The organism is Pseudomonas shiyinii, assembly GCF_056725765.1.
In genome coordinates this window covers 2,904,827-2,959,233 of the sequence record NZ_CM161522.1, presented here as the reverse complement: position 1 = coordinate 2,959,233, position 54,407 = coordinate 2,904,827, and the positions used below count along the sequence as shown (strand labels likewise).

At 62.1% G+C, this 54,407-nt stretch carries 54 protein-coding genes, 2 tRNA genes and 3 rRNA genes (1 of these 59 cut by a window edge); 23 read left to right on the top strand and 36 right to left on the bottom strand.

Translation table 11 applies throughout. The features are described from left to right. Positions 1-384, bottom strand: the 5' end (the start) of a protein-coding gene (locus tag ACXHGZ_RS13320; protein WP_480460234.1) for a hypothetical protein. The gene continues 4,161 nt to the left of window position 1, outside the view; the window shows 384 of its 4,545 coding nt (coding positions 1-384); the start codon lies at positions 382-384; its stop codon lies off the left edge, out of view. A gap of 325 nt (positions 385-709) precedes the next feature. Here ACXHGZ_RS13320 and ACXHGZ_RS13315 point away from each other — a divergent pair, with 325 nt between their 5' ends. From ACXHGZ_RS13315 to ACXHGZ_RS13305, 3 genes are all read left to right on the top strand, one after another. After that, entirely contained in the window at positions 710-1,114 is a 405-nt protein-coding gene (locus ACXHGZ_RS13315) for a TraR/DksA family transcriptional regulator (RefSeq protein ID WP_084854722.1), read from the top strand. Positions 1,115-1,556: 442 nt separating this feature from the next. Further along, positions 1,557-2,027, top strand: coding sequence for a hypothetical protein (locus ACXHGZ_RS13310; RefSeq protein WP_084854723.1), 471 nt, complete (start codon positions 1,557-1,559; stop codon positions 2,025-2,027). Continuing rightward, the gene (locus tag ACXHGZ_RS13305) at positions 2,024-2,230 is read left to right on the top strand and encodes a hypothetical protein (RefSeq protein ID WP_084854724.1); all 207 of its coding nucleotides are present in this window, start codon (positions 2,024-2,026) and stop codon (positions 2,228-2,230) included. The genes ACXHGZ_RS13310 and ACXHGZ_RS13305 overlap by 4 nt, the downstream gene beginning before the upstream one ends. 31 nt (positions 2,231-2,261) lie before the next feature. On the opposite strand, the gene ACXHGZ_RS13300 is transcribed toward ACXHGZ_RS13305, so the two are convergent. The 7 genes from ACXHGZ_RS13300 to ACXHGZ_RS13270 all read right to left on the bottom strand — a co-directional run bounded on the left by ACXHGZ_RS13300 (position 2,262) and on the right by ACXHGZ_RS13270 (position 9,420). Further along, positions 2,262-2,627, bottom strand: coding sequence for a Na+/H+ antiporter subunit G (locus ACXHGZ_RS13300; RefSeq protein WP_224456278.1), 366 nt, complete (start codon positions 2,625-2,627; stop codon positions 2,262-2,264). Then, positions 2,624-2,902, bottom strand: coding sequence for a K+/H+ antiporter subunit F (locus ACXHGZ_RS13295; RefSeq protein WP_084854726.1), 279 nt, complete (start codon positions 2,900-2,902; stop codon positions 2,624-2,626). Before ACXHGZ_RS13295 ends, ACXHGZ_RS13300 begins: the two co-directional genes overlap by 4 nt. Then, entirely contained in the window at positions 2,899-3,387 is a 489-nt protein-coding gene (locus ACXHGZ_RS13290) for a Na+/H+ antiporter subunit E (protein ID WP_480460233.1), read from the bottom strand. Before ACXHGZ_RS13290 ends, ACXHGZ_RS13295 begins: the two co-directional genes overlap by 4 nt. Next, positions 3,384-5,063 carry a monovalent cation/H+ antiporter subunit D gene (locus tag ACXHGZ_RS13285; RefSeq protein WP_480460232.1) on the bottom strand — a complete coding sequence of 560 codons (1,680 nt, stop codon included), beginning with the start codon at positions 5,061-5,063 and terminating at the stop codon, positions 3,384-3,386. The genes ACXHGZ_RS13290 and ACXHGZ_RS13285 overlap by 4 nt, the downstream gene beginning before the upstream one ends. Next, on the bottom strand, positions 5,060-5,404 hold the full coding sequence (locus tag ACXHGZ_RS13280; protein ID WP_084854729.1) for a Na+/H+ antiporter subunit C: 345 nt from the start codon (positions 5,402-5,404) through the stop codon (positions 5,060-5,062). The genes ACXHGZ_RS13285 and ACXHGZ_RS13280 overlap by 4 nt, the downstream gene beginning before the upstream one ends. Beyond that, a complete protein-coding gene (locus ACXHGZ_RS13275; RefSeq protein ID WP_480460231.1) occupies positions 5,404-8,319 on the bottom strand; it encodes a monovalent cation/H+ antiporter subunit A in 2,916 nt (971 codons plus the stop codon). The genes ACXHGZ_RS13280 and ACXHGZ_RS13275 overlap by 1 nt, the downstream gene beginning before the upstream one ends. A 150-nt stretch (positions 8,320-8,469) precedes the next feature. Continuing rightward, positions 8,470-9,420: a DMT family transporter gene (locus tag ACXHGZ_RS13270; RefSeq protein ID WP_480460230.1), complete on the bottom strand. Its 951-nt coding sequence runs from the start codon at positions 9,418-9,420 to the stop codon at positions 8,470-8,472. Positions 9,421-9,503: 83 nt separating this feature from the next. Between ACXHGZ_RS13270 and ACXHGZ_RS13265 the strand changes: the two genes are divergently transcribed. Beyond that, positions 9,504-10,067 carry a helix-turn-helix domain-containing protein gene (locus tag ACXHGZ_RS13265; RefSeq protein ID WP_084854732.1) on the top strand — a complete coding sequence of 188 codons (564 nt, stop codon included), beginning with the start codon at positions 9,504-9,506 and terminating at the stop codon, positions 10,065-10,067. 5 nt (positions 10,068-10,072) lie between these two features. Here the strand turns inward: ACXHGZ_RS13265 and ACXHGZ_RS13260 are convergent, their stop codons facing one another. Then, positions 10,073-10,630, bottom strand: coding sequence for a cysteine hydrolase family protein (locus tag ACXHGZ_RS13260; protein ID WP_480460229.1), 558 nt, complete (start codon positions 10,628-10,630; stop codon positions 10,073-10,075). 82 nt (positions 10,631-10,712) lie between these two features. Here ACXHGZ_RS13260 and ACXHGZ_RS13255 point away from each other — a divergent pair, with 82 nt between their 5' ends. Next, positions 10,713-11,696, top strand: coding sequence for a GlxA family transcriptional regulator (locus ACXHGZ_RS13255; protein WP_480460228.1), 984 nt, complete (start codon positions 10,713-10,715; stop codon positions 11,694-11,696). A 6-nt stretch (positions 11,697-11,702) separates the two neighbouring features. On the opposite strand, the gene soxR is transcribed toward ACXHGZ_RS13255, so the two are convergent. Then, positions 11,703-12,161, bottom strand: a complete 459-nt coding sequence (gene soxR, locus ACXHGZ_RS13250; RefSeq protein ID WP_480460227.1) for a redox-sensitive transcriptional activator SoxR — start codon at positions 12,159-12,161, stop codon at positions 11,703-11,705. A gap of 87 nt (positions 12,162-12,248) precedes the next feature. On the opposite strand from soxR, the gene ACXHGZ_RS13245 reads away from it, so the two are divergent. Continuing rightward, positions 12,249-12,629, top strand: coding sequence for an antibiotic biosynthesis monooxygenase (locus tag ACXHGZ_RS13245; protein ID WP_480460226.1), 381 nt, complete (start codon positions 12,249-12,251; stop codon positions 12,627-12,629). On the opposite strand, the gene ACXHGZ_RS13240 is transcribed toward ACXHGZ_RS13245, so the two are convergent. Continuing rightward, entirely contained in the window at positions 12,608-13,378 is a 771-nt protein-coding gene (locus ACXHGZ_RS13240) for an alpha/beta hydrolase family protein (RefSeq protein ID WP_084854736.1), read from the bottom strand. The genes ACXHGZ_RS13245 and ACXHGZ_RS13240 overlap by 22 nt on opposite strands. Further along, complete coding sequence (locus tag ACXHGZ_RS13235) at positions 13,362-14,468, bottom strand: DUF3182 family protein (RefSeq protein WP_480460225.1); 1,107 nt, start codon at positions 14,466-14,468, stop codon at positions 13,362-13,364. Before ACXHGZ_RS13235 ends, ACXHGZ_RS13240 begins: the two co-directional genes overlap by 17 nt. Positions 14,469-14,665: 197 nt before the next feature. On the opposite strand from ACXHGZ_RS13235, the gene ACXHGZ_RS13230 reads away from it, so the two are divergent. Then, positions 14,666-16,474: an aminopeptidase P family protein gene (locus ACXHGZ_RS13230; protein WP_480460224.1), complete on the top strand. Its 1,809-nt coding sequence runs from the start codon at positions 14,666-14,668 to the stop codon at positions 16,472-16,474. A gap of 54 nt (positions 16,475-16,528) precedes the next feature. On the opposite strand, the gene ACXHGZ_RS13225 is transcribed toward ACXHGZ_RS13230, so the two are convergent. Beyond that, positions 16,529-16,810, bottom strand: a complete 282-nt coding sequence (locus ACXHGZ_RS13225) for a hypothetical protein (protein WP_084854739.1) — start codon at positions 16,808-16,810, stop codon at positions 16,529-16,531. Positions 16,811-17,000: 190 nt separating this feature from the next. Further along, complete coding sequence (rhtA, locus tag ACXHGZ_RS13220) at positions 17,001-17,888, bottom strand: threonine/homoserine exporter RhtA (protein WP_224456266.1); 888 nt, start codon at positions 17,886-17,888, stop codon at positions 17,001-17,003. Positions 17,889-18,465: 577 nt separating this feature from the next. Between rhtA and ACXHGZ_RS13215 the strand changes: the two genes are divergently transcribed. The 5 genes from ACXHGZ_RS13215 (at position 18,466) to rrf (ending at position 23,638) form a co-directional block, all read left to right on the top strand. Beyond that, positions 18,466-20,002 (top strand): 16S ribosomal RNA (locus tag ACXHGZ_RS13215). A gap of 85 nt (positions 20,003-20,087) precedes the next feature. After that, positions 20,088-20,164, top strand: a tRNA-Ile gene (locus ACXHGZ_RS13210). Positions 20,165-20,185: 21 nt separating this feature from the next. Beyond that, positions 20,186-20,261, top strand: a tRNA-Ala gene (locus tag ACXHGZ_RS13205). 242 nt (positions 20,262-20,503) lie between these two features. Then, positions 20,504-23,396, top strand: a 23S ribosomal RNA gene (locus ACXHGZ_RS13200). 126 nt (positions 23,397-23,522) lie between these two features. Then, positions 23,523-23,638 (top strand): 5S ribosomal RNA (gene rrf / locus ACXHGZ_RS13195). Together the 16S, 23S and 5S rRNA genes with 2 tRNA genes alongside form the textbook arrangement of a ribosomal RNA operon. Before the next feature lie 105 nt (positions 23,639-23,743). Here the strand turns inward: rrf and ACXHGZ_RS13190 are convergent. Beyond that, positions 23,744-24,607: a universal stress protein gene (locus ACXHGZ_RS13190; protein ID WP_084859211.1), complete on the bottom strand. Its 864-nt coding sequence runs from the start codon at positions 24,605-24,607 to the stop codon at positions 23,744-23,746. A gap of 155 nt (positions 24,608-24,762) precedes the next feature. Here ACXHGZ_RS13190 and ACXHGZ_RS13185 point away from each other — a divergent pair, with 155 nt between their 5' ends. Continuing rightward, entirely contained in the window at positions 24,763-25,380 is a 618-nt protein-coding gene (locus tag ACXHGZ_RS13185) for a MiaE family protein (RefSeq protein ID WP_480460223.1), read from the top strand. Positions 25,381-25,402: 22 nt separating this feature from the next. On the opposite strand, the gene ACXHGZ_RS13180 is transcribed toward ACXHGZ_RS13185, so the two are convergent. After that, entirely contained in the window at positions 25,403-25,723 is a 321-nt protein-coding gene (locus ACXHGZ_RS13180) for an ElaB/YgaM/YqjD family protein (protein WP_084859208.1), read from the bottom strand. Between the two features lie 127 nt (positions 25,724-25,850). Here ACXHGZ_RS13180 and ACXHGZ_RS13175 point away from each other — a divergent pair, with 127 nt between their 5' ends. Continuing rightward, the gene (locus tag ACXHGZ_RS13175; protein WP_480460222.1) at positions 25,851-26,114 is read left to right on the top strand and encodes a hypothetical protein; all 264 of its coding nucleotides are present in this window, start codon (positions 25,851-25,853) and stop codon (positions 26,112-26,114) included. A 4-nt stretch (positions 26,115-26,118) separates the two neighbouring features. Here the strand turns inward: ACXHGZ_RS13175 and ACXHGZ_RS13170 are convergent, their stop codons facing one another. Next, complete coding sequence (locus tag ACXHGZ_RS13170) at positions 26,119-26,595, bottom strand: LEA/WHy family protein (protein ID WP_480460221.1); 477 nt, start codon at positions 26,593-26,595, stop codon at positions 26,119-26,121. 214 nt (positions 26,596-26,809) lie between these two features. Between ACXHGZ_RS13170 and ACXHGZ_RS13165 the strand changes: the two genes are divergently transcribed. The 4 genes from ACXHGZ_RS13165 to ACXHGZ_RS13150 all read left to right on the top strand — a co-directional run bounded on the left by ACXHGZ_RS13165 (position 26,810) and on the right by ACXHGZ_RS13150 (position 30,094). Next, complete coding sequence (locus ACXHGZ_RS13165) at positions 26,810-27,130, top strand: hypothetical protein (RefSeq protein ID WP_480460220.1); 321 nt, start codon at positions 26,810-26,812, stop codon at positions 27,128-27,130. A gap of 24 nt (positions 27,131-27,154) precedes the next feature. Continuing rightward, entirely contained in the window at positions 27,155-28,303 is a 1,149-nt protein-coding gene (locus tag ACXHGZ_RS13160) for a PQQ-dependent sugar dehydrogenase (protein WP_480460218.1), read from the top strand. Between the two features lie 88 nt (positions 28,304-28,391). Next, entirely contained in the window at positions 28,392-29,498 is a 1,107-nt protein-coding gene (gene zapE, locus ACXHGZ_RS13155) for a cell division protein ZapE (RefSeq protein WP_480460217.1), read from the top strand. An 11-nt stretch (positions 29,499-29,509) separates the two neighbouring features. Then, positions 29,510-30,094 (top strand): DinB family protein, encoded by a 585-nt coding sequence (locus tag ACXHGZ_RS13150; RefSeq protein WP_084859198.1) that lies wholly within the window; start codon positions 29,510-29,512, stop codon positions 30,092-30,094. Between the two features lie 80 nt (positions 30,095-30,174). Here the strand turns inward: ACXHGZ_RS13150 and ACXHGZ_RS13145 are convergent, their stop codons facing one another. The 4 genes from ACXHGZ_RS13145 to trhP form a co-directional block, all read right to left on the bottom strand. Further along, on the bottom strand, positions 30,175-31,173 hold the full coding sequence (locus ACXHGZ_RS13145; RefSeq protein ID WP_480460216.1) for an alpha/beta fold hydrolase: 999 nt from the start codon (positions 31,171-31,173) through the stop codon (positions 30,175-30,177). A 75-nt stretch (positions 31,174-31,248) separates the two neighbouring features. Beyond that, a complete protein-coding gene (locus ACXHGZ_RS13140; RefSeq protein ID WP_480460215.1) occupies positions 31,249-31,686 on the bottom strand; it encodes a YqaA family protein in 438 nt (145 codons plus the stop codon). After that, a complete protein-coding gene (locus tag ACXHGZ_RS13135) occupies positions 31,686-32,114 on the bottom strand; it encodes a DUF411 domain-containing protein (RefSeq protein ID WP_480460214.1) in 429 nt (142 codons plus the stop codon). Before ACXHGZ_RS13135 ends, ACXHGZ_RS13140 begins: the two co-directional genes overlap by 1 nt. 165 nt (positions 32,115-32,279) lie before the next feature. Next, positions 32,280-33,614 (bottom strand): prephenate-dependent tRNA uridine(34) hydroxylase TrhP, encoded by a 1,335-nt coding sequence (trhP, locus tag ACXHGZ_RS13130; RefSeq protein WP_480460212.1) that lies wholly within the window; start codon positions 33,612-33,614, stop codon positions 32,280-32,282. A 123-nt stretch (positions 33,615-33,737) separates the two neighbouring features. Between trhP and ACXHGZ_RS13125 the strand changes: the two genes are divergently transcribed. After that, the gene (locus ACXHGZ_RS13125; RefSeq protein WP_480460211.1) at positions 33,738-34,802 is read left to right on the top strand and encodes an AI-2E family transporter; all 1,065 of its coding nucleotides are present in this window, start codon (positions 33,738-33,740) and stop codon (positions 34,800-34,802) included. A 3-nt stretch (positions 34,803-34,805) separates the two neighbouring features. Here the strand turns inward: ACXHGZ_RS13125 and ACXHGZ_RS13120 are convergent, their stop codons facing one another. Continuing rightward, positions 34,806-36,863 carry a TonB-dependent receptor family protein gene (locus tag ACXHGZ_RS13120; protein WP_480460209.1) on the bottom strand — a complete coding sequence of 686 codons (2,058 nt, stop codon included), beginning with the start codon at positions 36,861-36,863 and terminating at the stop codon, positions 34,806-34,808. Between the two features lie 229 nt (positions 36,864-37,092). Between ACXHGZ_RS13120 and ACXHGZ_RS13115 the strand changes: the two genes are divergently transcribed. Genes ACXHGZ_RS13115 through ACXHGZ_RS13105 form a run of 3 tightly spaced genes read left to right on the top strand, consistent with a single transcriptional unit; the run spans position 37,093 to position 38,124 of the window. After that, entirely contained in the window at positions 37,093-37,341 is a 249-nt protein-coding gene (locus tag ACXHGZ_RS13115) for a helix-turn-helix domain-containing protein (protein ID WP_224456252.1), read from the top strand. 14 nt (positions 37,342-37,355) lie between these two features. Continuing rightward, positions 37,356-37,745: a head completion/stabilization protein gene (locus ACXHGZ_RS13110; protein ID WP_480460208.1), complete on the top strand. Its 390-nt coding sequence runs from the start codon at positions 37,356-37,358 to the stop codon at positions 37,743-37,745. Beyond that, positions 37,738-38,124 (top strand): putative holin, encoded by a 387-nt coding sequence (locus tag ACXHGZ_RS13105; RefSeq protein ID WP_480460207.1) that lies wholly within the window; start codon positions 37,738-37,740, stop codon positions 38,122-38,124. Before ACXHGZ_RS13110 ends, ACXHGZ_RS13105 begins: the two co-directional genes overlap by 8 nt. A 1-nt stretch (position 38,125) precedes the next feature. Here ACXHGZ_RS13105 and ACXHGZ_RS13100 read toward each other — a convergent pair whose 3' ends face one another. Beyond that, on the bottom strand, positions 38,126-38,527 hold the full coding sequence (locus ACXHGZ_RS13100) for a helix-turn-helix domain-containing protein (protein ID WP_480460206.1): 402 nt from the start codon (positions 38,525-38,527) through the stop codon (positions 38,126-38,128). Between the two features lie 493 nt (positions 38,528-39,020). On the opposite strand from ACXHGZ_RS13100, the gene ACXHGZ_RS13095 reads away from it, so the two are divergent. Then, entirely contained in the window at positions 39,021-39,311 is a 291-nt protein-coding gene (locus ACXHGZ_RS13095; RefSeq protein ID WP_480460205.1) for an Ogr/Delta-like zinc finger protein, read from the top strand. Between the two features lie 75 nt (positions 39,312-39,386). Here ACXHGZ_RS13095 and nuoN read toward each other — a convergent pair whose 3' ends face one another. The 13 genes from nuoN to ACXHGZ_RS13030 all read right to left on the bottom strand — a co-directional run bounded on the left by nuoN (position 39,387) and on the right by ACXHGZ_RS13030 (position 54,359). Continuing rightward, on the bottom strand, positions 39,387-40,856 hold the full coding sequence (nuoN, locus tag ACXHGZ_RS13090) for an NADH-quinone oxidoreductase subunit NuoN (RefSeq protein WP_084859178.1): 1,470 nt from the start codon (positions 40,854-40,856) through the stop codon (positions 39,387-39,389). Positions 40,857-40,863: 7 nt separating this feature from the next. Next, the gene (nuoM, locus tag ACXHGZ_RS13085; RefSeq protein WP_480460204.1) at positions 40,864-42,396 is read right to left on the bottom strand and encodes an NADH-quinone oxidoreductase subunit M; all 1,533 of its coding nucleotides are present in this window, start codon (positions 42,394-42,396) and stop codon (positions 40,864-40,866) included. 49 nt (positions 42,397-42,445) lie between these two features. After that, positions 42,446-44,299 (bottom strand): NADH-quinone oxidoreductase subunit L, encoded by a 1,854-nt coding sequence (nuoL, locus tag ACXHGZ_RS13080; protein ID WP_480460203.1) that lies wholly within the window; start codon positions 44,297-44,299, stop codon positions 42,446-42,448. Beyond that, positions 44,296-44,604 (bottom strand): NADH-quinone oxidoreductase subunit NuoK, encoded by a 309-nt coding sequence (nuoK, locus tag ACXHGZ_RS13075; protein WP_008096201.1) that lies wholly within the window; start codon positions 44,602-44,604, stop codon positions 44,296-44,298. Before nuoK ends, nuoL begins: the two co-directional genes overlap by 4 nt. 3 nt (positions 44,605-44,607) lie before the next feature. Further along, a complete protein-coding gene (gene nuoJ, locus ACXHGZ_RS13070) occupies positions 44,608-45,108 on the bottom strand; it encodes an NADH-quinone oxidoreductase subunit J (RefSeq protein ID WP_224456246.1) in 501 nt (166 codons plus the stop codon). 10 nt (positions 45,109-45,118) lie between these two features. Beyond that, complete coding sequence (gene nuoI, locus ACXHGZ_RS13065; RefSeq protein ID WP_016488223.1) at positions 45,119-45,667, bottom strand: NADH-quinone oxidoreductase subunit NuoI; 549 nt, start codon at positions 45,665-45,667, stop codon at positions 45,119-45,121. An 11-nt stretch (positions 45,668-45,678) separates the two neighbouring features. After that, positions 45,679-46,686, bottom strand: a complete 1,008-nt coding sequence (gene nuoH / locus ACXHGZ_RS13060) for an NADH-quinone oxidoreductase subunit NuoH (protein WP_084859172.1) — start codon at positions 46,684-46,686, stop codon at positions 45,679-45,681. Beyond that, positions 46,683-49,397 carry an NADH-quinone oxidoreductase subunit NuoG gene (gene nuoG, locus ACXHGZ_RS13055; protein ID WP_480460202.1) on the bottom strand — a complete coding sequence of 905 codons (2,715 nt, stop codon included), beginning with the start codon at positions 49,395-49,397 and terminating at the stop codon, positions 46,683-46,685. Before nuoG ends, nuoH begins: the two co-directional genes overlap by 4 nt. Positions 49,398-49,521: 124 nt before the next feature. Continuing rightward, positions 49,522-50,901: an NADH-quinone oxidoreductase subunit NuoF gene (gene nuoF / locus ACXHGZ_RS13050; RefSeq protein ID WP_224456245.1), complete on the bottom strand. Its 1,380-nt coding sequence runs from the start codon at positions 50,899-50,901 to the stop codon at positions 49,522-49,524. Further along, positions 50,898-51,395, bottom strand: coding sequence for an NADH-quinone oxidoreductase subunit NuoE (gene nuoE, locus ACXHGZ_RS13045; protein WP_480460201.1), 498 nt, complete (start codon positions 51,393-51,395; stop codon positions 50,898-50,900). The genes nuoF and nuoE overlap by 4 nt, the downstream gene beginning before the upstream one ends. A gap of 2 nt (positions 51,396-51,397) precedes the next feature. Next, positions 51,398-53,179 carry an NADH-quinone oxidoreductase subunit C/D gene (nuoC, locus tag ACXHGZ_RS13040; RefSeq protein WP_043209154.1) on the bottom strand — a complete coding sequence of 594 codons (1,782 nt, stop codon included), beginning with the start codon at positions 53,177-53,179 and terminating at the stop codon, positions 51,398-51,400. A 79-nt stretch (positions 53,180-53,258) separates the two neighbouring features. Beyond that, on the bottom strand, positions 53,259-53,936 hold the full coding sequence (locus ACXHGZ_RS13035) for a NuoB/complex I 20 kDa subunit family protein (RefSeq protein WP_043209157.1): 678 nt from the start codon (positions 53,934-53,936) through the stop codon (positions 53,259-53,261). Positions 53,937-53,945: 9 nt separating this feature from the next. After that, on the bottom strand, positions 53,946-54,359 hold the full coding sequence (locus ACXHGZ_RS13030) for an NADH-quinone oxidoreductase subunit A (RefSeq protein WP_043209159.1): 414 nt from the start codon (positions 54,357-54,359) through the stop codon (positions 53,946-53,948). Positions 54,360-54,407 lie beyond the last annotated feature (48 nt).

Here is a 54,407-nt window from a genome sequence, read left to right as displayed (position 1 = left end):
TTGATACGCTTCCAGCATGAACGGGCCGCATTCATTGATCATGACTGTCAGAGGATCCAGATCCAGCGACAGCGCGTTCTTGGGGTCATGTTCCTGCACGAGGGAGACGTAGTCTTCGTGCGGCGTCAGGTTCAGCGTCCGGCGCAGGCAGTAGCGCTCGACGAGCACATGGCTCAATGGGCGGATAAAAGGGGGGGCCGACGCCGGCCCGAGGCTGACCAGAAACAGGTTGCGAGGGTCCGCGCTGGATGGCAGACGGCGTGTCAGCCATTGTTCGGCCAGCACCTGGGCGGCGATGTCGAGCAGGCTGGGACGGGCATTGAAGCGGATCGCTACCTGGCACTCCAGGCTTGGACTTGTGGGGCGTTGGGACGTGTTGCTCATGGACTGCTCCGGCTGTGGAATGGTCCATTAGCAAAGGCGTTTTCATGCCGCGGCGGTCGGTAGCCAGGTACTACTTTGCATACATCTCGCCTGGCTGTTGCACGTTACAGCGCAAAACCGACGAACTGTTGCCGTGGCGCTGGGCGCGATCGGAGGGATTTCGGTAAATTCACGGATCAATGGTGTTGCCCCTCGCGGCCTGCCGCCTTAGACTGCCGCCCCCTGTAAAAAGAGCCGGTTGGCGCTTTTAAGAATTTCGTTACCCACGCACGATCGTGGGTGACACCCGAAACGCCCAAAAGCCTATATTTTCATAGAGAAATCGATGACCAAGGAACAGTTGCTGGCCATGCCGGCCGATGACTACATGAACGCTGAACAGCTGGCATTCTTCACCGAGCTGCTGCAGGCAATGAAAGTCGAAACCCACGAGCGCATCGAGCTGAGCCGCAACACCATCGAAAGCCTGGATACGCCTTCGGACCCGGCCGATGTGGCCTCGGTGGAAGAAGAGCGCCACTGGCTGGTCAACGCCATCGAGCGTGACCAGCGTCTGCTCCCGCAGCTGGAAATGGCCCTGGGCCGTATCGCTGACGAAAGCTTCGGTTGGTGCGATGACAGCGGCGAACCGATCGGCCTGCAGCGCCTGCTGATCAGCCCGACCACCAAGTACTGCATCGAAGCCCAGGAGCGCCACGAACAGCTCGACCGCCACCAGCGCCAGGTCTGATCGTCACGGTTCCCAGAGGCCCCACGGAGCAATCCCTGGGGCTTTTTGCGTTTCTTCCTGGCGGCAACTCTCTGTTCCGGCCTCCTTCAACAGCAAGAAATGCGCTGGCCCTCTCGACGGATTTCAGTCTTTTCGTGCATATTCTTCCTCTGTAATGTGCTGATGGATATCGAGGCCCGTTCTGCCGAGGGCCTGCGCTATCTGTTGCATCTTTTCCTGCAATTTTGTTGTCAGACATTACGTTCCCTGTAGGGAATACTGCCGAAAAGCCGTCTTGAGGTCTTGGCTGGCAAGCTTGAGTAATAATTCCTGCCTGCCGCATCGCCTACCTGTACAGACGTTTCGCGCATCGCTTGATTAGTCTTTCAGACATCGACTTGAAATGATCGCGCCCCCACGTATTGGGTTGGGGGTGCCTGTAACCGGTTCGAGGAATTCTTCATTGGCAGTCAGTACTCTGGATACCCACGCGCTGTTCGCCCTGGGCGATTTGCGGGCCAAGTTGGCCAAACTGTTTCAAGGGCGTTTCATCTATGTCACCGAACAGAACCCCGATGGCCTGTACATGGCCGAGATCGACACCGATGACGCCTTGGTGGTCGATAACAAACAACACCTGGAATTGAAGGTCGGCGACCACTTTCGCGCTGCGGTATTGCCCAGTCGCGAGGGTGGCAAGCTGGAGCTGCGCTTTCGCGATATCAAGCTGAACGTCTATGGCGTCGGCGATTACGCCTTCGTCTCGGTGCCGGAAGGTGAAGGCATCGTGTTTCGCGAGGGCCATGGCGTGATGCTGGTGTTCGCCGCCCAGCAACAGGTGCAGGAAGGCCTGGGCAAGCTGCTCAAGGCGGTGACCGGCAAGGTCGCCAAATGGCGCAAGGGCGAGCTGACCACGTTCAAGGCCAGCGAATGAGCGACAAGGCGCCCACCGGTAGAGCGCATTTTCACCAGCAGCACCAGGCCCAGGCCGTGGCGCAGGCCGAGCGCCTGCTGGCCAGGCGTGAGGCGCTGGGGGCCGGCTGGTTGGCCTGGGTGGCAGGTGAGTTGTACCAGCTCAGCCCGCCCGAGTTCGCCGCCATGGTGCGGCGGGAGCTGCAACGCCTGACCCAGGGCTGAGGTATACCTGGCTTGCCCCAGGCAGTCAGCCTCAGTTGCCGTGGTCGCGCCCGCTGCTCACCTCTTCAGGCACCGGCTCGCCGGACATGCGCTTGCGAAACAGGGCCGCCCTGGCCAGCAGCAGCGTGGTCACTGGCACGGTAATGGACAGCAGGACCGGAATCAGCCAGGCATGCAGCACCGGGCCTTGCTTGACCCACGAGAAATACAGGATCGAAGCCAGGCAGACACACCAGGCGCCGAGGGTCGAAGCCAGGGCAGGTGGGTGCATGCGCTGGAAATAGTCCTTCAGGCGCAGCAGGCCGAGGGCGCCGATCAGGGCGAATAGGCTGCCGCCAAGCAACAGCAGTGCCGTGATCAGTTCCAGCCAGAATGGCAACTCCAGGGTTTCGTTCATTCGATCACCTCGCCGCGCAGCAGGAATTTGGCCAGGGCGAACGAGCCGACGAAGCCGAACAGGGCGATCAGCAGGGCGCCTTCGAAATAGGTATCGCTGGCGTAGCGGATACCCAGTACCAGCATCATCAGCATGCCGAGGATGTACAGGTAGTCCAGTGCCAGGACCCGGTCCTGGGCGCTGGGGCCGCGAAACAGCCTGACCAGCGCCAGAGCCATGGCAGTGGCGAAGATGAACAGGCTGGCGAGAATGGCGTTGGCGAGCAGGCCAGTCATTCGAAAATCTCCATCAGCGGGCGTTCGTAGGTGTGCTTGAAGTGCTCGATGAAAGCCGCTTCGTCCTCCAGGTCGAACACATGCAGCAGCAGGACGCTGCGGTCCAGCGCGAGCTCCGACCAGACCGTGCCAGGTACCACCGTGGTGATCATCGACAACGCTGCCAGGCCATGGGCGTCACGCAGGGCTAAAGGAATATGCACGAAGGCCGAGCGTGGCGGGCGTCTGCCGGCCATGAGCACACTGCGCGCCACCAACAGGTTGGAATGAATGACATCGAGGCCCACCCGGCCGATCAGCCGGGCGACCACCAATGGCCGGCGCACATGGGCGTGCTGAGGGCGCAGCGGGGCCATCAGCACCGGCGCCAGGATCGCAAGGACCGCCGCGAGCAGTAGGTTGCCTGGGCTGACCGACAGGTTCAGCAACAGCCACAAGACGAACAGCGACACGGAGAGCAGCGGGGCGGGGAACAGTCGCTTCATGGCTGCACCTGCGCATCGAGGGTGGTTGGGCCTGGCAGCGGGCGGGTCGCCATCACGGCTTCGATATAGGTATCGGGTGCCTGCAGGCTGGCCGCCGTGTCCTGGGTGTAGCGCAGCAAGGGTTCGGCCTGGATGCTGAGCAGGATGCACAAGCCCAGCAAGAGGACGATAGGCAGGCATTCATAGCGGCGCAGCAGTGGCGAGGGGCGCTCCTCGGGCTTCCAGAAACGCTGGATACCAACCCGCCCGAAGGCGATCAGCGAGGCCATGCCGGAGAGGATCAACAGGGCCACCAGGCCCCAGGCGGTAGCGGACAAGGGCTCATCGTTCGGCGTGCCCAGGCCCTGGGGGTTGAACAGCGCACTGATCAGGCTCAGCTTGCCGATGAAGCCCGACAACGGTGGCATGCCGATGATCAACAGGGCGCAGGCGATGAAGCTCAGGCCCAGGAAGGCCATGGTCCAGGGAATGACCTGGCCGATCACGGCCTTTTGTTCGTCGTCGAGGTTGATGCCCTTGGGCGGGTGCAGTGACTCCAAGGGAGGAGGGATGGCATCTTCCTCGTCGTCCAGGGGCGCTTCGTTGGCCGAGCGCGAGCGTTCTACCAGCTCGGCGAGCAGGAACAGTGTGCACAAGGCCAGGGTCGAGCTCACCAGGTAGAACAAGGCACTGCCGGTAAGGATCGGCTGGCCGAAGCCGACAGCCCCCAGCAGGGTGCCGGCCGATACCAGGATGCTCAGCGCGGCCAGGCGCTCCAGGCGCTGGGCGGCGAGGATCGACACAGCAGCGACCGCGAGGGTCGCCAGCCCACCATAGACCAGCCACTGGCCGCCGAAATGCGCCGATGCGCCGGCCTGGCCGGAAAACAGCAAAGTCCACAGGCGTAACACGGCGTACAGGCCGACCTTGGTCATGATGGCGAACAGCGCCGCCACCGGTGCGCTGGCCGAGGCATAGGCCGGTACCAGCCAGAAGTTCAGCGGCCAGATGCCGGCCTTGACCAGGAATGCCATGGCCAGGATCGCAGCCCCTGCATGCAGCAGGCCGCGATCGGCTTCCGGTACCAGCGGGATCTTCAACGCCAGGTCGGCCATGTTCAGGGTACCGGTGACTCCGTAGAGCATGGCAGCGCCGATCAGGAACAGCGACGAGGCGAACAGGTTGATGGCGATATAGTGCAGGCCTGCCTTGACCCGCGCCCGCCCCGAACCATGCAGCAGCAGGCCGTAGGAGGCGGCCAGCAGCACTTCGAAGAACACGAACAGGTTGAACAGGTCAGCGGTCAGGAAGGCGCCGTACAGGCCCATGAGCTGGATCTGGAACAGCGCGTGGAAGCTGGCTCCTGCGCCATCCCAGCGAGCCCTGGCGAACAGCAGTGCACTGACCCCGACGATGCCGGTAAGGGTCAGCATCAACGCGGACAGGTGGTCCACGACCAGGACGATGCCGAACGGCGCTGGCCAGTTGCCCGGCAGGTAAACACCGATGGATTCGGCCTGCCCCTGGCTGCGTACCCAGCCGAGCAGGGTGAGGGCGATGCCCAGGCCAGCCAGGGTCGACAACAGGTTCAGACGGCCCTTGAGCGGGCGCCGCTTCTCGCCGAGCAACAGCATCAACGCTGCCGTCACCAGTGGCAGCAGGATCGGGGCGATGATCAGTTGGTTCAACCCGCTCATTCCTCACGCTCCCGGCCGTCGACGTGGTCGGTGCCGGTCAGCCCGCGCGAGGCCAGCAGCACCACCAGGAACAGCGCGGTCATGGCGAAGCTGATGACGATGGCGGTGAGCACCAGAGCCTGGGGCAATGGGTCGGTGTAGTTGAGCAGGTCCTGGGGCACGCCGTCCTTGATGATGGGTTCCTTGCCGATGAACAGGCTGCCCATGCTGAAAATGAACAGGTTGACGCCATAGGACAACAGGCACAGGCCCATGATGACCTGGTAGGTCCGTGGACGCAGGATCAGCCAGACCCCGGAGGCGGCCAGAACACCGATGGCCACGGCAATGACTTCTTCCATCAGGCGGCTCCTGCTTGGCTGGACTTGGACGGGTTGCCCGGGCGATGGGCGCGCACCGACTGGTGCGCCAGGGCGGTGAGGATCAGCAGCGTGGAGCCGACCACGACGGTGTAGACGCCGATGTCGAAGAACAGCGCGCTGGCCACGTGCAGGTCACCGAGCACCGGTAGGTGCAGGTGGGCGGTGTGGGTGGTCAGGAACGGGTAGCCCAGGACCATTGCCCCGGCACCGGTCAAGGTGGCGCATAGGAGCCCTGTGCCCATCCAGCGCAGCGGGCGCAGGCTCATCTGTGCCTCGACCCACTGGGTGCCGGCGACCATGTACTGGAGGATGAACGCCACCGACATCACCAGCCCGGCGACGAAGCCGCCGCCAGGCTGGTTATGGCCGCGCATGAACAGGTACATCGACACCAGCAGGGCGATCGGCAGCAACAGGCGCACCAGGGCCGCAGGCACCATCATGAAGCCAAGGGCGGTGTCGGTGGCGTGGCGCGGGTTGATCAGGTCGGTGACCACGTCCGGTGCCAGCTGGCGCTGCTGGGCAGGCAATTGCATGCTCTCCTTCGGCGGGCGGAAGCGTCGCAGCAGGGCGAACACGGTCAGGGACACGGCCACCAGCACGGTGATCTCGCCCAAGGTGTCGAAGCCGCGGAAGTCCACCAGCATGACATTGACCACATTGGTGCCGCCGCCTTGGGGCAGTGCCCGGCTCAGGTAGAACGACGAGATGTCGTTGGGCGTCGGCCGGGTCAGCATGGCGTAGGAGAGCAGGGCCATGCCGCCGCCGACCAGCACGGCCAGCAACAGGTCGCGCAGGCGCCGCAGGCGTGCGCGCTCCTGGGTGCCCGCCAGGGGCGAGACACCTTCGATCCGTCGCGGCAGCCAGCGCAGGCCGAGCAGGATCAGCACCGTGGTCACCACCTCGACGGCGAGCTGGGTCAGGGCCAGATCCGGTGCCGAGAACCAGACGAACGTGATGCAGGTCATCAGGCCGCATACGCTGACCATGATCAAGGCTGCCAAGCGGTGATACTTGGCCTGCCAGGCCGCACCGATGGCACAGGCGATGGCGATCAGCCAGAGTGCGACGAACACGCCCGAACCCGGGATCTTTGGCCGGTCGCCCCAGCTCAGGCCGCTGTAGAGCATAGGCATGAGGCCGGCGATGAACGCAGCCAGGGTCAGCATGAACAGCTGCTTCTGCAGGCGCCGGGTGGTCAGCAGCCTTTCGATGCGACGGGCCAGCAGCATCAAGTGTACGAGGCCGCGTTCGAACAGGCGCTTGCCGTTGAAGCGCTCGATCAGCGGCGGGTGTGGGAAGCGGCCGCGGCGCAGTTGTTCACGCAGCAGCAGGTAGAGCACGATGCCGCCGCTCATGGCGATCAGGCTCATGATCAGCGGGGCGTTCCAGCCGTGCCAGATGGCCAGGCTGTATTCAGGCAAGGTGCCGCCCACCACGGGCAGCGCGGCGGCAGCCAGCAACGGGCCGACCGATTGCGCCGGGAAGATCCCCACCACCAGGCAGGTCAGTACCAGCAGCTCCACGGGAGCGCGCATCCAGCGGGGCGGCTCGTGGGGTGTGTGCGGCAGGTCCTGGGCGGTAGGGCCGAAGAACACGTCGACGGTGAAGCGCAGCGCATAAGCCACGCTGAAGGTGCCGGCCAGGGTGGCGATCACCGGCAATGCGGTCTCGACCCAGGCGGTGGACGAGATGAACACCGTTTCGGCGAAGAACATTTCCTTGGACAGGAAACCGTTCATCAAGGGCACGCCAGCCATCGAAGCGCTGGCCACCATGGCCAACGTGGCGGTGAAGGGGATCAGGCGGAACAAACCGCTCAGGCGGCGAATGTCGCGGGTGCCGCTTTCGTGGTCGATGATGCCGGCGGCCATGAACAGCGAGGCCTTGAAGGTGGCATGGTTGAGAATGTGGAACACGGCCGCCACGGCCGCGAGCGGGCTGTTCAGACCCAGCAGCAGAGTGATCAGGCCTAGATGACTGATGGTCGAATAGGCCAGCAGCCCTTTGAGGTCGTTCTGGAACATTGCCGCGAATGCGCCCAGTAGCAAGGTCAAGGCACCTGCGCCGCCGACGATCCAGAACCATTCTTCGCTGCCCGAGAGCACCGGCCACAGCCGTGCCAGCAGGAATACGCCAGCTTTGACCATGGTGGCTGAGTGCAGGTAGGCCGAAACCGGGGTGGGGGCCGCCATGGCGTGGGGCAGCCAGAACTGGAAGGGGAACTGCGCGCTCTTGCTCAGTGCGCCGATCAGGATCAAGGGCAGCAGCACCGAGTACAGCGTGTGCTCGCGGATCAGCTGGCCGGCAGCCAGGACCTTGTCCAGGTCGTAGCTGCCGACCACATGGCCGAGCAGCAGCACCCCCACCAGCATGCACAGGCCGCCCGCGCCAGTGACCATCAACGCCATGTAGGCACCGCGGCGGGCATCGCTGCGATGGTGCCAGTAGCCGATCAGCAGGAAGGAGAACAGGCTGGTCAGTTCCCAGAAGAACACCAGCTGGATCAGGTTGCCGGAAATCACCACCCCGAGCATGGCACCCATGAAGGCCAGGAAGAACGCGAAGAAGCGCGGCACCGGGTCCTGGGGAGACATATAGTAGCGTGCGTACAGCGACACCAGGGTGCCGATGCCCAGCACCAGCAGGGAGAACAGCCAAGCGAAGCCATCCATGCGCAGCACCAGGTTCAGGCCCAGGCTCGGCAGCCAGAGGAATTCCTCGCGAATCACGCCGCCGTGGGCGACCTGCGGGTACATCAACGCCACCTGGATGGTGCCAGCCAGGGCCACGAGCCCGGCAAGAATGGACTCTGTGTTACGTGCGTTGTGTGGCAGCACGGCTGCCAGGCAACTGCCCACGAACGGCAGAAGCAATAGCACTATCAAGGACATAGCGTTCTAATCTGGAGAAGTTTGGCAAAGATCATACGTGCCGCACGGGTGATCACCAACACGCAAGCGGCTGCACGATCCTCTAAATGCGGCGTGACAAGCTGTTTTTTTATAACAGTTTTTTTCAAAGCATAGCCGCTGACCAGCGCTTCACAGGCCCGGTTCACGCTCTGGATGGTCTTCGCGTTCCTGTACCACCGGGGCCTGGCTGGCACGGCGGATTTTCAGTTCGCTGACCACGACGGCAATCACGATCAGCAGGCCTCCGAGCAGCGCGACGCCCGGTAGGCGCTCGCCGGCGATGCGGCCGACGACGCCCGCCCAGACCGGCTCGCCGGCATAGATGAGGGTAGCTCGGGTGGGCGAAACGGATTTCTGCGCCCAGTTCATCGCCACCTGGATCACTGCGCTCATCGCCCCCAGGCCAAGGGCGCTGCAAAGCAGCAGCCAGGAGAAACCCGGCAGGGCTTCCTGGGTCGGAACGATCATCAGGAAGGCCAGGGCCGAGGCGGTCGCCAGTTGCACCACGGTGACCCGGCGCACATCGACCTGGCCGGCATAGCGGCTGATGAGAATGATTTCGCCAGCGATCGCCACGGCACTGACCAGGGTAACCAGCTCGCCTTCGCTGAAATGCAAGGTGCCACCGTTCGGGCCGGCCAACAGCACCAGCCCGACGAACGCCAGGCAGATGCCAAGGCTTGGCATCAGGCCGGGGCGGCGTCCGAGTACCAGCCATTGCAACAGTGGTACGAAGGGCACGTAGAGGGCCGTGATGAAGGCCGACTGGCTGCTGCTGATGGTTTGCAGGCCCATGGTCTGCAAACCATAGCCGAGCATGATCGACACACCGATGAGCATGCCGGCCTTGAGCTCCGTGAAAGTCAGCCCCGGCAGCGAGCGGGCCGACACCAGGCCGACGAACACGGCGGCCGCGGCAAAGCGCAGACCGACGAAGAACATCGGGCCACTGACGGTCATGACATTGTGCACCAGCAGGAAGGTGCCACCCCAGAGCATGGTAATGAATACCAGCACCAGTTCCGCCTTGCTCAGACGCAAGGAGACGGCGGATGGGGTGGGCAGGCTGGGCTGGCTCATGGGCTTGCTTACTCGACAGGGGCGGCGCACAATCGCCGCAAAGTGGGCAGTATACTGCGCAATCCCTACCTGTGAGCAATATAGTGCACAAAGATTCTTCGCACCGGGCATCGGTGCTGCAGCATGTCAGCCAGAACGTTCGCCAGTTACGCAGCGTTGCCGGGTTGAGCCAGACGGCACTGGCCGAGCGTTCTGGGGTCAGTCGGCGAATGTTGGTGGCCATCGAGGCGGGCGAAAAAAATGTCAGCCTCACCACCCTCGACCTGATCGCCGAAGCCCTGGGTGTGGCGTTCAGCACGCTCATCCAGGCCCCTGATCGCCGTGACCCCAGCCGCATCGATGAGCTGGCCTGGGCCGGCGAGCATGCCGGCAGCAAGGCCATCCTGCTGGGCAGCAGCCCGGCCCGGCGTGAGGTCGAGCTTTGGGAATGGACCCTGGCGCCGGGCGAGTCCTACGCCAGTGAGGCCGACGCCGAAGGGTGGAGCGAACAGATCTACGTGGCCGCAGGCTGCCTGACGTTGGTCATCGAGGGGCGTGAACGGCGCTTGCAGGCGGGCGAGTTTCACGTATTTCCCAGCAACTGCCGGTACGTGTATCGCAACGATGCCAGCGAGCCCACGCGGTTCGTGCGTAACGTCGTGATCTGAGCGCTTCAGCGGCGATATTCGGCGAGCAGTTGCTCGGTGCTCTCGACCCGGGCATAGGCGAAGGCCAGCGCCGCCATGGAGGCCGCCTGGACCTGCGCTGCGGGTACCTGCTTGCCGGCGAAGTCCAGGGGCAGGGTCGCGCAGGCATCATGGGCCACTGCCACTTGATAGCCATGGTCGGCCGCCGCGCGGGTGGCCGCGTCGATGCACATGTGGCTCATGCTGCCGACGATGGTCAGGGCCTGGACATCATGCTGGTCGAGCAGGGCCTTGAGGTTGGTGTCGCGAAAAGCATTGACCTGGTGCTTGGTGACCACGGCTTCGCCGCTGGCCGGCGCTACCTTGTGATGGATCTGCGCACCGTCCGAGCCCGGCGTGAAGAATGGCGCGTCGACGCTTTCGAATTCATGGCGCACGTGCACCACCAGGTCGCCCCGGCTGCGGGCCGCGTCCAGCAGGCGGGCAGCGTTGTCGGCGGCGCTCTCGGCACCGTCGAGGGTCCACTTGCCACCGGGGAAGTAGTCGTTCTGGATGTCGATGATGATCAGGGCCTGCTTGCTCATGCTGCCTCCTGTGGCAGTAGTGGTTGGTTGAGGATAGTTATAGGCTTGGGCGATGTTCCCTGGGATTGGCGCGATCGACACAATGACGGCAAAAACTGACAGCCCCGCTACCCTGGAAATCGGTGTTCTGGTCTATCCAGGTGCGCAAGGTGCCGCCGTGCACGGCCTGACTGACCTGTTCACGGTGGCCAACCGGGTCGCTGCCGAGCTGGGCGAAGGCAACCTGCCACGCCTGCGTGTCAGCCATTGGCAGCTCGACGATGAAGGGCGGCTGCAGGTTATCCACGACAGCCTGGCGCAACCTCGCCACGCGCTACGTGCCTTGGTGATCCCGCCGAGCCTGGAGTCGGCACCGGCCCCTGCGTTGCTCGAGCGTCACCGTACTGCCCTGTGCCAATGGCATGGGCAGGGCACCGTGCTCGCCTCGGTGTGCATCGGGGTGTTCTTCATTGCCGCCAGCGGGCTGCTCGATGGACGAGCGGCGAGTACCCACTGGAACTATGCGCAGGCACTGGGTGAGCGCTTCCCCAAGGTGCGGGTGGAGGCCAACCAACCGTTGCTCGATGACGGCGACATCGTGACATCTGCCGGGCTGATGGCCTGGACCGAGCTTGGCCTGCGCTTGCTGGAGCGTTTTCTCGGTGCGACCCTGGCCCGGGAAACTGCCCGTTACCTGGCCGTGGAGCCGTTGGCCAGCGCCTTGCCGGGCGCGCGTTTCAGCCCGCGGTTGGACCATGGTGACGAAGCGGTGCTCAAGGTCCAGCATTGGCTACAGGGCAACGGGGCGCAAGAGGCCGACCTGGCCAGCATGGCGTTATGCGCTGGCCTCGAACCACGAACCTTCCTGCGCCGCTTTCGCGCGGCCACCGGGCTGCGGCCGACCGAGTACTGTCAACAGGTGCGCGTGGTGCGGGCCTGTCGGTTGCTGGAGTTTACCCGACGCAGCGTGGACCAGATCGCCTGGGGCGTGGGCTACCAAGACCCGGGCGCGTTTCGCAAGGTGTTCCAGCGTATCGTCGGGTCGACCCCCAGCGATTACCGGCGACGCTTCATCGCCCAGCCCTGACATCTTCTAATGGGCGGGTGGATGCGGCCCGGGGCCCTGCTCGGCCAGGCGGTCGTGATGGTTGCGCAAGGGGCACTCCTTCAACGACAGGCAGCCGCAGCCGATGCAGCCGTCCAGCTGATCGCGCAGCAAGATCAGTTCGTCGATCCGCCGGCTGAGGTCGTCACGCCAGCGCGCCGATAGCCGGCCCCAGTCTTCGGCGCTGGGCGTGTGGTCCCTGGGCAGGGTATCCAGGGCCTGGGCGATGTCGGCCAGGGCGATGCCCAGGCGCTGGGCCATCTTGATCACCGCCACCCGGCGCAGCGTGGCCCTGGGATAGCGGCGCTGGTTGCCCGCATTGCGGGTACTGTGGATCAACCCCTTGGTCTCGTAGAAATGCAGCGCCGTGACGGCAACGCCGCTGCGTGCGGCCAGTTGGCCGACGCTCAGCAGCTTTTCTTCGCAAGGGGGCGTTTTGCCTGGCATGGGAAGAAATTCCTTGACCTTGACTTAACTCGAGGTTTTACCCTGCGAACCATCGCGCTGCAAGCGTCCGGAGCAAGGAGACAGTCCATGGCGGCCCAGCCCACGACCTTATGGTTCACCCAGATGATCGAATACGAAGTGCCAACGACCCGGCAGCAGGCGCTGGCCGAGGCATTGGTGGTGCGCAGCGAAGCGTTGGCGGCGCGTTGCGAGGGGCTGCTGGCGGTCAGTATCCAGGCCAGCGACGATGGCAGTCGGGTATTGCAGTACCTGCAATGGCAATCACGCCAGGCATGGGCCGCGGCGGCAGATTGCTTCGTGGAGGAGCCATTCCTCGACTTGCTGTGCCAGCACCAGGCGCGGGGCATCAATTTCGCTGCCTACCAGACCCTGCGCAGCCTTGTGCGGGGCGCCGGTGGCGAGTTGCAGTGCCAGGTGGGCGAGCCTCAGGCGTACCAGGGAGCGTAATGCGGATAGCGGTCCAGGCGTGCGCCTATGACCATCTCCTCGATCCAGGATGCGAGCATGGCGCTGTAGGCCTTCTGGCATTCCTCGCTGGAAAGGGCATGGTCGGCGCCGTCGACGATACGGTGAGTCAGCGAGTGGGCCGCGACGAACGCCGAGCGATAGCTCATCAGCGTATTGTGCGGCACATAGTCGTCGTTTTCGGACTCGACCAGCAGCACGTCACCGCCGAACTCGGCACAGGCGGCCAGGGCCCGATTGTCGGCAGGGCCCAGGATGCGCTGACGATAGCTGTTCAGGCGTTGCCGATCCAGGGCCTGCTTGGGCGTTTCCCAGTCATCGTCCCAATACAACGCCGGCACCCGCAGGGCCAGCCATTTGACAGGCCTCTGGGTCGTCAGCAGGGTCGCCAGGTAGCCGCCATAGCTGCTGCCGATCACGGCAATGGCGCCCGGGTCCACGGCTGGGTGGTTGGCTAGCTGGTCGTAGGCGGCCAGCACGTCGCCCAGGTTCTGCCGGCGGGTGACGGTCAGGCGCTGGCTTTCGGTCTTTTCGTGGCCGCGCAGGTCGAAGGTCATGCATACGCAGCCAAGCCCAGTGATGTTGCGTGCCCGGGCCAGGTCGCGTTGCTGGCTGCCGCCCCAGCCGTGGACGAAGAGAATGCCCGGCATCTTGCTGCCTGGGCTGACCACGGTGCCGGCGATGCGGTCGTCCTCGACCTGAAGCTCGACTGATTCACTCTGGATGGTCATGGTGGCGTATCCGTGCATACTTGCTGAGTTGTCCGAGTTCACTGTCGTTTCCCTGGTAGAAAAGTGTGGCGTCGGCAGGCAGTTCGGGAAGGCCGAAGACTTCATGGCTCGAGGCATGCACCCGTTGCAGGGCCGGGTCGTCGGCGAAGGCCTGCAGGGCCAGGATCTCGGCGCTGCTGGCCCCGCCCAGGCGCCAGGACTGTTCCAGCACCCCGCTGCGCAGGCGCTGCCGGTGGTCTCGGCCGCGGGCGATGTCATAGTTGCGGCGGGAAGCGATGAAGCCAGGAAAGTGCCGTTGCGCGGCGCGTTCATAAGTCATGGCCTGGTTGATGGCCAGGCGCAGGTGTTCTTCAAGCGGTAGCTGCAGCAGGGACGTATAGCCGCCTCGCACCACGACCAGGTCAGAACCGCCATAGACCTCGGTGCCCTGATGATCGCGGGTCAGGCGCTGGGTGCCATAGTAGCTGCACACCTGGTCGCCGACGCAGGCCTGGCCCACGCTATAGGTCTCGACGTCGTCCAGGTTCTCTTCCAGCACGAGCCCGACAAGCCCCAGTGTTGCGTCGTCCATCTGCGCCAGCAATGGCTCCAGGTCCTCGGCGTGCTCGACCACCTCCTGCCCACGCCCGGCGCAGGCCAGCACTGGCTTGACCCGGATCGGGCCTTCGCGCAGAAGCGTGGCCGCTGCTCGCCGGGCATCGGTCTTGCTGAACACCGTGTAGCCGCGCAACAGGGCGTCGCGGGCGTCGCGGGCGAACGCATCGGTCCAACCTGATGGGAAGCTCGCCCCGGTTGGCAGAGGGTGGGAAATAGCCTTGGTGGCCATGAAGGGGTGCGTGACCAGGCCGCCGAACAGGTCGTGCTCGTCCACGATTCCCAGGGGGCGGTAGCGCTGCGGGTCGACCAGGGTTTCGGTCGGCAGGTAGTAGTAGCGATCGTCGCTGCCTGGGGGCTGGTCAGGCGCGGCCTTGCCAATGCCGAGCAGGCGCGCCAGGTAGTCGACGAGCTTGAGGTGGACGGCGTGCTCGTGGTCGGGCGTGTGCTCGCGGGTATCGAGCAGTACGACGGCGGTCTTCGGATCACGGGGCATGGGCGATGGGTGTCCGCTAGGTATGTATGGTGTCTGAAGCCGCGTGACCGGCCAAAGTTCAGCGCAGTCGATCGGTGGCGGGTGGCTCGAATCGTTGGCTGGGAAACATTGCGTACCTCGTTGCGATTGCGGCGCTTGGCCGGCTGTTCCATTATCAGCGCCCTGGAATAGTCGAAGGTGTATCCGCAGGAGTGCGTATGAACAGTCAGTCCCCGATTCAGCAAAGCGTGCAGGCCCGCCTGGCACGTGTGCGCGAGGTGATGGCCAACGACGGGCTGGATGCCCTCCTGGTGCCCTCGGCCGATCCTCACTTGTCCGAATACCTGCCGGGGCACTGGCAGGGGCGCCAATGGTTGTCCGGGTTCCATGGGTCGGTGGGCACCCTGGTGGTGACGGCGGACTTTGCCGGGCTCTGGGCCGACAGCCGCTATTGGGAACAAGCGCAGCACGAGCTCGCCGGCAGTGGCATCGAACTGATGAAGCTGCTGCCTGGGCAGTCCGGGGCGCTGGAGTGGCTGGGCGAACACATTAGGTCCCAGGGCACGGTTGCCGTCGATGGTGCGGTCATGGCCCTGGCGTCCGCTCGGCTGTTGGAGGAGCGCCTCAACGCGAAGGAGGCGCGGCTGCGCACCGATCTGGACGTGCTGGGCCAGGTGTGGGATGACCGGCCGGCACTGCCGGGCAATGCGGTCTACCAGCACTTGCCACCCCATGCCAGCGTCAACCGTGCGCAGAAGCTCGTCGAGTTGCGTCGCACGCTGGTTGAGCGAGGCGCTGATTGGCATTTCCTCGCCACTCTCGATGACATCGCTTGGCTGTTCAACTTGCGGGGCAGTGATGTCTCCTACAACCCGGTGTTCGTTTCCTTCGCACTGATCGGGCAGGAACAAGCGACCCTGTTCGTCGGGCTGGACAAGGTCGATAAGCATCTTCGGCAGGTGTTGGCGGCAGATGGCATCGAGGTTCGCGATTATGCTGATGTGGGCCAGGCCCTGGGCAGGATCGCGCCGGGCAGCCGTCTGCTGGTGGATCCGGCGCGCGTCACTTGTGGCTTGCTGGGGCACTTGGATGGGGGCGTGCAATTGGTCGAGGGCGCCAACCCCACCACCTTGAGCAAAGCGCGCAAGGGCGAGGGTGACTTGGTGCATATCCGCCGGGTCATGGAGCACGATGGCGCCGCGTTATGTGAATTCTTCGCCTGGTTCGAGGCGAACCTGGGCAAGGAAACCATCACCGAGCTGACCATCGACGAGCGGTTGACCGCAGCCCGGGCGCGTCGGCCGGATTTCGTGTCGCTGAGCTTTTCCACCATTGCGGCGTTCAATGCCAATGGCGCCATGCCGCATTATCGGGCCACCGAACAATCCCATGCGGTGATCGAGGGCGATGGCTTGCTATTGATCGACTCGGGTGGCCAATACCTGGGGGGCACCACTGATATCACGCGGATGGTACCGATCGGCACGCCGAGCCTCGAGCAGCGCCGGGACTGCACGCGGGTGCTCAAGGGCATGATCGCGTTATCGCGGGCCAAGTTCCCACGAGGCATTCTTTCGCCCCTGCTCGACGCCATCGCCCGCGCGCCGATCTGGGCGGATCAGGTCGACTATGGCCATGGCACCGGTCATGGCGTGGGGTACTTCATGAATGTACACGAAGGGCCTCAGGTCATTGCCTATCAGGTTGCAACATTGCCGCAGACGGCGATGCAGGTGGGCATGATCAGTTCGATCGAGCCGGGCACCTACAGGCCGGGAGCCTGGGGCGTGCGTATCGAGAACCTGGTGGTCAACCGGGAAGTTGGCAAGAACGCCTTTGGCGATTTCCTGGCGTTCGAGACCCTGACCCTTTGTCCGATCGATACGCGCTGCCTGTTACCCGAGCTGTTGGGGCAGGAGGAGATCCAGTGGCTCAACGCCTACCACGCGACCGTGCGTGAGCGGTTGACGCCTTTGCTCCAAGGAGAGGCGCTGGCCTGGCTGGAGGCCCGAACGGCGCCGATCTGACCTGGCGGGCGGGCATCAACGAAAAAGGGCAGCCGTTTGGCTGCCCTTTTCAGTTCATTTGCACAGGACGATCATGCTACGGCTGGTGTAACCGGCCGGATTGATACCGAACAGGTAGTCGCCCGGTTCTTCGTCCGTATCCCCGGAGCGGGCGATGACCTTGTAACCGCGGTTGCCGCAGGACGTGGCTGCCTTGCTGTAGCATTTCTCCCAAGAGGAGGAGAGGCCGGAGCAATTGATATGCAGCCCTTTCTTCCCCCGCTTCACCTCGGTCTTGGCGGTGGCGGCGCATCCAGCAATGGCCAAGATGGCCAGGATGAGCAAAATACGTTTCATTCCTGTCCTTAAATGCAGGGCCGACCAGCATGCCTGGCCCCGTCGTTATCGCTCTTTTCTTCCTGGAATTTCCCCAACGTCCCTGTCTTGTACAGTAGATAGCGTAAAGATCAAATTTTTGTGACAGCTTAATCAGCCTAGGCTGGAGGGACAATGGGAAAAGTCCGGGCGAATGAAAATATTTCTCATGTCAATCCGCCGCTACGGCTGTCGGGGTCTCCTTGCGCATCGACAAGGTCGCCCCGACGGAAGCGGTGATAATCGCCAGAATGGCGAGCCATTGGGAAAGGGATAGGACTTCCCCCAGGAACAACAACCCTGAAAGCGCAGCGAATACGGGCTCGATGCTCATCAGGGTGCCGAAGGTGCGGGCGGGCATACGGGTCAGGGCGACCATCTCCAGGCTGTAGGGGAGGGCGGTGGAGAGCACTGCGACGCCTAGGGCCACCGGAATCAGGGCCGGTGCGAGCAATGCACTGCCAGCATGCGCGATGCCGATAGGCGCGACGAACAGCGCCGCCACCAGCACGCCCAGGGCGGCCGTCTGGATGCCGTGTTCTGCACCGGCGCGTTGGCCATAGAGGATATACAGTGCCCAGCACACCCCCGCTCCTAGCGCGTAGGCTGCGCCAACCAGGTCGACGGCCTGGCCGGATTGGCCGACAGGAATCAACAGCAGCAACCCGATGATCGCCAAGCCGATCCATAGGAAGTCCACCACCCGTCGCGAGGCCAGGATCGCGACGGCCAGTGGCCCGGTGAATTCCAGTGCCACGGCGATACCCAGCGGGACGGTACGCACGGACATATAGAACAGCAGGTTCATACCGCCCAATGCCAGGCCATAGATGACGACGCTGCGCAGCGTGGCGGCATTCATCCGTGCACGCCATGGGCGCAGCAATAGCAACATGATGATGCTGGCGAATACCAGGCGAAGGGCTGTGGTGCCTTGGGCTCCGACAGCAGGAAACATGCTTTTGGCCAGGGAGGCTCCTGACTGGATCGAGGCCATGGCGATCAGCAGCAGGCCGATGGGAAACAGCGTGGCGGCCAGACTGCGAGGCTGGTTGTTCATTGCAGGAGGGTAATCCTTATAAATGGAAGTGATACGGCTGAGCACTATAGTGCGCAATGGGCCCTGTCGTCGGCAAGAGCGGTTTGATAACGTTTTTTGAAAATAACGGTTGACGTGCCATTTCAGGGGCCTATAATGCGCCCCACTTCCGACGCAGTCGAAACGCAAAAATCCTTGAGATTCAATGAGTTGAACGCTTCAGGTAGTATCGGAAGGCTTCGGTCTCACAGATCGGCAGCGGTGAAAAAGGCAGTTGACAGCAGGTTTTAACGCTGTATGATTCGCCTCCCGCTACGAGAGATCGCAGCGTTGTTAAGCGGTTGAAGTTGAACGAAAAACTTCAAAATAAACGCTTGACAGACTCTGAGGTAAGCGTAGAATGCGCGGCCTCGGTTGAGCAAAGCGCTTAACCAAATCGCTCTTTAACAATCGAATCAAGCAATTCGTGTGGGTGCTTGTGAGTACGGACTGATAGTCGCCAAGATTATCAGCATCACAAGTGGCCATGCGAGAAATCACATAGTCATTTGAGATTGCTGAGCCAAGTTTAGGGTTTCTTAAAAACCCAAGCAGTATTGAACTGAAGAGTTTGATCATGGCTCAGATTGAACGCTGGCGGCAGGCCTAACACATGCAAGTCGAGCGGATGACGGGAGCTTGCTCCTTGATTCAGCGGCGGACGGGTGAGTAATGCCTAGGAATCTGCCTGGTAGTGGGGGACAACGTTCCGAAAGGGGCGCTAATACCGCATACGTCCTACGGGAGAAAGTGGGGGATCTTCGGACCTCACGCTATCAGATGAGCCTAGGTCGGATTAGCTAGTTGGTGAGGTAATGGCTCACCAAGGCGACGATCCGTAACTGGTCTGAGAGGATGATCAGTCACACTGGAACTGAGACACGGTCCAGACTCCTACGGGAGGCAGCAGTGGGGAATATTGGACAATGGGCGAAAGCCTGATCCAGCCATGCCGCGTGTGTGAAGAAGGTCTTCGGATTGTAAAGCACTTTAAGTTGGGAGGAAGGGCAGTAAGTTAATACCTTGCTGTTTTGACGTTACCGACAGAATAAGCACCGGCTAACTCTGTGCCAGCAGCCGCGGTAATACAGAGGGTGCAAGCGTTAATCGGAATTACTGGGCGTAAAGCGCGCGTAGGTGGTTCGTTAAGTTGGATGTGAAAGCCCCGGGCTCAACCTGGGAACTGCATCCAAAACTGGCGAGCTAGAGTATGGTAGAGGGTGGTGGAATTTCCTGTGTAGCGGTGAAATGCGTAGATATAGGAAGGAACACCAGTGGCGAAGGCGACCACCTGGACTGATACTGACACTGAGGTGCGAAAGCGTGGGGAGCAAACAGGATTAGATACCCTGGTAGTCCACGCCGTAAACGATGTCAACTAGCCGTTGGAATCCTTGAGATTTTAGTGGCGCAGCTAACGCATTAAGTTGACCGCCTGGGGAGTACGGCCGCAAGGTTAAAACTCAAATGAATTGACGGGGGCCCGCACAAGCGGTGGAGCATGTGGTTTAATTCGAAGCAACGCGAAGAACCTTACCAGGCCTTGACATGCAGAGAACTTTCCAGAGATGGATTGGTGCCTTCGGGAACTCTGACACAGGTGCTGCATGGCTGTCGTCAGCTCGTGTCGTGAGATGTTGGGTTAAGTCCCGTAACGAGCGCAACCCTTGTCCTTAGTTACCAGCACGTTATGGTGGGCACTCTAAGGAGACTGCCGGTGACAAACCGGAGGAAGGTGGGGATGACGTCAAGTCATCATGGCCCTTACGGCCTGGGCTACACACGTGCTACAATGGTCGGTACAGAGGGTTGCCAAGCCGCGAGGTGGAGCTAATCTCACAAAACCGATCGTAGTCCGGATCGCAGTCTGCAACTCGACTGCGTGAAGTCGGAATCGCTAGTAATCGCGAATCAGAATGTCGCGGTGAATACGTTCCCGGGCCTTGTACACACCGCCCGTCACACCATGGGAGTGGGTTGCACCAGAAGTAGCTAGTCTAACCTTCGGGAGGACGGTTACCACGGTGTGATTCATGACTGGGGTGAAGTCGTAACAAGGTAGCCGTAGGGGAACCTGCGGCTGGATCACCTCCTTAATCGAAGACATCAGCCTGCTGATGAGCTCCCACACGAATTGCTTGATTCCTTGAAGAAGACGATGCTGTAACGCGACCCTGTTATAGGTCTGTAGCTCAGTTGGTTAGAGCGCACCCCTGATAAGGGTGAGGTCGGCAGTTCAAATCTGCCCAGACCTACCATTCGCTGGGTGCAGAGACGACGGGGCCATAGCTCAGCTGGGAGAGCGCCTGCCTTGCACGCAGGAGGTCAGCGGTTCGATCCCGCTTGGCTCCACCATTTGCTTTGCTACGCAGTTACCTGCAGAACTTAGAAATGAGCATTCCGCTGTGAATGTTGATTTCTGACTTTTGTCAGATCGTTCTTTAAAAATTCGGATATGTGATAGATAGACTGATGACCACTTTCACTGGTGGGCCATCAGGCTAAGGTAAAATTTGTGAGTTCTGCGCGAACGCGCGACATGCGAATTTTCGGCGAATGTCGTCTTCACAGTATAACCAGATTGCTTGGGGTTATATGGTCAAGTGAAGAAGCGCATACGGTGGATGCCTTGGCAGTCAGAGGCGATGAAAGACGTGGTAGCCTGCGATAAGCTTTGGGGAGTCGGCAAACAGACTGTGATCCAGAGATCTCTGAATGGGGGAACCCACCTAGGATAACCTAGGTATCTTGCACTGAATACATAGGTGCAAGAGGCGAACCAGGGGAACTGAAACATCTAAGTACCCTGAGGAAAAGAAATCAACCGAGATTCCCTTAGTAGTGGCGAGCGAACGGGGACCAGCCCTTAAGCTGGTTTGAGATTAGTGGAACGCTCTGGAAAGTGCGGCCATAGTGGGTGATAGCCCCGTACACGAAAATCTCTTGCCAGTGAAATCGAGTAGGACGGAGCACGAGAAACTTTGTCTGAACATGGGGGGACCATCCTCCAAGGCTAAATACTACTGACTGACCGATAGTGAACCAGTACCGTGAGGGAAAGGCGAAAAGAACCCCGGAGAGGGGAGTGAAATAGAACCTGAAACCGTATGCGTACAAGCAGTGGGAGCCTACTTTGTTAGGTGACTGCGTACCTTTTGTATAATGGGTCAGCGACTTATATTCAGTGGCGAGCTTAACCGAATAGGGGAGGCGTAGCGAAAGCGAGTCTTAATAGGGCGTTTAGTCGCTGGGTATAGACCCGAAACCGGGCGATCTATCCATGGGCAGGTTGAAGGTTAGGTAACACTGACTGGAGGACCGAACCGACTACCGTTGAAAAGTTAGCGGATGACCTGTGGATCGGAGTGAAAGGCTAATCAAGCTCGGAGATAGCTGGTTCTCCTCGAAAGCTATTTAGGTAGCGCCTCATGTATCACTCCAGGGGGTAGAGCACTGTTTCGGCTAGGGGGTCATCCCGACTTACCAAACCGATGCAAACTCCGAATACCTGGAAGTGCCGAGCATGGGAGACACACGGCGGGTGCTAACGTCCGTCGTGAAAAGGGAAACAACCCAGACCGTCAGCTAAGGTCCCAAAGTCATGGTTAAGTGGGAAACGATGTGGGAAGGCTTAGACAGCTAGGAGGTTGGCTTAGAAGCAGCCATCCTTTAAAGAAAGCGTAATAGCTCACTAGTCGAGTCGGCCTGCGCGGAAGATGTAACGGGGCTCAAACCATGCACCGAAGCTACGGGTATCACCTTAGGGTGATGCGGTAGAGGAGCGTTCTGTAAGCCTGTGAAGGTGAGTTGAGAAGCTTGCTGGAGGTATCAGAAGTGCGAATGCTGACATGAGTAACGACAATGCGAGTGAAAAACTCGCACGCCGAAAGACCAAGGTTTCCTGCGCAACGTTAATCGACGCAGGGTTAGTCGGTCCCTAAGGCGAGGCTGAAAAGCGTAGTCGATGGAAAACAGGTTAATATTCCTGTACTTCCAGTTATTGCGATGGAGGGACGGAGAAGGCTAGGCCAGCTTGGCGTTGGTTGTCCAAGTTTAAGGTGGTAGGCTGAAATCTTAGGCAAATCCGGGATTTCCAGGCCGAGAGCTGATGACGAGTTGCCATTAGGCGACGAAGTGGTTGATGCCATGCTTCCAAGAAAAGCTCCTAAGCTTCAGATAACTGGGAACCGTACCCCAAACCGACACAGGTGGTCGGGTAGAGAATACCAAGGCGCTTGAGAGAACTCGGGTGAAGGAACTAGGCAAAATGGCACCGTAACTTCGGGAGAAGGTGCGCCGGCGAGGGTGAAGGACTTGCTCCGTAAGCCCATGCCGGTCGAAGATACCAGGCCGCTGCGACTGTTTATTAAAAACACAGCACTCTGCAAACACGAAAGTGGACGTATAGGGTGTGACGCCTGCCCGGTGCCGGAAGGTTAATTGATGGGGTTAGCGCAAGCGAAGCTCTTGATCGAAGCCCCGGTAAACGGCGGCCGTAACTATAACGGTCCTAAGGTAGCGAAATTCCTTGTCGGGTAAGTTCCGACCTGCACGAATGGCGTAACGATGGCGGCGCTGTCTCCACCCGAGACTCAGTGAAATTGAAATCGCTGTGAAGATGCAGTGTATCCGCGGCTAGACGGAAAGACCCCGTGAACCTTTACTATAGCTTTGCACTGGACTTTGAGCTTGCTTGTGTAGGATAGGTGGGAGGCTTTGAAGTGGGGACGCCAGTTCTCATGGAGCCATCCTTGAAATACCACCCTGGCAACCTTGAGGTTCTAACTCAGGTCCGTGATCCGGATCGAGGACAGTGTATGGTGGGTAGTTTGACTGGGGCGGTCTCCTCCCAAAGAGTAACGGAGGAGTACGAAGGTGCGCTCAGACCGGTCGGAAATCGGTCGCAGAGTATAAAGGCAAAAGCGCGCTTGACTGCGAGACCCACACGTCGAGCAGGTACGAAAGTAGGTCTTAGTGATCCGGTGGTTCTGTATGGAAGGGCCATCGCTCAACGGATAAAAGGTACTCCGGGGATAACAGGCTGATACCGCCCAAGAGTTCATATCGACGGCGGTGTTTGGCACCTCGATGTCGGCTCATCACATCCTGGGGCTGAAGCCGGTCCCAAGGGTATGGCTGTTCGCCATTTAAAGTGGTACGCGAGCTGGGTTTAGAACGTCGTGAGACAGTTCGGTCCCTATCTGCCGTGGACGTTTGAGATTTGAGAGGGGCTGCTCCTAGTACGAGAGGACCGGAGTGGACGAACCTCTGGTGTTCCGGTTGTCACGCCAGTGGCATTGCCGGGTAGCTATGTTCGGAAGAGATAACCGCTGAAAGCATCTAAGCGGGAAACTTGCCTCAAGATGAGATCTCACTGGGATCTTGAATCCCCTGAAGGGCCGTCGAAGACTACGACGTTGATAGGTCGGGTGTGTAAGCGCTGTGAGGCGTTGAGCTAACCGATACTAATTGCCCGTGAGGCTTGACCATATAACACCCAAGCAATTTGCTGTGCGAATTGCGGTGGTGAAGACGAACGAACCGAAAGTTTGCATCACAAATTCACATATCCGAATTGGCTGGCATGTCCATCTGGACGTTCTGGCAACAGAATTTCTTGACGACCATAGAGCATTGGAACCACCTGATCCCATCCCGAACTCAGCAGTGAAACGATGCATCGCCGATGGTAGTGTGGGGCTTCCCCATGTGAGAGTAGGTCATCGTCAAGATTCATTTCGCAAAACCCCTATCTGCGCGAGCAGGTAGGGGTTTTGTCTTTTCGCTTCCCGAACTGTGGGAGCGTCAGGATGACAGACCGGGCACAACGAATGATTTCAACTGCGCGCCAATTCCGCCAGGTGCGCTACAGCCTCTTCACTCTTGAGTACCAGTACATCCCCTTCGAGCGAATCGAGCACCACCTCGGAAGTATTGCCGATCAAGGCGCCTGAAATGCCTGTGCGGGCTACGGTACCTATTACCGTGACCACGGCATCGAGCTGCTTCTCCGTATAAGGAATCAATACATCCGCTGGCCCTTCGGCGATATGCAGATGGTCGTCGGGAACATCGAATTCCGCCTGAAAAGCCTTGCACGCTTCCCGGTAGCGTTGCTCGATGGTTTCCGAAAGCTGGTAGATCGGGTCGGATGCGGCGAGCATGGGAGAAGGGTGGGCGCTGATGACGTGCAATTGCCCCTTGGCCAACCCTGCTATGGCGTAGCCGTGGTCAATGATGCTGGCGTGCAGGCGGCGATGGTCTTCATCATTGTTGCCTACATCTACTGCCGCCAAGATCGCGCCGCCTGTCCATGGGCGCTCGCTCTTGACCATCAGTACCGCACACGGGCATTGACGCAGCAGCTTCCAGTCGCTGGGCGTGAGCAGTGCCTTGCGCAAGGGGTTGTCCGGGCGATGTTCTTTGATGACCAGCTCGCAGCCCTCGGCTTGCTGCACGTCGATGATGGACTCATGCAAGCTGTCATGCCAGGCCTGCTCATGGGTGACGTTATCGTACCCATCATCGTGCAGTTGGCTGCTGAGCAGGCTGAGCAAGGCGCTGTGGTTCTGTCGCTTGTCGCACATCAGCAGGTGCAGGCGTGCACCGGTGACGCCGGAAATGAGTTTGGCCCGGGCGAGGGCGCGACTATGGGCATGCTCGGGATCAAGGACGACGAGAATACTGCGGACGGCTTGCATGGGCGTGAGCTCCCTTGGTAAGTGACGGCCAGTGCCTGACTATAGTCGGCGTTGCGCGCAGTGCCGCTTGATGTGTATCAAGCATAGTCGCTGGCGATTACCGTCACCCCCGGTATAATCGCCGATCCTGCCGTTGGCCTGTAGTTTATGAGCTTATGTCCCTGATTCCCGAAATCGACGCCTTCCTCGGCTGCCCGACTCCTGACGCCTGGATCGAAGCGGCGCTCGCCGACCAGGAAACCCTGTTGATCGATCACAAGAACTGTGAATTCAAGGCTGCCAGCACGGCTTTGAGTCTGATTGCCAAGTACAACACGCACATTGACCTGATCAACATGATGTCGCGTCTGGCCCGCGAAGAGCTGGTCCATCACGAGCAGGTGCTGCGCTTGATGAAGCGCCGTGGTGTGCCGCTGCGGCCGGTTTCGGCAGGGCGCTACGCCTCTGGGTTGCGGCGCCTGGTACGGGCACACGAGCCGGTCAAGCTGGTCGATACCCTGGTGGTTGGCGCCTTCATCGAGGCCCGTAGCTGCGAACGTTTCGCGGCCCTGGTACCGCACCTGGACGAAGAACTGGGGACGTTCTATCACGGCCTGCTCAAAAGCGAGGCGCGTCATTACCAAGGCTACCTGAAGTTGGCTCACCAATATGGTGACGAAGCGGACATCGCACGTGTGGTGGAGCAGGTGCGCGAGGCAGAAACGCAGTTGATCCTCTCTGCCGACCAAGAACTGCGTTTCCACAGTGGCGTGCCTATGGCGCGAGCGGCCTGAACGCAATAGCGTCGCATGGCGATCAGCGACGCTGCCCCAACAATAGCCCAATGACCAGCCCTAGGCCTGCGGAAATCGCCACCGTCTGCCAGGGATGGCCGCCTATATAATCTTCAGCGGCTGCTACTGCAGGTTGCGCCTTGCTCCGCAGCCTGTTCACGGCCCGGTTCGCCTGGCGCAGCTTCAGGTTGACCTGGGCACGCAGCGTGTCGGCTTCATCGCCTACCAGGGCTGCGCTGTCATTCAGCAACCGCTCCGACTCTTCGATCAAGGCCTGCAACTCACTGAACACCTGGTCCTTGATTTGTTCATTGTCTGTTTGCGGGGCGCTTTTCCTGGCCATGAACACGTCCTCATTCGCTGATTGTCAGGGCAATGGATACCTGTGCCCCTGGAAAGTTGCGTCGGCGTACCGGTTGCTCGCCAGTACAGTGTAAGATAACGACCATTTTCAAGCGGCAGGTAATACCATGAGTTTCAATCTGGCCAACAGAAGCTTCGAGGAACGGGCACAGATCGAGGCGGAAAAGGCTCGGCTATTCGAGTATTGGCAGAACAACCTCGGCAAGGCCAAGGGCGAGGCCGCTCGGCTCATCGGCGAGAAACCTCGGCGCAAGAGCAAATGGGCCGAGTGGGTCCGCGCCGAGCTCGATGGCATGTCGCCTCCCGAATTCGTCAGCCTGGTGCGCAGCGAAGTCAACAGGATGATGGCTGCCGCCAGCAGTAACCGCTGATCGATCAGCGAACCAGGCTGCCCTCGGGCAGGTCGAGTGTGCCTTCGTCGGTGAAGCGCACAGTGCCCAGCGGGCCGCCAGCCATCTTGCCGCGCAGTACGTAGGGCAGGCCCTGCAGTGAATCCAGCCGGCTCAGGCCATAAGCTTGGCGCAACACGGCAAAGGCAGTGATGCTCACCGGCACCACCACCACCGCCTCGCCATAACGCCCAATGTGCCCTTTCTGGTCACTGACGCCGGCTGCCAGGGGCTGGTCGTTGACCTCAAGATTCAATGCAATGCCATTGAAGTCGACCGGCTTCTCGTTCGGGTTCTGCACGCGGATCTTTACCGCCATGCGCATTTCCAGCTCCTGGGACGGGAGTGGCTCGATGCCGACCACGCTGATGTTCAACGGGTCCCTGGGCTGGAACAGCGCGCAGGCGTTGAGCGTACAGGCAAGCAGGATAGTCAGCCAGAAACGGCTTGGTCGCAAGCTCATGGCATGTGCCTTGTATCCAGGTCGAAACTGCAGTGTGGCAAAACCAAGCGAACGTTGAAAGCACGAGGCATGATTCGGCGCTGCGCAGCGGGCTCCACGCGCCATACTGAAATATCAGGAATCATCTCTACCGTTATTCGCTCTTTCGCCGCGAACCTGTCACGTCTTAGGCTATCCAATGTTTGGGCGCGCCTTTTCGCAAAGGAGGTGAAGCATGCATTCGACACTGCCGGTCCTGGCCATCGGGCTGATGCTGAGCCTGCCGCTGCCAGCTGCGCCCTTGCCGCAACCGCTGTTCATCGCCAGCGACAGAAACAACCCCTACAACAGCCCGATCCAACGCGCCAACCCCAACAGCCGCCAGGGCAGCATGCCTGCGGCGCCGCCGATCCGAGGGCCGTCGACGCAACCCAACCCGCGGCCGCCAACCCTGGATAACCGCGGCATCGGCAATGGCGAAAACCTGCGCCGCGAGCAGCGCGTGCCCAACCTGGAACCCGCCCGGCCACCACGGGATAGCCAACGCCTGCCCTGAGCCGCCACCTGGAAGGACCCGAGCATGAAGTCACGCACCTGGTTTACCGCCTTGGCCATTTCAGCCCTGATGCCGCTGTTGGCACAGGCCGCCTCCGAACGCCAATTGCCCAGCGAGGAAGGCCAGCTGACCGTCAGTACTGTAGCCGATGGTCTACATCATCCCTGGGCCTTGGCCTTCCTACCCGAAGGCAAGGGCATGCTGGTCACTGAGCGGCCCGGCAACCTGCGCGTGGTCAGCCCGGACGGCAAGGTCGGTCCGGCCTTGAGCGGCGTACCCAAGGTCTGGGCCGAAGGGCAGGGTGGCCTGCTAGATGTCGCACTGTCACCGGAGTTCGCCAAGGATCGCACGGTCTACCTGTCGTTTGCCGAGCAGGGCGCCGATGGCAAGGGCGGTACTGCGGTCGGTCGCGGCCAACTGTCCCAGGACCTGGCCCGCCTTGAGAACTTCACTGTGATCTTCCGCCAGCAGCCCAAGCTGTCCGATGGCATCCACTTCGGTTCGCGGCTGGTATTCGATCATGACGGCTACTTGTTCGTCGCCTTGGGGGAGAACAACCAGCGCGCCACCGCCCAGGACTTGGACAAACTGCAGGGCAAGATCGTACGGATTCTGCCGGATGGCGAAGTGCCCAAGGACAACCCCTTCGTTGGCCAGGCCAATGTGCGGCCAGAAATCTGGTCCTACGGCCATCGCAACCAGCAGGGCGCCGCTCTCAACCCCTGGACCGGCCAGCTATGGACCCATGAACACGGCCCCCGAGGGGGCGACGAAATCAACATCCCGCAACCGGGCAAGAACTATGGGTGGCCGATCGCCACCCACGGAATCAACTATTCGTTGCTGCCAATTCCTGAGGCCAAGGGCACGCATGCGGAGGGCACCCAGCCCCCGCACCATGTATGGGAAAAATCGCCGGGCATCAGCGGCATGGCCTTCTATGACAGCCCGACCTTCAAGGCTTGGGACCATAACCTGTTCATCGGCGCGCTGGTATCCCGCGAACTGATCCGCTTGCAGCTCGACGGCGACAAGGTGGTTCACCAGGAGCGCCTGCTCGGGGAGTTGGAGGCACGCATCCGTGACGTGCGTGTAGGGCCGGATGGCTACCTGTATCTATTGACCGACGCCGAAGATGGCGCGTTGCTCAAGGTCGGCTTGAGCGAGCACTGACAAGCCACCGGCCCTGGATGCTGTAAATCGGCTGCCCATAGGGCTGCTGCGCCGGGTACCATGGCGCTTTTGCCCAGGGGCATCCAGCATGTCACTCGACCCGCAAACCCTCTACCGTCAGGCACTGGACGCGGATGGATTCGTCCCCGATGCCGCCCAGGCCCTGGCAGTTGGCGAGCTCCAGGCCTGCTTCGAGGCACTGCGCCAGGGCCGGCCCACACAGGGGGTCTATCTCTGGGGCCCGGTCGGGCGTGGCAAGACCTGGCTGATGGACCAGTTCCATCGAGCCCTGCAAATACCGGCGCGGCGCCAGCATTTCCACCATTTCATGGCCTGGGTGCATCAACGGCTGTTCCAGCTCAACGGCACTGCCGACCCGTTGCAGGCGTTGGCCCGGGCATTGGCGCAAGAGATCCGCGTGTTGTGCTTCGATGAGCTGTTCGTCAGCGATATTGGCGACGCGATCATCTTGGGCCGTCTGTTCCAGACCCTGTTCGACCAGGGCGTGGTGGTCGTGGCGACGTCCAACCAGCCTCCCGAGCAGCTCTACCGCGACGGCTTCAACCGCGAGCGCTTCCTGCCGGCCATCGCTGCCATCGAGCGGCATATGCGCGTCCTGCCCGTGGCCGGTGAACAGGACCATCGCCTGCACCCCGGTGCGTCGCACCCGCGCTACTGGGTGGCCGAACCGGGGCGACCCAGTGCTCTGCCTGCAATGTTTCACCAACTGAGCCAAGGCGATGCCGGCACCGAGGCGCCCCTGTCGATCGGCGTTCGCCAAGTCAACGTGGTACGACGCAGCGACGCCGTTGTGTGGTGTCGCTTCAGCGACCTGTGCGAGCAACCCCTGGCAGCCATGGAGTTCATGGCCCTGTGCGACCTGTTTTCGGCGATCCTGGTCGAAGGTATCCCGGCGCTCGGGGGGCAACAGCAGGCCGGGCGCATCGCCCGTGGCACCGAAGATGGCGCCGAACGAGTGGTTGCCGGGGACCGCGAACTGCCGACCCTGGCACCCAAGGACGACAGTGTGCGGCGCTTCATCGCCCTGGTCGACGAATGCTACGACCGTCGGGTCGCCCTGTACCTGGAAGCCGAAGTACCGCTCGAAGCACTCTACACTCAAGGGTATCTGGCGTTCCCGTTCCAGCGAACCCTGAGCCGGCTACGGGAGATGCAACTGCAACGCTTCGTCTGAAGGAGCCGACCATGGAGCCGCTGTCGCATCATCTGCTGACCCAGGCCTACAACAATGGCTGGGCCAACCATCGCCTGTACAAGGCGTGCCTGCAACTGACCCACGACGAGTTCGTCGCCCCCCGTTGCAGCTTCTTCCCTTCGATCAAGGCCACGCTCAACCATCTGTTGACGGTGGACTGGTTCTACCTGCACGCGCTGGAATGCGAGCAGCGCGGCGAAGCGCCAGGCCCGGACGGTGAGCGCTTTTTCGAGCCAGAGCAACCCTTTGCCACCTGCACCGACCTGCTCGCCGAGCAGGCCCAGGCCGATCATCGACTCATCGCCTATTGCCGGTCGCTGCAGGACGACCAGTTGCAGCGTTACGTGAGCATCGTGCGCCCGGATCGCTTGCAGCGCGAGTCCCGTCTGCGCCTGCTGGCGCACCTGTTCGAACACCAGATCCATCATCGGGGCCAGGTGCATGCGATGCTCAGCGATACCTCCGTGCATCCGCCGCAACTGGATGAGTTCTTCTGCGAAGAAGAGGCTAGCTTGCGGGCCGATGACTTTGCCGAGCTTGGTTGGAGCGAGGCGTTGATCTGGGGTGGGAGCTGAAGGCGCAGGGTACGTACCCTTGGCGACCAATCGCGGGGCAAGCCCCACACAGGTATAGCGGCGTCTGCCGGCGACCGGGCCTAGCGCTCCAGCCAATCGACCAACGCCTTGTGGAAGCGCGCCGGTTCCTCTATCTGTGGCGCATGCCCCAGGCCTTCGAATGTCGCCAGTTCCCCTTGAGGTATCAACTCGGCCACCTTCGGCCCCAGCGCCTTGTACTTGCCCAGCCGGGCCTTTACCTCGGGCGAGGCGATATCGCTGCCGATGGCCGTGGTGTCCTGGTCGCCGATCAGTAGCAGGGTCGGCATCTGCAGGTCCTTGAATTCGTAGTAAACCGGCTGGGTGAAGATCATGTCGTAGATCAGTGCCGAGTTCCACGCCACTGCCTCATGCCCCGGCCCTTGGTTCAGGCCGACCAGCATCTGTACCCAGCGTTCGTATTCCGGCTTCCAGCGCCCGGCGTAATAGGTGTTGCGCTCATAGTTGCGCACCCCGTCGGCATCGAGCTTGAGTTCGCGCTGGTACCACTGGTCCACGCTGCGATAGGGCACGCCCAGGGCCTTCCAGTCCTCCAGGCCGATCGGGTTGACCATGGCCAGGCGCTGGACCTGCGTGGGGTACATCAAGGCATAACGGGTGGCGAGCATGCCGCCGGTGGAGTGACCCAGGATGATCGCCTGCTTGATCCCCAGGTGCTCGAGCAAGGCATGGGTGTTTTGCGCCAGTTGCTGGAAGCTGTATTGATAGTGCGCCGGCTTGCTGGAGGTGCAAAAGCCGATCTGGTCCGGAGCGATGACGCGGTAGCCAGCCTGGCTCAACGCGTCCAGGGTGGTCTCCCAGGTAGCGGCACAGAAGTTCTTGCCGTGCATCAACACCACGCTGCGGCCATTGGCCTTGCCTTTTGCAGGCACGTCCATGTAGCCCATTTGCATCGCTTGGCCTTGGGACTGGAAGTCGTAGTGCTTGAGGGGATGCGGGTAGTCGAAACCTTCGAGTTGCTTGCCGTAGGTCGGCGCCGGGGCGGCGAGGACGGGGCTGCCGAGGAGGCAGGCCAGAGCCAGGGAGGTTGCGCGCAGCATGGGGGCACTCCGTGTAGGGCCATGTAGGAATAGGCGACTTTAGCAGTCAGTTGACGGCCCGATCGGCAAAAGATGTCACCGGCCGTGTAGCCAACCCAGGGTGAGCATGGCCAACATCAGGTAGCGTCCACCCTTGGCCAGGGTGACCAGCAGCACGAAACGCCAGAAGGGTTCGCGCATGATGCCGGCAATCAGGGTGAGGGGGTCGCCGATCACAGGCATCCAGCTCAACAGCAACGACCATTGCCCCCAGCGCCGGTAGCGTTGCTGCGCACGTTCGAGTTGAGAGGCGTTGAACGGGAACCAGCGTCGCTCGCGCAGGTGCTCGATCGCACGGCCCAGGAGCCAATTGACGATCGAACCCAACACGTTGCCCAGGGTGGCCACCAGCAGTAAGGTCGCCCAGGCGGCCGGCTCCCGCAACAACAGCCCCACCAGTACAGCTTCCGATTGCAACGGCAGCAGCGTGGCGGCGCCGAAGGCGCTGAGAAACAGCGCCCCGAGGCTGAGCATCAATAGTCGGCCAGTACTTCGTCCTTGCCCTCGCGGGTCAGGCCGATGACCTGGTAGTGGTCCTTGTGGTCGCCCATTTCCATACCGGGCGAGCCCATGGGCATGCCCGGGACCGCGATGCCCTTGAGGTCTTTGCGCTTGGCCAGCAGGCGAACCTGCTCGGCCGGCACATGACCTTCGACGAACTTGCCATCGATCACGCCGGTGTGGCACGAGGCCAGGCGCGGCGCCACGCCCAGGCGCTGCTTGACTTCGCTCATGTTCGGCTCGACATGGTCATTGACGGTGAAGCCGTTGTCGCGCAGGTGGCTGATCCACGCCTTGCAGCAGCCGCAATTGGGGTCGCGGTAGACATCGATGGTCTCGGCGGCCTGGGCCAGGCTGGAAATCGCCAGCAGGCCGAGGGGGAGCAGGTGTTTGCGCAGCATGGTGAAACTCCTCTTCAAACGCAGGCGTGCAGGCAGCCTGGCGGGTGTGGCCCGCAGCATAGCGCAAGCCGGCACCAGGTGCAGCGCGAGCGGTGGTCGATTGCGCTGGGTGCCATGCTCGCCTGTACCGGCTGTCATTGAGCTGAAGGCAGGATTACAGCGTTGTCAGGTGGCACTTTGCCCCGGGTCCAGGTCACGCATCAGCAAGCCATGCTCGAGCGGTACCTGCTCCGGGATCGGCAGATAGACCACATGGCCATCACCGGGAGCCACCTGGATCGCCTGTTGCTGGCGATCGCTCAGGCGATCCAGATCGAAGTGGTAGTTGCCGCGAGGTGTCATCAGCTCCAGGTGATCGCCCACGGCAAAACGGTTCTTGACCTTGACCTCGGCCAACCCGGCCACCCGAGCGCCGGTCAGTTCGCCGACGAATTGCTGGCGCTCGGATACGGAATTGCCACGCTGGTAGTTCTGATACTCGTCGTGCACATGGCGTCGCAGGAAGCCTTCGGTGTAGCCGCGTTGGGCCAGGGATTCCAGGTTGTCCATCAGTGCCAGGTCGAACGGGCGCCCGGCCACGGCATCATCGATGGCCTGGCGGTACGATTGCACGGCGCGTGCGCAGTAGAAGTGCGACTTGGTCCGGCCCTCGATCTTCAACGAGTGCACGCCCATGCGGGCCAGCCGTTCCACATGCTGGATGGCGCGCAGGTCCTTGGCATTCATGATGTAGGTGCCATGTTCGTCCTCGAAGGCGGGCAGGTCTTCGCCTGCGCGGTTGCCTTCCTGGAGCAGGAATACCTGGGCGGTGGGTGCCCCCAGGCCCAGGGTCGGTTCGACTTCGTGGACGATCTCGCCTGTGGCGTTCTCGGTGGCCGCTGTTGCCTGGTATTTCCAGCGGCAGGCATTGGTACAGGTGCCCTGGTTGGCATCGCGACGATTGAGGTAGCCCGACAACAGGCAACGCCCGGAATAGGCCATGCACAAGGCGCCGTGAACGAACACTTCCAGCTCCATGTCGGGCACCTCTCGGCGGATCTCCTCGATCTCCTCCAGCGACAGCTCGCGCGACAGAATTACCCGGGCCACGCCTTGGTGCTGCCAGAACTGGACGCTGGCCCAGTTCACGGTGTTGGCCTGCACCGAAAGGTGGATGGGCATGTCCGGGAAATGCCGGCGCACCAGCATGATCAGGCCAGGGTCGGACATTATCAGGGCATCCGGCGCCATTTCGATCACCGGTGCCAGGTCTTTGAGAAAGGTCTTGAGCTTGGCGTTGTGCGGGGCGATGTTGACGACCACGTAGAAACGCTTGCCCAGGGCATGGGCCTCCTGGATGCCCAGCGCCAGATTGGCATGGTCGAATTCGTTGTTGCGCACCCGCAGGCTGTAGCGCGGCTGGCCGGCATAGACCGCATCGGCACCATAGGCGAAGGCGTAGCGCATGGTCTTGAGGGTGCCGGCAGGGGCCAGCAATTCGGGCTTGGCAAGAAGGGTCATGGGCGCACCAGGGGCAAAAGGCGCGGATGCTACGGCCTGTTCGACGCGGCGATATTGACGTAGATCAACGGCACTTTTGGGCGCGGTGTGGGCACTAAATGATTGAGCCCACGAGGAATACCCATGAACGAGACCGCATTGCAGAACAAGGCCTTGGCCGTGCTCCTGGCGCTGGTGAGCATCGCCTTCGTGTGGATCCTGCTGCCGTTCTACGGCGCGGTGTTCTGGGCGGTGATCCTCGCTATCCTGTTTGCCCCGCTGCAACGTGACCTGGTGCTGCGCCTGGGGCGCCGACGCAACCTGGCGGCGGCGGTCACCCTGCTGGTGTGCCTGCTGATCGCCGTGCTGCCGGTGATCATCATCAGCGCCCTGCTGGTGCAAGAGGGCGCGACGATCTACCAGCGCATCGAGAAAGGCGAGCTGGACATCGCTGGCCACATCGAAGGGGTCAAGACGCTATTGCCCTCCTTCGCCCAAAACGGCCTGGAGCGCATGGGCATGGGCGATCTGGAGGGGCTGCGCGAGAAGATCACCAAATGGGCCATGCAAGGCAGCCAGTTCCTGGCCAGCCAGGCGTTCAGCTTTGGCCAGGGAACCTTCGACTTCCTGGTGAGCTTTGGCGTGATGCTCTATCTGTTGTTCTTCTTCCTGCGCGAGGGGGCGGAGCTGGCGCGCAAGGTGCGTATGGCCGTGCCATTGCCCGAACAGCAAAAGCGCCGCTTGCAGCTCAAGTTCAGCCGTGTGGTGCGGGCTACGGTCAAGGGCAACCTGCTCGTGGCGGTGACCCAGGGCGCCTTGGGCGGGCTGATCTTTTGGGTGCTGGGCATTCCCAGCGCGCTGGTGTGGGGCGTGCTGATGGCTTTTCTTTCATTGCTGCCGGCGGTGGGCTCCGCCATGGTCTGGGGGCCGGTGGCCGCTTACTTCCTTGCCACCGGCGCAATCGTGCCGGGTGTGGTGCTGATCGCCTTCGGCGTGCTGGTGATCGGCCTGGTGGACAACGTGCTGCGCCCTATCCTGGTGGGCAAGGATACTCGCATGCCCGATTACCTGATCCTGATTTCAACCATTGGCGGCCTGGCGGTATTTGGCCTGAACGGTTTCGTCATCGGGCCGCTGATCGCCGCGCTGTTCATGTCCAGCTGGGCGATCTTCACCGGCAGTCGGATGCAGGTGCAACTGCCGTCGTAACGGTCAGCGCAAGCTGTAGGACACACCCGCATACACGGCGAACCCTTCGCCGGGTGTGGAACGCGGCTTGTCCTGGCCTTGATCGTCATACCCAGGGGTGACTGTGGCGGCATAGCGTTTGTTGGTCAGGTTGCGCAGGTCCAGCCAGGTCTGCCAATCCTGCGTGGGCGAATTCCAGCCCAGCCGTGCACCGAGCAGGGCGTAGGCGTCGGCATGGTTGCTGTTGGCATAGTCGACCTGAACCTTGGACGCCATCTGGGTGTTGAGCCCGGCATAGAACCCGCTGGGCCAGTCGTAGCGCACCTCGGCCTGGTAGTAGTGCATGGGAATGCCCGGCAGGCGGTTGCCGCCGAACCTATCGTCGTCACGGTAGTGGAAGTCGCTGAACGTGTAGGCCTGGCGCAGAGAGAGCCTGCCGATACCGGCCTGCTCCCACAGGGTGCTGTCCAGGCCGGCCTCGATGCCTTGGTGGACGGTGGGGCTGGCGTTGAATTCCTTGGCTGGAGCACCTTGCACGATTTCCACGGCCAATAGTTCGTGACGTACCCGTGAGTAGTACCAGGCCAGGTCCCAATCGCCCAAGGCCGAATCGCCGCGCGCGCCCAGCTCCAGTGTGGTGGCGGTCTGGTTTTGCATTTCGATCGGCTGGGTGGCAACGGTCGAGCTCCAGATGAGCGACCACGGGTGTGGCGGCTCGACCGATCGGCTCAGGTTGCCATAGACCTGCAATTGCGGGTCGATGTCGTAACGCAGGCCCAGGCGCGGTGCATAGTCCCAGTCGTGTTGGCTGACCTTGTCGCCGTTGGCGGGGTAGGTGACGTCACTTTCGCGGCGGGTGTAGATCATTGCCAGGCCGGTGGTCAGCCAGAGGTCTGGCACCAGTTCCAGATCATTGCCAAGGTGAAATACGGTGTCCGACCCCTGGTAGCTGAAATCACGGCTGCGGGGGCCGAAGGCGTCGCCATCGCGTACGAACTGAGAAGCCCCACTGTTGGGTAGGTGCTTGGTCGTGCGCCAACCGACGGTGGTCTTGCTCTGATGGCCAAGCAGGGTATCGCGGCGTACATAGTTAAGTGTCCCGCTGACATCGGTATAGGCGACTTTCAGACGCATCGGGCCCTCGCGCAGATCCATCGGATAGTCGTGGTAGACCAACCCTGCCTCAAGGTGTGAATCATCGTCCAGGTAGAACGTGGTCTTGTTGGCCAACCAAGTGCTGCCTGGCTGTGGACGGCTGTCGTCACGCGTCAGGTACGCCGGGTTGGCCGCCCGTGGGTCGTGCTTGATCTGCTGCTTGGTCAAGCGCCCGGCCAACTCGTTCTCGGTCTCCCGGTAGCGCAGGTAGAAGCGCGTTTCCAGATTGGCGTTGAAGCGATAGCCGATATTGGCGGCAATGCCCTTGGCACTGCCGCTGCTGTGCGCCTGGTAACCGTCGTATTCGGTATCGGTCAGGGCGAGATAATAGTCCAGGTCACCCAGCACCTGGCCAGAGCTGATGTGCCGATGGGCGTAGCCGCGGCTGCCGACTTCATAACGCAGCTGCAAAGGCGCGGCGTCATGGCCGGTATGGGTCACATAGTTGATCGCGCCGCCCAGGGCCAAGGCGCCCTGGTCGAACCCGTTGGCGCCGCGCAGCACTTCGGCACGGCTCAGCCACAGTGGCTCGAACAGCTCATAGGGCGTGCCCCCGGGGCCGGTCAGCGGCAGGCCGTCGAACATCGTATAGACCCCGGAGCCGTGGGCTCCAGGGGCGCGGTTGATCCCCGAGCCACGGATCGACAGCTTGATGCCATCGTTGCCAGCTGATTGGGCGAAGACCCCTGGTTGATAGGCGAGCACGTCCTGGTTGGTGGCAACGCGCCCTTGATCCACCCGTTGCATGTCGACCAGGTTGGTTGCGCCGGGCGTTTCCCGCAGACGCTGCGCGGCCTGTTCCAGCTCGCCTTGCTGTTCCTGGATCAATACCTCGTCCAGCTCCACGGGAGCCGCCGCCAGATCAGGGCTGCAGGCGCAGATAGCCAGCACGCCGACAGCGCAAGTGACAGGTGAAACGGGACGCATCGTGGAACTCCAGGCAATTTTCAGGCGGAAACCTTCCTCAGACGCGCGAAAAATCCACCAGAGCACGTCGAATAATCCAAAAGCGCACGAGGTAAATGACCGGCGTTTTTGTCAGGCGCGCTTTTACAACTCCAAGTGCTGGAGTGAGCTGCTCTCTCATTCGTAAGGTGCATGCACAGCAACTGCGAAGCCCCTTTCGGGCGAGTTATGAACGTACGGAGAGCGTCCAATGAATCTGCAAAGCCAACTGAAGTCCGACTCTGTCGACGAGCAGTCCATCCACCTCACGCCAAGGGAAAAGGAAGTTCTGCTTTGGTGCGCTTATGGCAAGACCTCTTGGGAAATTGGCCAGATTGTGGGTTGTAAAGAGTCGACCGTTAACTTTCATATCAGCAATATCCTACGCAAGTTTGCTGTAAATACCCGGGTCGCGGCGGTGATCAAGGCCTTGCGGTATGGCCTGCTGAAAGACCAGTGAGAAGGAGGCCGCCGATGAACAGCAACGCTTCAGCAACTACCGAGGACGATTCCCAACTCCAGGGTTCGCGCTACCTGGCTTGCCACGATCTGTTCTGGCCACGTATCGAACTGGATGTATTGCGTAACCGCCTGCACCTTCCACCTGAAATCAGCGATACACAACTGGAAGTCGCTGCCAGGGCATCCGTTGAACTGGCAGCGCAGGAATTCGCCCAATGGCGGCGGTGCCTGCGTGAGCGTGGCTACAGGCGGCTCATCGATGTCGCCCGGCACGACCAGGGCAGGGCGCTTTCGACCTGTTACCTGCGGCTGGTGGAAGCGGGTACCCGCAGCGCCTTGGCTCGCCATGTCACCGAGGTTGCTCTGGGCGCGCCATTACGCAAGGAGGTGTCCCATGAATGACATGTTAGAGACAGCCCTGCCGATCCTGGAGCACCTCCAGGAGGTTGGCGGGCCGACCAGCCTGGACCTCAATGCCATGTTCGGCGCGATGCTGGGGGCCTGGCTGGTCAGCAGCTCACGACGTCGACTAAGGCATTGGGGCATTCTGAGCAACGATGATCGGTTGAAGGTCTGGCAACGCATGGTCGCCCTGGCATTGGCAGGTGGCGTTGGCTACCTCTTCACGCCGTTCGTGCTGTCATTGGTGCCCTCCCTGTCCAGCGGTGTCGCCGCATTCGTCGCAGCCCTGGTTGTCATTCCCATCAGCATCAAGGTCATGCACTGGGTGGACCACGCGGACCTGCAGGACATCATCCGGCGCTGGCGCAAGGGAGGCTAGTTCAATGACTGTCGGGACGGCTTGCAAGCTCTTCAAGGCGACGTTCCAACTGATAGATCCGCAGCTTGTCCTGCACGGTCGCGCGAATGGTTTGCAGGTCCAGGTCGGACAGCTCCCTCAATTGCACGAGCAGGTCCGCCTCCCAGCCTGATGTCGAGGTCTCCGCCTGTGGGGCTGTGGGTGTTCGAGCCTGGTTGCCATCGCCCAACAATAACCAGTCCAGTGACAAATCATGTTGTTCGGCCAGTGCGACACACAGTGAATACGGGATGCGCCCACGCACTTTCCAACTGCTCAGGGTTTGCGGGCTGATCCCCAACGTTTTGGCAAGCTCGATGTCGGTTGTGCAACCAGCAATCAGCTTCAGTCGATTCAATATCGCAGCAATGCAGGTTTTACTCATTGTGAATACCATGGAAGAGTAGTGATAAGATTTGTAGGCAAAGGTATGCAATATGAATATATTGGCGATATCTCACTCAGCGTGGATGGCACGAAATATGGCTGCGATGAAAAGGACTACATATATTTGGGTATGCGCCTACGATAATTCCCACGCAAGATTATGGAGTGATCTGGCGCGATAAGCTAAGAGGGCAGGGCTGCCCGGCTCTGTTGTTGCGATGCGGAAGTATTACTCAATATGAGTATCGTGTGATGGCTGTTGTTTCACTGCGATCAACGTTCATCCCATTACATTGGCAGGATTCCACTCAGCATAGAATGGTAAGTAATATGAATTTGTTGAAAACACTTATAGGTGCATTGGCATATGCTTACTGCAACTGTCGAATTTCCTTACGAGGGCTGTGCGAGGCGCTAAGTATGAGTGTGCAGGGCTGCCTCAAGGTGCTCAGCGGTTCGAAGATTTCCCTGAAGGACGGCGGGAGGCTCCTATGAGTAGCTACAAACTGGTATGCCCGCATTGCAGCGGCAAGATGCGGATCCGAACCAGTGAAGGGCGTCACGTCTTTCTCCGGATCGCTTACCTGCAATGTGTCAACGAAGCCTGCGGTTGGTCGGTCCGCGCCCAGTTCGAGATGACCCATGAGTTGTCTCCCAGCGGCATGCCGAACCCGGATGTCCACCTTCCAAGTGCGGGCGGTGAGTTGCGCCGGGCAGCCAATAATCCGGGGCGGCCACGAAAGACCGCCCGCAGCGTTACGACTGCTTCCGGTGCGGCGTGATCGCCAGCGCACCGTAATAAGAACTCCAAAACAAAACACCCCGCATGAGCGGGGTGTTTTGTTTTGGGTGGGTGATCAGCCGATCAGTTGCAGGCCGGCTTGTTGCACCATTTCCAGCAGAGGCTGCGGGTACACACCCAAGACGAAGGCAAGAATCGCGATGGCCAGCAGCATGACGCCGCCGGTGCGCTGTTCCCACTTCAGCGGGGCGTCGTGGCGACGCAGGTTCGGTTCGACCAGGTACAGGGTGACCATGACGCGCAGGTAGTAATAGACGCCGATGGCGCTACCGATCACCAGGGCGCCGACCAACCACCACAGGTGCGATTCGACGCCGGTGGCGATGATGTAGAACTTGCCGATGAAGCCTGCGGTCAGCGGGATACCGGCCAGCGACAGCATCATCACGGTCAGCACCGCGGTCAGGTACGGACGGCGCCAGAACAGGCCGCGGTACTCGTACAGGGCGTCGGCGTCACGGCCGGCATAAGGCGAGGACATCAGGGTGATCACGCCGAAGGCGCCCAGGCTGGTGATCACGTAGGTGACCAGGTAGACACCGATGGCCTCGGTCGCCAGGCCCTTGCTCGCCACCAGGGCGATGACCAGGTAGCCGAAGTGGGCGATGGACGAGTAACCGAGCAGGCGCTTGAGGTTGCTCTGGGTCAGCGCCAGCAAGTTGCCGATGATGATCGAGGCGACGGCGATCACGGCCAGCACGGTGCTCAGCACTCCGCTGCTGGCAGCGGGGGAGAGCATGAACAGGCGCACGACCACGGCGAATACCGCGACCTTGCTGGCCGTGGCCAGGAAGGCGGCGACCGGCGCCGGAGCACCTTCGTACACGTCTGGGGTCCACAGATGGAAGGGTACCAGCGACAGCTTGAACGCCAGGCCGACCAGCATCATGCCCAGGCCCAGCTGGGCCAGCAGGCTTGGCATGCTGGTGCTGGCCAGGGCCTTGCCGATCTGGTCGAAGGTCAGGCTGCCGGCGTCGGCGTACAGCAGGGCCATGCCGAACAGCAGGAAGGCCGAGCCTGCGGCCGAGAGCACCATGTACTTGATGCCGGCTTCCAGCGAACGCTTGTTGAAGAAGGCGTACGCCACCAGGCCGTAGACGGGTACCGACAGCAGCTCCAGGCCGATGAACAGGCCGGCCAGGTGGTTGGCGCTGACCAGCACCAGGCCGCCCAGGGCAGACATCAGCAGCAGCAGGTACAGCTCTTCACGGTTGCCCGGGTAGCCCTTGGCACCTTCGCCCAGGTAGGCGTGGGCAAGGGTGACGCAGGCGAGCGTGGCCACCAGGATCAGGGCCATGTACAGGCAGGCGAACTTGTCGATGGTCACCAGCGAGGTGACCGCCAGCGGCGCGACCTTCAGTGCCGGGAGGATCGACAGCAGGGCCAGGTTCAGGCCCACGGTGGACAGCAGGAAGGTCTGCGAGTGATTGCGCTTCCAGGCGATCGCCAGCATCACCACCACCGTGGTCACGGTGGTGATGAGCATCGGCGCCAATGCGATGAAGTGTTGAGTGGTGAATTCCATAGCGCTCTTACCGGGCCGAAGCGAGTTGAGTGAAAGCGGAACCGAGCCACTGCTGCACACCGCTCATGGTGGCGGCAGAGGTGTCCAGGAACGGCTGCGGGTACACGCCCAGCAGGATCAGCAGGCCCGCCAGGCCCAGGACCATGATCAGCTCGCGACCGTCCATGCCGGCCAGGACGGTATCGGCCTTGGCCGGGCCGAAGTAGGCGCGGTGGATCATGATCAGCGAGTAGACCGAACCGAAGACCAGGCCAGTGGTGGCGATCACGGTGATCCACGGTACGCTGGCGAAGCTGCCGATCAGGATCAGGAACTCGCCCACGAAGTTGCCGGTACCCGGCAGGCCCAGCGATGCAGCAGCGAAGAACAGGCTGATCGCCGGCAGGTAGGCGATGCGGTGCCACAGGCCGCCCATCTGGCGCATGTCACGGGTGTGCAGGCGCTCGTACAGCTGGCCGGCCAGGATGAACAGCGCGGCGGCCGACAGGCCGTGGGCCAGCATCTGGATCACGGCGCCTTGCAGGGCCTGCTGGCTGCCGGAGTAGATGCCGATCAGTACGAAGCCCATATGCGAAACGCTGGAGAATGCGACCAGGCGCTTGATGTCGGTTTGCGCAAAGGCCAGGAAGGCACCATAGAAGATGCCGATCAGGCCCAGGGTCATGGCGATTGGCGCGAACTCGGCCGAGGCGTTCGGGAACAGCGGCAGGGCGAAGCGCAGCAGGCCGTAGGCCGCAGTCTTCAGCAGAATACCTGCCAGGTCCACGGAGCCTGCGGTCGGTGCCTGGGCGTGAGCGTCAGGCAGCCAGGAGTGGAACGGCACCACCGGCAGCTTCACCGCGAAGGCGATGAAGAAGCCCAGCATCAGCAGGAACTCGGTGCCGGCTGGCAGCTCGGCCTTGAGCAGGTCGCTGTAGTTGAAGGTGATGACGCCGGTGGCGTTGTAGTTCACCAGCACCAGGCCAAGGATCGCCACCAGCATGATCAGGCCGCTGGCCTGGGTGAAGATGAAGAACTTGGTCGCGGCGTAGATCCGGGTCTTCTTGCCATCCGCGGAGCTGTGACCCCAGAGCGCGATGAGGAAGTACATCGGCACCAGCATCATTTCCCAGAAGAAGAAGAACAGGAACAGGTCCAGGGCCAGGAACACACCGACCACGCCACCGAGAATCCACATCAGGTTGAGGTGGAAGAAGCCGACGTGGCGCTGGATCTCTTTCCAGGAACACAGGACCGACAGCACACCCAGCAGGCCGGTGAGCAGGATCATCAGCAGCGACAGGCCATCGAGGGCCAGGTGGATGCTGATGCCGAAGCGCTTGATCCACTCGACCTTGTATTCGAGGGTCCAGGCAGGTTCGGCGCCCGGGGCCGGGGCCAGGGTGTAGTCGCCGTTACCCCACAGCCACAGGCCGATGCCGAGCAGCAGGGACATGGTCAGCAGCGCGATCCAGCGGGGCAGGGTGGTGCCGAAGCGCTCACCCAGCCAGCACAGGAGGCCGCCGATGAAGGGAATCAGGATCAGCCAAGGCAGAATCATGACGGGTTCGTTTCCTTTCGCAGAGTCGCAAGGTTCGCAAGGTTCATAGTCATACCGCCGCCACTACCACGGCGCCCAGTACCAGTACGGCACCCACGGCGATGGAGGCTGTGTACCAACGCAGCTGGCCGGTCTCGGTCTTGCTCATGGCGACGTGACCGCCGCGAGCCATCCGAGGAATCAGGCCGATGCTGCGGTCAACCGGGTCCTTGCGCAGGAGGTGGCTGATCAGCAGGTAAGGTTTGACGAACAGCTTGTCGTAGATCCAGTCGAAGCCCCAGGCAGCGAACCACCAGGCCGACAGGACGCGGCCGATGCCGCTGTTTGCGATGGCCGTGACCAGGGTACGCTTGCCCAGGAACAGCACCGCGGCCAACAGGATACCGGCGATGGCGATGGCACCGGAGACGATTTCCAGCGAGTGCTGGGCTTCGCCACCGGCATGGCCGACGCTCTGCGGCAGCACACCTGCCAGCGGTGGGTGGATCCAGGCGCCGACGAAGGTCGACAGCACGATCAGCACGCCCAGCGGCAGCCAGTGGGAAATCCCGTGACCGGCATGGGCCTCGGTCTTCGCTTCGCCGTGGAAGGCGATGAAGATCAGGCGGAAGGTGTACAGCGAGGTCATGAACGCACCGACCAGGCCAGCGTACAGCAGGCCGGTGTGGCCGCTGGCGAAGGCTTCCCAGAGGATCTCGTCCTTGGAATAGAAGCCGGCGGTCAGGATCGGCAGGGCGGCCAGGGCGGCGCCACCGACCACGAAGCTGGCGTAGGCCAGCGGCAGCTTCTTCCACAGCCCGCCCATCTTGAAGATGTTCTGCTCGTGGTGGCAGGCGACGATCACCGCACCGGAGGCAAGGAACAGCAGGGCCTTGAAGAAGGCGTGGGTCATCAGGTGGAAGATCGCGCCTTCCCAGGCACCGACGCCCAGGGCCAGGAACATGTAGCCGATCTGGCTCATGGTCGAGTAGGCGAGGATACGCTTGATGTCGGTCTGCACCAGCGCGGCGAAACCGGCCAGGACCAGGGTCACACCACCGACGATGCCTACCAGGTGCAGGATGTCCGGCGCCAGCAGGAACAGGCCATGGGTACGGGCGATCAGGTAGACGCCCGCGGTCACCATGGTGGCGGCGTGGATCAGCGCGGAGACCGGAGTCGGGCCGGCCATTGCGTCGGCCAGCCAGGTCTGCAGCGGCAGCTGGGCCGATTTACCGACCGCACCACCGAGCAGCATCAGGGTGGCCAGGATCATCCAGGTGTCGCCAGCCTGGAATTTCTGCGGTGCCAGCACCAGCAGTTCCTGCACGTTCAGCGTACCGAGCTGGGCGAACAGGATGAACAGGCCGATGGCCATGAACACGTCGCCGATACGGGTGACGATGAAGGCCTTCAGTGCCGCGTTACCGTTGTTGCGGTTGCTGTAGTAGAAACCGATCAACAGGTACGAGCACAGGCCCACGCCTTCCCAGCCGAAGTAGATGAACAGCAGGTTGTCGCCCAGCACCAGGAACAGCATGCTGGCGATGAACAGGTTGGTGTACGAGAAGAAGCGCGAGTAACCGGCTTCGCCGCGCATGTACCAGGAAGCGAACAGGTGGATCAGGAAGCCCACACCGGTGACCACGCCGAGCATGGTGACCGACAGGCCGTCCAGGTAAAGGGTGAAGTTCGGCGCGAAGCCGTCCACCGACATCCACTGCCACAGCAGCTGGCTGTACGCGCCACCTTCAGGCGGCGCGACATTGAACTGCCAGATCACGTAGGCGGCCACGGCGGCCGAGAGGCCGACAGAGCCGACGCCGATCAGCGCGGACAGGTTCTCCGAGAACCGCCCGCGGGAGAACGACAGCAGCAGGAAGCCGATCAGGGGGAAGACGAAAGTCAGGAAGAGAAGGTTCATCCGCGCATCTCACTGGCAGCATCGATGTCGAGAGTGTGGAAGCGGCGATACAGCTGCAGCAGGATCGCCAGGCCAATGCTGGCCTCGGCGGCTGCCAGGCTGATCACCAGAATGAACATCACCTGGCCGTCGGGTTGGACCCAACGGGCACCGGCGACGATGAACGCCAGGGCAGAGGCGTTCATCATGACTTCCAGGCTCATGAGTACGAAGAGGATGTTGCGGCGGACCATCAGGCCGACCAGACCGAGGCAGAACAGAATACCGGCGACTGCCAGACCGTGCTCGAGAGGGATAGCACCCATGATTTACTCCTTCGCCTCGTTGCGGCCCAGGTGGAAGGCCGTGACGGCTGCGGCGAGCAGCAGCATCGAGGCCAGTTCGACCACCAGCAGGTACGGGCCGAACAGGCTGATGCCCACGGCCTTGGCATCCACGGTGGTACCGCTGATGGCTGCGCCGCTTGGCTCGGCGAACAGCACGTAGAGCAGCTCGAGCAGCAGCAGGGCAGCCAGGACCACAGGCCCCGCCCAGATGCCTGGCTTGAGCCAGCCACGTTCCTGGGCGACCGAGGCCGGCCCGAGGTTGAGCATCATCACCACGAAGACGAACAGCACCATGATGGCGCCGGCATAGGCGATCACTTCCAGGGCGCCGGCGAACGGCGCACCCAGGGAGAAGAAGATCATCGCCACGGAGATCAGGGAAATGATCAGGTAGAGCAGGGCGTGCACGGGGTTGGTGCCGGTCACCACCCGAAGGGTGGAGACCACGGCGATCCCGGATGCGAAGTAGAAAGCGAATTCCATCTTTCTGTCCTTATGGGAGCAAGCTCTTCACGTTGATCGGCTCGGCCTCGTTCTGCGCAGCGCCTTTCGGCTTGCCAGCGATCGCCATACCCGCAACACGGTAGAAGTTGTAGTCAGGGTTCTTGCCGGGGCCGGAGATCAGGAGGTCTTCCTTCTCGTACACCAGGTCCTGACGCTTGAACTCGGCCATTTCGAAATCCGGAGTCAGCTGGATCGCGGTGGTCGGGCACGCTTCCTCGCACAGGCCGCAGAAGATGCAGCGCGAGAAGTTGATGCGGAAGAACTCCGGGTACCAGCGGCCGTCCTCGGTCTCGGCCTTCTGCAGCGAGATGCAGCCAACCGGGCAGGCCACCGCGCAGAGGTTGCAGGCCACGCAGCGCTCTTCGCCGTCGGGGTCTCGAGTCAGGACGATGCGGCCGCGATAGCGCGGCGGCAGGTACACGGGCTCTTCGGGGTATTGCAGGGTGTCGCGCTTGCGGAACCCGTGGGAGAACACCATGGCCAGGCTGCGCAGCTGGGTGCCGGTGCCCTTAACGATGTCGCCGATATACTTGAACATGGGTCAAATCCTCACTGGGCCGCGACGGCTGGCGTGTTGTAGAGCACGATCGCAGCGGTCACCAGCAAATTGATCAGGGTCAGCGGCAGGCAGAACTTCCAGCTGAAGTCCATCACCTGGTCATAGCGTGGGCGCGGGATCGAAGCGCGCAGCAGGATGAACAGCATGATGAAGAACGCGGTCTTGAGGGCGAACCACAGGAACGGAACCTGTGGCAGCAGGCCGAACGGGCCGTGCCAGCCGCCGAAGAACAGGGTCACCAGCAGCGCCGAGATCAGGATGATGCCGATGTACTCACCGACGAAGAACATGCCCCATTTCATGCCGGCATATTCGATGTGGTAGCCGTCGGCCAGTTCCTGTTCCGCTTCCGGCTGGTCGAACGGGTGACGGTGGGTCACGGCGACGCCAGCGATGAAGAAGGTGCAGAAGCCGAAGAACTGCGGAATGATGAACCACAGGTTCTGCGCCTGGTAGTCGACGATGTCGCGCATGTTGAACGAGCCGGCCTGAACCACCACGCCCATCAGCGCAAGGCCCAGGAACACTTCGTACGACACGGTCTGGGCCGAGGCACGCAGGCTGCCGAGCAGGGCGTACTTGTTGTTCGACGACCAGCCGGCGAACAGCACGGCGTACACCGACAGACCCGCCATGGCGAAGAAGAACAACAGGCCGATGTTCAGGTCCGCCACGCCCCACAATGGGGTGATCGGGATGATCACGAAGGCGATCAGCAGGGCGCTCATGGCCACCACCGGTGCCAGGGTGAAGATCATGCGATCGACGAAGGGCGGGTTCCAGTCTTCCTTGAAGAACATCTTCAGCATGTCGGCAGCGATCTGGAACATGCCGAACGGGCCGACACGGTTCGGACCGTAGCGGTCCTGCCACCAGCCCAGCAGGCGGCGCTCGACGAAGCTGAGCAGCGCGCCGCAGACCACCACCGCCAGCAGGACCACGATGGCCCGGACGACGGTGAGGATCACATCGATCACTTCGGGGGTGAACCAGCTCATTGTGCTGCCTCCTGCAGGCCTTCGACGGATGCGCCAAAGATGGCTGGCGGAATACCGGCCAGGCCTTTCGGCAGGGCGACCAGGCCTGCGCCCAGCTGTTCATTGATGCGCAGCGGCAGGCGCAGCGACACGCCGGCCACGTTCAGGCTCAGCAGGGCACCGTCGTTGACGCCCAGGCGGTCGGCCTCGGACTTGGCCAGGGCCACGTAGGCGGCCGGGATGCGCTCTTGTACCGGGGCTGCACGGGAGGAGGATTCCTCGCTGCCGAACAGGTGGTAGAACGGCACGGCAGTCCAGGTACCGCGGGCCGGGTTGAAGGCGCCCGGGATGGCAGTGAACCAGTTCAGGCGATCGCCCTGCGACTCGATCAGGCGTACACCCGGGTCGCCGGCGCGCAGGTGGCCACCGACCTCGTCCTGGAACTTGTTCCAGGCCTGGGGCGAGTTCCAGCCCGGGGACCAGGCGAACGGAACCTGCTGGCGCGGCTCGGCGCTGCCCGAGTAGCCTTCCATGGAGAAGGCGAAGGCGGTGTCCTTGTCCTGCGGGGTGCGCGGCTCGTGCACGCTGATGTTGGCGCGCATGGCGGTGCGGCCGGAGTAGCGCAGCGGTTCACGCGCCAGCTTCAGGCCCTTGATGCGGAACGCAGCGCTTGGCGCGGCATTGACGATGCCGGCGAGCTGCGGTGCGGCCTCGGCGCAGGCGCTGGTGACCTGGTCGAGCTGGGTCCAGTCGACCGGCTTGTTCAGCAGGGTGGCACGCAGGGCGTGCATCCAGCGCCAGCCTTCGTGGACCAGAATGCTGCTGTCCAGGTACTGCGGGTCGAACACCTGGAAGAAGCGCTGGGCACGGCCTTCCTGGCTGACCAGGGTGCCGTCGCCTTCGGCGAAGGTGGCGGCCGGCAGCACCAGGTGGGCGCGGTCGACGGTCGGGGTCTTGGAGTGGTCGGCGACGATCACTACTTTGGCCGCAGCCAGGGCTGCGTCGACCTTGGCGGCCGGTACGCGGGCGTACAGGTCGTTCTCCAGCACCACGATGGCGTCGGCTTTGCCGCTGATGACGGCGTCCAGCGCGGCGTCGACGGACTCACCGCCCATCATGGCCATGCCGAGGCTGTTGGCCTCAGGCACGACCAGGCTCAGCGAGCCGTTCTTCTCGCGCAGCTTCAGGGCCTTGGCGATGTTGGCGGCGGCTTCGATCAGTGCAGGGTCGGCCAGGGAAGTACCGGCGACCACCAATGGGCGGTTGGCGGCGACCAGGGCGTCGGCGATGCGCTGGGCCAGGGCCTTGGCTTCGTCGTCCAGGCCGGCAACGGCAGGCGCGCTCGGGTCGATGGCGTGGGCCACGGCGAAGCCCAGGCGGGCGAGGTCGGCAGGGGCGGCGTGCACGCACTCCTCGGCGACGTCGTCCAGCTTGGTTTCAGCCAGGCTGGCGATGAACAGCGGATACAGCGCGTGCTGGCCGATGTTCTTCACCGCGGCGTCGAGCCAGGGCTGTACGCGCATGGCGTCGGCCATGGCCTCGGCCTTGCCCTTGGTGGCCTGGCGCACGGCCAGGGCGACGCGGGCGGCGGTCTGGGTCAGGTCTTCACCGAGCACGAACACGGCGTCGTGGTCTTCGATGTCGCGCAGGGTCGGGACCGGCAGCGGGCTGTTGTTCAGCACGTCCAGTACCAGGCGTACGCGGGCCAGCTCGCCGGCTTCCATACCCGAGTAGAAGTAATCGGCGCCGACCAGCTCGCGCAGGCCGTAGTTGCTCTCGAGGCTCGCGCGCGGCGAGCCGATGCCGACGATGGTACGGCCGCGCAGCAGGTCGGCGGCCTTGTCCAGGGCAGCATCCAGGCCCAGCTTGGTGCCATCGGCCAGATGTGGCTGGCGCGGGCGGTCGGTGCGGTTGACGTAGCCATAGCCGAAGCGGCCGCGGTCGCACAGGAAATACTGGTTGACCGAACCGTTGAAGCGGTTCTCGACGCGGCGCAGTTCGCCGTAGCGCTCACCGGGGCTGATGTTGCAGCCGCTGGAGCAGCCATGGCAGATGCTCGGGGCGAACTGCATGTCCCACTTGCGGTTGTAGCGCTCGGAGTGAGTCTTGTCGGTGAACACACCGGTCGGGCAGACCTCGGTCAGGTTGCCGGAGAATTCGCTCTCCAGCACGCCATCCTCGACGCGACCGAAGTACACGTTGTCGTGGGCACCATAGACACCCAGGTCGGTGCCGCCGGCGTAGTCCTTGTAGTAGCGCACGCAGCGGTAGCAGGCGATGCAGCGGTTCATCTCGTGAGCGATGAACGGGCCGAGGTCCTGGTTCTGGTGGGTACGCTTGGTGAAACGGTAGCGGCGCTCGTTGTGGCCGGTCATTACCGTCATGTCCTGCAAGTGGCAGTGGCCGCCTTCCTCGCACACCGGGCAGTCGTGCGGGTGGTTGGTCATCAGCCATTCGACGACGCTGGCGCGGAACGCCTTGGACTCTTCATCGTCGATGGAGATCCAGGTGCCGTCGGAGGCAGGGGTCATGCAGGACATGACGATACGACCACGGGTGTCGTTCTCGTCGGTGTATTGCTTGACCGCACATTGCCGGCAGGCGCCGACGCTACCGAGCGCCGGATGCCAGCAGAAATAGGGGATGTCGAGGCCGAGCGACAGACAGGCCTGTAACAGGTTGTCTGCACCGTTGACTTCGAGCGCTTTGCCGTCTACGTGGATAGTGGCCATGGTTCAAAGTTCTTCGTTGGCCCGCGTGAGCGGGCGTGGCTAATGGAAATCGGTGTGCCTGCGGCTCGCGCCTGGGCGAGCCTGCTGGCGGGCGGATGGCATGGGCCATCCGCGATTCATCTTGTTATGCGCCGACCACGACCGGCCCGGCCGGGATAGGCTTTGCCAGGTTCGGGCGCAGGGCGTCGCCAGCCGCGGCTGGGGCGACACCGGCCTCGAATTCCGAGCGGAAGTACTTGATGGCGCTGCCCAGTGGCTCCACGGCGCCCGGTGCGTGGGCACAGAAGGTGCGGCCTGGGCCGAGGAAGTTGACCAGACCCAGCAGGGTCTCGATGTCTTCGGCGCGGCCCTGGCCTTTCTCCAAGGCGCGCAGCATTTTCACGCTCCAGGGCAGGCCGTCGCGGCAGGGGGTGCACCAGCCGCAGGACTCACGGGCGAAGAACTCTTCCATGTTGCGCAGCAGCGAGACCATGTTGACGCTGTCGTCGACCGCCATGGCCAGGCCTGTACCCATACGGGTGCCGACCTTGGCGATGCCACCGGCGTACATCTGCGCATCCAGGTGCTCAGGCAGCAGGAAGCCGGTACCGGCGCCGCCAGGCTGCCAGCACTTGAGCTTGTAGCCGTCGCGCATGCCGCCGGCGTAGTCCTCGAACAGCTCGCGGGCAGTGACGCCGAACGGCAGTTCCCACAGGCCCGGGTTCTTCACCTTGCCGGAGAAGCCCATCAGCTTGGTGCCGTGGTCCTCGCTGCCTTCGCGGGCGAGCGACTTGTACCAGTCGTTGCCGTTGGCGACGATGGCCGGGACGTTGCACAGGGTTTCGACGTTGTTCACACAGGTCGGCTTGCCCCACACGCCGACGGCGGCAGGGAAGGGCGGCTTGGAGCGCGGGTTGGCGCGGCGGCCTTCCAGGGAGTTGATCAGTGCGGTTTCTTCACCGCAGATGTAGCGCCCGGCACCGGTGTGCACGAACAACTCGAAGTCAAAGCCGCTGCCGAGGATGTTCTTGCCCAGAAGGCCCGCGGCCTTGGCTTCCTCGATGGCGCGGTTGAGGTGCTTCGCCGCGGTGGTGTATTCGCCACGCAGGAAGATGTAGCCGCGGTAGGCCTTCAGGGCGCGGGCGCTGATCAGCATGCCCTCGACCAGCAGATGGGGCTGTTGCTCCATCAGCATGCGGTCCTTCCAGGTGTTGGGCTCCATCTCGTCCGCGTTGCACAGCAGGTAGCGGATGTTCAGGGACTCGTCCTTGGGCATCAGGCCCCACTTCACGCCAGTGGGGAAGCCTGCGCCGCCACGGCCTTTGAGGCCGGAGTCCTTGACGCTCTGCACGATGTCGTCCGCGGACATCTGCGCCAGCGCCTTGCGGGCGGCGGCATAGCCGTTCTTGGCCTGGTATTCCTCGAGCCAGATCGGCTCGCCATCGTCTCGCAGGCGCCAGGTCAGCGGGTGGGTTTCAGCCGAACGCGCGATGCGGTTGGCCGGGCCGAAGGAAGTGATGGTCATACGTAGCCCTCCAGCAATTTGGCAACGCCGGCGGGCTGCACGTCGCCAAAGGTGTCGTCGTCGATCATCAGGGCCGGAGCCTTGTCGCAGTTGCCCAGGCAGCACACCGGCAGCAGGGTGAAACGCCCGTCGGGCGTGGTCTGGCCCAGGCCGATGCCCAGCTCGCTCTGGATCTGGCTGACCACCGACTCGTGGCCGCCGATGTAGCAGACCATGCTGTCGCAGACACGGATGATGTGGCGGCCGACCGGCTGGCGGAAGATCTGGCTGTAGAAGGTGGCCACACCTTCGACATCGCTGGCCGGGATGCCGAGCACTTCGCCGATGGCATAGATGGCGCCGTCCGGCACCCAGCCACGCTCCTTCTGGACGATCTTCAAGGCCTCGATGGACGCCGCGCGCGGGTCCTCGTAGTGGTGCATCTCGTGCTCGATGGCCGAGCGCTCGGTTTCGCTCAGGACGAAACGGTCGGTTTGGATAAGCGTGCTGTTCATGCTTAGCGGTCCACGTCAGCCATAACGAAGTCGATACTGCCCAGGTACGCAATGAGGTCCGCGACCATGCTGCCTTTGATCACCGAAGGGATCTGCTGCAGGTGCGGGTAGCTCGGGGTACGGATCCGGGTGCGGTAGCTCATGGTGCCGCCATCGCTCGTCAGGTAGTAACTGTTGATGCCCTTGGTCGCCTCGATCATCTGGAACGACTCGTTGGCCGGCATGACCGGGCCCCACGAGACCTGCAGGAAGTGGGTGATCAGGGTCTCGATGTGCTGCAGGGTGCGCTCTTTCGGTGGCGGCGTGGTCAGCGGGTGATCCGCCTTGTACGGGCCTTCCGGCATGTTGCGCAGGCACTGGTCGATGATGCGGATACTCTGGCGCATCTCCTCGACGCGGACCATGCAGCGATCGTAGGCATCGCCGTTGTGGGCCAGCGGCACTTCGAACTCGAAGTTCTCGTAGCCGGAGTAGGGGCGGGCTTTACGCAGGTCGAAGTCGCAACCGGTGGCACGCAGGCCGGCACCGGTGGTACCCCACGACAGCGCTTCCTGGGTGTTGTACGCGGCGACGCCGATGGTACGACCCTTGAGAATGCTGTTCTTGAGCGCAGCCTTTTCGTACTCGTCCAGGCGCTTGGGCAGCCATTCGACGAAGTCCTTGACCAGCTTGTCCCAGCCGCGCGGCAGGTCGTGGGCGACGCCACCGATGCGGTACCAGGCCGGGTGCAGGCGGAAACCGGTGATCGCTTCGATCACGGTGTAGGCACGCTGGCGGTCGGTGAAGGTGAAGAACACCGGAGTCATGGCGCCGACGTCCTGGATGTAGGTGCCCAGGAACAGCAGGTGGCTGGTGATCCGGAAGAACTCGGCCAGCATGACGCGAATGGTGTCGACCTTCTGCGGCACCTTGATGCCGGCCAGCTTCTCGACGGCCAGCACGTACGGCAGGTTGTTCATCACCCCGCCGAGGTAGTCGATACGGTCGGTGTAGGGGATGAAGCTGTGCCAGGACTGGCGCTCGGCCATCTTCTCGGCACCACGGTGGTGGTAGCCGATGTCCGGGACGCAGTCGACGATCTCTTCGCCGTCCAGCTGCAGGACGATCCGGAAGGCACCGTGGGCGGAAGGGTGGTTGGGGCCCAGGTTGAGGAACATGTAGTCCTCGTTGGCGCCATGGCGCTTCATGCCCCAGGCTTCGGGGTTGAAGCGTGCCGATTCCTCTTCAAGCTGCTGCTTGGCCAGGTTCAGGCTGTACGGGTCGAACTCGGTGGCGCGCGCCGGGAAGTCCTTGCGCAGCGGGTGACCTTCCCAGGTCGGCGGCATGAGGATGCGCGACAGGTGCGGGTGGCCGGCGAAGTCGATGCCGAACATGTCCCAGACTTCGCGCTCGTACCAGTTGGCGTTGGGCCAGATACCGGTGACCGACGGCAGGTTCAGGTCGCCTTCGCTCAAGGCCACCTTGATCATCACGTCGCTGTTACGCTCGACCGACAGCAGGTGGTAGAACACGCTGAAGTCGGCAGCCGGCAGGCCGCGGCGCTGGGTACGCAGGCGCTCGTCGACGCCATGCAGGTCGAACAGCATGCTGTACGGCTTGGCGACGTTGCGCAGGAAGGAGAGGACATCTTTGAGCTGGGCGCGGTTCACCCACAGGACCGGCATGCCGGTGCGGGTTTCCTGGGCGACGAAAGCGTCGGCGCCAAAACGGTTGTGCAGTTCGACGACCACATCCTGGTCGTCAGCCTTGTAAGGCGGAATATAAATAGCGGTGTCCGCTGTCATGGTCTCGGTCGCTTTGAGTCAACGTAGAGAATGAAGCCAGGCCGCCGGCTCCTTCCGGAACGGGCGGCATGTCGCTGGATCAGACTTCGTCGGGGCTGCGCAGGTTGGTGACCTGGATGCGCTGTTCACGACGCAGGTCTTTCTGGGCGGGCATCTCGGCACGGTAAATGCCTTGATCACCGACGACCCAGGAAAGCGGGCGTCGCTCCTGGCCGATCGACTCCTGCAGCAGCATCAGGCCCTGCAGGAAGGCTTCGGGGCGAGGCGGGCAGCCAGGCACGTAGACATCCACGGGGAGGAACTTGTCGACCCCCTGAACGACCGAGTAAATGTCGTACATGCCGCCGGAGTTGGCGCACGAGCCCATGGAGATCACCCACTTGGGTTCGAGCATCTGCTCATAGAGGCGCTGGATGATCGGCGCCATCTTGATGAAGCAGGTGCCAGCGACGACCATGAAGTCGGCCTGACGCGGCGAGGCCCGGATGACTTCGGCGCCGAAGCGGGCGATGTCGTGGGGTGCCGTGAAGGCCGTGGTCATTTCCACATAGCAGCAGGACAGGCCGAAGTTGTACGGCCAGAGGGAGTTCTTGCGACCCCAGTTGACCGCGCCACGCAGCACATCTTCGAGCTTGCCCATGAAGATGTTCTTGTGGACTTGGTCCTCTAGCAGCTGATCGGTGACGGTTTCCCGTTCACCGACAGGATACTGCTCGTTGGGCGCATCCGGATCGATTCTGGTGAGATTGTATTGCATGCCAAAGCCTCATTGTTTCAGCTTCGCTTGCCGCTTGCGGCGACCTTCGGGAGCCCAATCGAGCGCCCCGACGCGCCATAGGTAGACAAGACCAGCCAACAGAATTGCAATGAAAACGAGTGCTTCGACGAATCCGGTCCAGCCGCTTTCGCGGACGGACACAGACCATGCATACAGGAATAGGGCTTCGATATCGAAGATCACGAACAGCATCGCGACCAGATAGAATTTGGCGGACAGGCGCAGGCGGGCGCTGCCGACGGGCAGCATGCCGGATTCGAAGGGTTCGTTCTTGGCGCGGCCCCAAGCCTTGCTACCGAGCAGGCTGGACAGGCCGAGCATGAAGGCACACAGGCCGACGACACCCAGGAGGAAGATGGCAAAGCCCCAGTTATGGGCGATGAGTCCTACCGAATCGGACATGCTAGAAATCCTTATACAGAGACCCAGCTCTGCAGTCTGAAATAAGTA

Bases quoted from the DNA above. Each gene is read 5' to 3' on its own strand.
- ACXHGZ_RS13275 (WP_480460231.1), bottom strand. From the start codon at position 8,319: ATGTCCTTGATAGTGCTATTGCTTCTGCCGTTCGTGGGCAGTTGCCTG.
- ACXHGZ_RS13245 (WP_480460226.1), top strand. From the start codon at position 12,249: ATGGCGGCCCAGCCCACGACCTTATGGTTCACCCAGATGATCGAATAC.
- ACXHGZ_RS13030 (WP_043209159.1), bottom strand. From the start codon at position 54,359: ATGTCCGATTCGGTAGGACTCATCGCCCATAACTGGGGCTTTGCCATC.
- ACXHGZ_RS13170 (WP_480460221.1), bottom strand. From the start codon at position 26,595: ATGAGCTTGCGACCAAGCCGTTTCTGGCTGACTATCCTGCTTGCCTGT.
- ACXHGZ_RS13190 (WP_084859211.1), bottom strand. From the start codon at position 24,607: ATGCAAGCCGTCCGCAGTATTCTCGTCGTCCTTGATCCCGAGCATGCC.
- nuoH (WP_084859172.1), bottom strand. From the start codon at position 46,686: ATGAGCTGGTTCACCCCCGAAGTGATCGATGTGATCCTCACCGTCGTC.
- ACXHGZ_RS13105 (WP_480460207.1), top strand. From the start codon at position 37,738: ATGAATGACATGTTAGAGACAGCCCTGCCGATCCTGGAGCACCTCCAG.
- ACXHGZ_RS13135 (WP_480460214.1), bottom strand. From the start codon at position 32,114: ATGCTGCGCAAACACCTGCTCCCCCTCGGCCTGCTGGCGATTTCCAGC.
- ACXHGZ_RS13035 (WP_043209157.1), bottom strand. From the start codon at position 53,936: ATGCAATACAATCTCACCAGAATCGATCCGGATGCGCCCAACGAGCAG.
- ACXHGZ_RS13260 (WP_480460229.1), bottom strand. From the start codon at position 10,630: ATGAGCAAGCAGGCCCTGATCATCATCGACATCCAGAACGACTACTTC.
- ACXHGZ_RS13290 (WP_480460233.1), bottom strand. From the start codon at position 3,387: ATGAAGCGACTGTTCCCCGCCCCGCTGCTCTCCGTGTCGCTGTTCGTC.
- zapE (WP_480460217.1), top strand. From the start codon at position 28,392: ATGTCACTCGACCCGCAAACCCTCTACCGTCAGGCACTGGACGCGGAT.
- rhtA (WP_224456266.1), bottom strand. From the start codon at position 17,888: ATGAACAACCAGCCTCGCAGTCTGGCCGCCACGCTGTTTCCCATCGGC.
- ACXHGZ_RS13115 (WP_224456252.1), top strand. From the start codon at position 37,093: ATGAATCTGCAAAGCCAACTGAAGTCCGACTCTGTCGACGAGCAGTCC.
- ACXHGZ_RS13100 (WP_480460206.1), bottom strand. From the start codon at position 38,527: ATGAGTAAAACCTGCATTGCTGCGATATTGAATCGACTGAAGCTGATT.
- nuoE (WP_480460201.1), bottom strand. From the start codon at position 51,395: ATGAACAGCACGCTTATCCAAACCGACCGTTTCGTCCTGAGCGAAACC.
- ACXHGZ_RS13240 (WP_084854736.1), bottom strand. From the start codon at position 13,378: ATGACCATCCAGAGTGAATCAGTCGAGCTTCAGGTCGAGGACGACCGC.
- ACXHGZ_RS13255 (WP_480460228.1), top strand. From the start codon at position 10,713: ATGACGGCAAAAACTGACAGCCCCGCTACCCTGGAAATCGGTGTTCTG.
- nuoI (WP_016488223.1), bottom strand. From the start codon at position 45,667: ATGTTCAAGTATATCGGCGACATCGTTAAGGGCACCGGCACCCAGCTG.
- ACXHGZ_RS13095 (WP_480460205.1), top strand. From the start codon at position 39,021: ATGAGTAGCTACAAACTGGTATGCCCGCATTGCAGCGGCAAGATGCGG.
- ACXHGZ_RS13125 (WP_480460211.1), top strand. From the start codon at position 33,738: ATGAACGAGACCGCATTGCAGAACAAGGCCTTGGCCGTGCTCCTGGCG.
- nuoN (WP_084859178.1), bottom strand. From the start codon at position 40,856: ATGGAATTCACCACTCAACACTTCATCGCATTGGCGCCGATGCTCATC.
- nuoL (WP_480460203.1), bottom strand. From the start codon at position 44,299: ATGAACCTTCTCTTCCTGACTTTCGTCTTCCCCCTGATCGGCTTCCTG.
- ACXHGZ_RS13180 (WP_084859208.1), bottom strand. From the start codon at position 25,723: ATGGCCAGGAAAAGCGCCCCGCAAACAGACAATGAACAAATCAAGGAC.
- ACXHGZ_RS13225 (WP_084854739.1), bottom strand. From the start codon at position 16,810: ATGAAACGTATTTTGCTCATCCTGGCCATCTTGGCCATTGCTGGATGC.
- ACXHGZ_RS13270 (WP_480460230.1), bottom strand. From the start codon at position 9,420: ATGAGCCAGCCCAGCCTGCCCACCCCATCCGCCGTCTCCTTGCGTCTG.
- ACXHGZ_RS13300 (WP_224456278.1), bottom strand. From the start codon at position 2,627: ATGAACGAAACCCTGGAGTTGCCATTCTGGCTGGAACTGATCACGGCA.
- ACXHGZ_RS13235 (WP_480460225.1), bottom strand. From the start codon at position 14,468: ATGCCCCGTGATCCGAAGACCGCCGTCGTACTGCTCGATACCCGCGAG.
- ACXHGZ_RS13145 (WP_480460216.1), bottom strand. From the start codon at position 31,173: ATGCTGCGCGCAACCTCCCTGGCTCTGGCCTGCCTCCTCGGCAGCCCC.
- nuoC (WP_043209154.1), bottom strand. From the start codon at position 53,179: ATGACAGCGGACACCGCTATTTATATTCCGCCTTACAAGGCTGACGAC.
- nuoG (WP_480460202.1), bottom strand. From the start codon at position 49,397: ATGGCCACTATCCACGTAGACGGCAAAGCGCTCGAAGTCAACGGTGCA.
- ACXHGZ_RS13165 (WP_480460220.1), top strand. From the start codon at position 26,810: ATGCATTCGACACTGCCGGTCCTGGCCATCGGGCTGATGCTGAGCCTG.
- ACXHGZ_RS13175 (WP_480460222.1), top strand. From the start codon at position 25,851: ATGAGTTTCAATCTGGCCAACAGAAGCTTCGAGGAACGGGCACAGATC.
- nuoM (WP_480460204.1), bottom strand. From the start codon at position 42,396: ATGATTCTGCCTTGGCTGATCCTGATTCCCTTCATCGGCGGCCTCCTG.
- ACXHGZ_RS13295 (WP_084854726.1), bottom strand. From the start codon at position 2,902: ATGACTGGCCTGCTCGCCAACGCCATTCTCGCCAGCCTGTTCATCTTC.
- nuoJ (WP_224456246.1), bottom strand. From the start codon at position 45,108: ATGGAATTCGCTTTCTACTTCGCATCCGGGATCGCCGTGGTCTCCACC.
- ACXHGZ_RS13160 (WP_480460218.1), top strand. From the start codon at position 27,155: ATGAAGTCACGCACCTGGTTTACCGCCTTGGCCATTTCAGCCCTGATG.
- soxR (WP_480460227.1), bottom strand. From the start codon at position 12,161: ATGCCAGGCAAAACGCCCCCTTGCGAAGAAAAGCTGCTGAGCGTCGGC.
- ACXHGZ_RS13285 (WP_480460232.1), bottom strand. From the start codon at position 5,063: ATGAGCGGGTTGAACCAACTGATCATCGCCCCGATCCTGCTGCCACTG.
- trhP (WP_480460212.1), bottom strand. From the start codon at position 33,614: ATGACCCTTCTTGCCAAGCCCGAATTGCTGGCCCCTGCCGGCACCCTC.
- ACXHGZ_RS13230 (WP_480460224.1), top strand. From the start codon at position 14,666: ATGAACAGTCAGTCCCCGATTCAGCAAAGCGTGCAGGCCCGCCTGGCA.
- ACXHGZ_RS13150 (WP_084859198.1), top strand. From the start codon at position 29,510: ATGGAGCCGCTGTCGCATCATCTGCTGACCCAGGCCTACAACAATGGC.
- ACXHGZ_RS13140 (WP_480460215.1), bottom strand. From the start codon at position 31,686: ATGCTCAGCCTCGGGGCGCTGTTTCTCAGCGCCTTCGGCGCCGCCACG.
- ACXHGZ_RS13185 (WP_480460223.1), top strand. From the start codon at position 24,763: ATGTCCCTGATTCCCGAAATCGACGCCTTCCTCGGCTGCCCGACTCCT.
- ACXHGZ_RS13305 (WP_084854724.1), top strand. From the start codon at position 2,024: ATGAGCGACAAGGCGCCCACCGGTAGAGCGCATTTTCACCAGCAGCAC.
- ACXHGZ_RS13280 (WP_084854729.1), bottom strand. From the start codon at position 5,404: ATGGAAGAAGTCATTGCCGTGGCCATCGGTGTTCTGGCCGCCTCCGGG.
- ACXHGZ_RS13110 (WP_480460208.1), top strand. From the start codon at position 37,356: ATGAACAGCAACGCTTCAGCAACTACCGAGGACGATTCCCAACTCCAG.
- nuoK (WP_008096201.1), bottom strand. From the start codon at position 44,604: ATGGGTGCTATCCCTCTCGAGCACGGTCTGGCAGTCGCCGGTATTCTG.
- ACXHGZ_RS13120 (WP_480460209.1), bottom strand. From the start codon at position 36,863: ATGCGTCCCGTTTCACCTGTCACTTGCGCTGTCGGCGTGCTGGCTATC.
- ACXHGZ_RS13315 (WP_084854722.1), top strand. From the start codon at position 710: ATGACCAAGGAACAGTTGCTGGCCATGCCGGCCGATGACTACATGAAC.
- nuoF (WP_224456245.1), bottom strand. From the start codon at position 50,901: ATGACCATCACTTCCTTCGGCCCGGCCAACCGCATCGCGCGTTCGGCT.